Consider the following 56,683-nt stretch of genomic DNA (forward strand, 5'->3'; position numbering starts at 1 on the left):
GGACTGGGAGTCGTCGGCCACGAGCTCGGCCACAACCAGGGCTTCGGCCACCAGGGCCGGGCGATGTGCACCGACGGCGACCTGGTCAACTGCAAGGACGACGGCACCAGCGCCAAGTCGATCATGGGCGGGGGCGGCCCGGCGGCCGGCTTCTCCGCACCCGAACTGATCCGCGCCGGATGGCTTTCCGGCAGCGAGGCCGTCAAGGTCGCCAAGTCGGGTACGTACACCCTGCGTTCCCTGCACGGCGAGGGCAGCGGAACGCGCGCCCTCGACATCCCGATGGGCGAGGACCGGCTCGTCGTCGAGTACCGCCACGCGGCGGGAACCGTGGACGGCCGGATCGAGGGCGTCCACGCCTACCGGGTGCCCAAGGACGCCTACGGGTCCTCCTCGCTCATCGACCTGACCGAGGAGAACGAGACCGCCGGCAACTCCGCCCCGGCCGACGCGGACGCCGTCACGGCCCTCACCGACAAGGCGAGCAAGGTCTCCCTGAAGGTCCTGTCCTCCGGGGACGGCAAGGCCACCGTCAAGGTCGCCCTGAACGGCGAGAGCCTGGCCGCCGAGGTGTCCGACGACAGCACGAAGAAGGCCGTGAACCCGGAGCACACCGCCTCGGACACCGACGCCGGTGACGGCGCGTCCGCAGCCCCCGTCCCCGCCGCCGGTTCCGGCACTGAGGCGCAGAGCGGCGACGCGGCACCGGCCGCCGCCGGCGACTCCGCCGATCTCGCCGCCACCGGCGCCGGCCCCGGCACGCTTCCGCTGGTCGCGGGCGGAGTCGCTCTGGTCGTCGTCGGCGGCGTGATCGTGCTGGGCCGGCGCCGCAAGCGCGCCTGACCTCGGCGCAGCCGGCCGCCTGCCCGCCACTGCCTGCCCGCCATCTGCCCGCCCGTCCGCCACCCGTCCGCCGCCCGTCCGCCCGTCGTCACGCGGACGAACGGCGGTGGCGGGGCCCGCGGAGCGGGGGAGGCCGCGCAGGCCCGGCCGGTACGCTTCCGGGGTGATGGAGCACACCGGGCAGGAGGGGCGGCGGCCCGCGAACGACGGGCCGAAGGCGGCCGCCCGCAACCGGGCCGCTCTCGTCGCCGCCGCCCGTGAGGTCTTCTCGGAGCACGGTCTTGAGGCGCCGCTGTCCGCGATCGCCCGCAGGGCCGGGGTCGGGCAGGGCGTCCTCTACCGGCACTTCCCGGACCGGACCGCCGCCGTGGCCGCGGTCCTGGAGGAGAACGTGCGGCAGATCGAGCAGGCGGCCGACGCCGAAGGCATGACCTTCGCCGATGTTCTCGGGGTGCTGACCTGGCACCTCGCGGAGTCGGCGGCCTTCATCGGTCTTTTACACGCCGTCCGGGCGGGCGACCGGTACGGCATCCGCGCCCACGCTCTGGCCCTGTCCGCACGCGTCGAGAGCGCCCTGCGACGGCACCTGCCCGACGGCCACCGGATCGCCGCCGCGGACGACCTCATGCTCTCGGTCGCCATGGCCTCCGCCGCCATCACCGGCGCCACCCACCAGGAGCGGGAACAGCGGGCGCTGGCCGCGTGGCGGCTGCTGGGCGTGGACGTCGGACCGGTGCGGTCCTACGGCGGTTGAGCGGCGTCCGGGGTCAGCCGCCGTTGGACTGCCGGATGCCTTCGGCGAGTGCGTCGAAGGTGTACAGATACCCGCCGTCGGGGCCGCTCACGGTCATGTACGCCTTGGTCCCGCCGGGCGTGATGGCCACGTTGGTCGCCGACTCCAGACCCTCGGTCCGCGAGGGCAGTTCCACCGTCGCCAGCCGCTCGCCGTGCCGGTCGTACACCGCCATCGCGGGCCGGCCGTGCAGCCCCTGGTAGAGGTTGCCGTCGGCGTCCACGGCGATCGAGTCGGTCTGGGCGATCCCGCCGTCGACGCGGATGGCGGTGTGACGGGAGGTCACCTTCCCCTCCCCGTCCAGGCGCAGGTAGGAGATCCGGTCCTCGGTCAGCTCGCTGAACCACAGCCCGCGGTCGTCCAGGTCGAACGAGATCCCGTTCGGCGCGGCGAGGTCCTTGGCCAGGACGGTGGCCTTCGTGCCGTCGCGGCTGATCCGTACCACCCGCCCGTGCGCCTCGTTCTCGGACAGGCCGCGTGTGTCGCTGACGTACAGATTGCCCGCCTCGTCGAAGGCGATGTCGTCGGGGTTCATCTGCGCCCCGTCGACCTCGCCGGAGAAGAACGTCCGCTTGTCTCCGCCGCCGGGGGCCAGGCTCACGATCTCGCCGTGGGAGAAGTCGCTGAGGTAGAGCCGGCCGTCGTACGGGCTGAACTGCGCGGAGGTGTAGGTCCCCCGGCCGTCGGTGTGGACCGACCGGAGGGTCTTCTTTCCGACATTGACCCGCATGACCTTGGGTTCGCCCTCGGGGGCCGTGACGTCGACGACGAAGAGCCCGCCGTCCTTGCCGAACGTGGGCCCCTCCAACAGCGTCATACCGGTCTCGTCGTGCACCTGGGTCAGCCGCATGAACTTCTGCGCGTGGATGGTCCTGCCCGCGCCGGTGGAACTCGCCGCCTCCGCCCCGGCGTTCGCGCTCTCTGTGCCGCAACCGGTGAGGACCAGCGTGCCGATCGTGGCGAGCGCGGCCAGGGGCCGGGCCGAATGTCGCTGCATGGAATCACTCTTCCTGTCCGCTGCGAGGGTTCCGCAGAAGGCGCCGTATGACGCACCGGAGGCACGAACGTGCCCTGGCCGAATGGCATCGCCCCGCCGGAACTCAACCGGACAGTGTTGTCCGGTCCTTGTTACCGTAGCGGACGGCCGCTCGGACCGGGCGGCCCCACCGCCGAGGAGCGAGCCCCCACATGACGAACCCTCACGAACCGTCCCCCCACGAGCTCGACGCGCTGCGCAAGCGCTACCGCCTCGAACGCGAGCGGCGTGTCCGCCCCGACGGCGCCGCCCAATACCGCGACGCCGACGCCGAGTTCGGCTACTACGCCGCCGACCCGTACACGGAGGGCGTGGAACGCGCCCCCCTCCAGGACACCGTCGACGTCGCCGTGATCGGTGGCGGGTTCGGCGGCATCCTCGCCGGTGCGCGGATGCGGCAGCAGGGGGTGGATCGCATCCGGATCATCGAGAAGGGCGGCGACTTCGGGGGCACCTGGTACTGGAACCGGTACCCGGGTGTCCACTGCGACATCGAGTCGCACGTCTATCTGCCGATGCTCGACGAGACGGGCTACGTACCGGAGTGGAAGTACGCCCCCGGTGAGGAGATCCGCCGCCACGCGATGCGGATCGCGCGCACGTCCGACCTCTACGAGGACGCGCTGTTCTCCACCGGAGTCACCGCTCTGACGTGGGACGAGACCACGGAGACGTGGATCGTGGCCACGGATCGCGGTGACGCCTTCCGGGCGACGTACGTCGTCACCGCCACCGGCACCCTCACCGACCCGAAGCTCCCCGGGATACCCGGCATCGAGGACTTCGAGGGCCACACGTTCCACACCTCCCGGTGGGACTACGCCTACACCGGCGGCACCCCCCAGGGCGGCATGACCGGCCTCGCGGACAAGCGCGTGGGCATCGTCGGCACCGGTGCCACCGGCATCCAGGTCATCCCGATGCTGGCCGAGGACGCCGCACATCTGTACGTCTTCCAGCGCACCCCCTCCACCGTGGACGTACGGGCCAACCGCCGCACCACCGCGGGGGACGTCGGGGCGGACCGCGAGGGCTGGGCCCGCGAACGGCGTGAGAACTACCTCCGCATCGTCTCCGGCGAGAGCGCGGACCAGGACCTCGTAGCGGACGCCTGGACCGCATCGGCGGGCCTGCTGGAGAAGCTGCTGCCCAGCTTCCGGCGCCAGGGCGACCGCGAGGCCTTCGAAGCCGTCTACGAGGTGGCCGACGCCGCCAAGATGAACGAGCTCCGCACGCGCGTCGAGGGAACCGTCACCGACCCGGAGACGGCCGACAAGCTCAAGCCCTGGTACCGCTACGCCTGCAAGCGCCCCACCTTCTCGGACCTGTACTACCCGGCGTTCAACCGCGGCAACGTCACCCTGGTCGACACGGCGGACACCCACGGCATCGAGCGTGTCACCGCACACGGCGTCGTGGTCGGCGGCACGGCGTACGAACTGGACTGCCTCGTCTTCGCCACCGGGTTCAACGTCGGGACCTCCGGCATCCACTCCGGCAAGCTCCCCGTCCACGGCCGGGACGGCGTCCAACTGCTGCACACCTGGGCGGGGCGGGGCCCGCGCACACTCCACGGCCTCACCTGCCACGGCTTCCCCAACCTGATCCAGATGGGCCCCCTCCAGAACGCCAGCAGCGTGAACTTCACACACGTCCTGGACGAGCAGGCGGTCCACGCGGCCGCCCTCGTCGCCGCCGCCGAAGGCGAGGGAGCGTGCATCGAGCCGTCCCGCGAGGCCGAGGACGCCTGGCTCGCCACCCTGGCCGCGGACGCCCCCGACCACGAGTGGTTCCACGCCGAGTGCACCCCCGGCTACTACAACCGCGAAGGCCGCGGCCGCCCCAACGGCCCGGGCGGCTACCCGCACGGCGCGGTCGCCTTCCACCAGCTCCTGGAGGACTGGCGCGACACATCGATGAGCGAAGCCCTCAGGCCCAGGACCGCCCCTCGCGCCTGACGGTGCGCGCGACCGGACTCCCGTACCGGCTCGGTTCGGCCGGGCGGGGCGCAGTCCGTGCGGTCTCCACGGCACGGATGGACGCTGTGAGAGGCTGGGTCGCATGAACCGGTTGGCTGGTGTGACCTCGCCTTATCTGCTTCAGCACGCTGACAATCCGGTCGACTGGTGGCCCTGGACGCCGGAGGCCTTCGAGGAAGCGCGGCGGCGTGACGTGCCCGTGCTGCTGTCGGTCGGCTACTCGGCGTGCCACTGGTGCCACGTCATGGCGCACGAGTCCTTCGAGGACGAGGCCACGGCGGCGTACATGAACGAGCACTTCGTGAACGTCAAGGTCGACCGCGAGGAACGTCCGGACGTGGACGCCGTGTACATGGAGGCGGTGCAGGCGGCGACGGGCCAGGGCGGCTGGCCGATGACCGTCTTCCTCACCGCGGACGCGGAGCCGTTCTACTTCGGTACCTACTTCCCGCCCGAGTCCCGGCACGGTCTGCCGTCGTTCCGTCAGGTCCTCGAAGGCGTGGCGGCGGCCTGGACCGACCGCCGGGACGAGGTCGGCGAGGTCGCCTCGCGCATCGTCCACGATCTGTCCGAGCGCACCCTCGCGCACGGCGGAGAAGGACTGCCCGGAGAGGCGGAGTCGGCGCAGGCGCTGCTCGGGCTCACCCGCGAGTACGACGAGAAGCACGGCGGCTTCGGCGGTGCGCCCAAGTTCCCGCCGTCGATGACGATCGAGTTCCTGCTGCGGCACCATGCCCGCACCGGGGCGGACGGCGCACTTCAGATGGCGGCCGACACCTGCGAAGCGATGGCCAGGGGCGGGCTGTACGACCAGCTGGGCGGCGGGTTCGCCCGCTACTCGGTGGACCGCGAGTGGGTCGTCCCGCACTTCGAAAAGATGCTTTATGATAATGCGCTGCTTTGCCGCGTCTACGCCCATCTGTGGCGCTCCACCGGTTCGGAGCTCGCCCGCCGGGTAGCGCTGGAGACCGCCGACTTCATGGTCCGCGAACTGCGCACGGCCGAGGGCGGTTTCGCCTCCGCGCTCGACGCCGACAGCGAGGACGCGGACGGCAGGCACGTCGAGGGCGCCTACTACGTCTGGACGCCCGCGCAGCTGCGCGAGGCGCTGGGCGAGGAGGACGCCGTGTTCGCCGCGGAGCTCTTCACGGTGACCGAGGAGGGCACCTTCGAGGAGGGTTCCTCGGTGCTCCAGCTCCCGGTGGCGGACGCCACGGACGAGGCCCGCGCCGCCGATGTGCGGGCCCGGCTGCTCGCCGCCCGTGAGCTGCGGGAGCGGCCCGGGCGGGACGACAAGGTGGTCGCGGCGTGGAACGGGCTGGCGATCGCCGCGCTCGCCGAGACCGGGGCGTACTTCGACCGGCCCGACCTGATCGAGCGCGCCACCGAGGCCGCGGACCTGCTGGTGCGGCTCCACATGGGCCCCGTCGCCCGGCTGGTCCGCACCTCGAAGGACGGCCGCGCCGGAGCGCACGACGGGGTGCTGGAGGACTACGCCGATGTCGCGGAGGGCTTCCTGGCCCTGGCCGCCGTCACCGGTGAGGGGGCCTGGCTGGAGTTCGCCGGCTTCCTGACGGACATCGTGCTCCAGCACTTCACCGGCGAGGGCGGGCAGTTGTACGACACGGCGGACGACGCCGAGCAGCTGATCCGCCGCCCGCAGGACCCCACCGACAGCGCGACCCCGGCGGGCTGGACGGCGGCGGCCGGTGCACTGCTCTCGTACGCCGCCTACACCGGTTCGGAGCCCCACCGCACGGCTGCCGAAGGCGCGTTGGGCGTCGTGAAGGCGCTGGGCCCGCGGGCGCCGCGGTTCATCGGCTGGGGGCTCGCGGTGGCCGAGGCGCTGCTCGACGGACCGCGCGAGGTGGCGGTCGCCGGGCCGGTCGGCGGCCGGCTGCACCGTACGGCCCTGCTGGGGCAAGCGCCCGGTGCGGTGGTCGCGGCGGGGGAGACGGCGGGGTCGGAGTTCCCGCTGCTGGCGGAACGCCCGATGCTGGACGGAGTGCCCACCGCCTATGTGTGCAGGCGCTTCGTCTGCGAGGCGCCGACCACCGACCCGCAGGAGCTGGCCCGCGCGCTCAGCGGCGCCGGGGGCTGAGGTTCACAGCCGCAGGCCGCCGTCCAGCATGTTCAGCGCCTCGTCGATCATCGTGATCAGGTCGCCCTCCTGGCCGTGCTCGCCCCAGTAGAGCGTGACCTCGCGCAGCGCGCCCAGCACCGCCGCGATGAAGACCCGGATCTGCAGGTCGTCCGCGCTGCGGCCGGCGCGGTCGGCGAGCACCTGGGAGAGCACCTTCGCCGTGTCCGACATGGTCTCCGTCATCCGGGCCCGGATGGCGGGGACCTCCACCATCAGCCGGGTGCGCCGGCGCAGTTCCTCGTCCTCCGCGGTGACGAACGACGTCAGCGCCTCGCGCATCATCAACCGCAGGGATTCCAGTGGGGGTTCGTCCAGCGGGCGGCTGCGGAGCACGGCCTCCATGATCGGGTCGTACTCGTCGGTGAGGACGATGTCCTCCTTGGTCGCGAAGTACCGGAACACCGTGCTGGGCGACACCTCGGCCGCCTCCGCGATCTGCTCGATGGTCGTCGCCTCGTAGCCCTGCTCCTGGATGAGGCGGTACGTCGCCTGCCGGATCGCGACCCGCGTCTTGAGCTTCTTGCGCTCGCGCAGCCCCATCGGGGGCTGTGTGCCGGGTGCGGTGAAGGAGGGGATACGGGGGGTGGCGGCCATGGTCGCCATTGTCGGGCATGGCCGTGCCCGGACATGCGAAAGGGCCGCGGCTCGAAAGCTGCGGCCCTGGTGAACGGAGGTCGGTGCGGGCGCTCAGTTGTGGTTGTAGGCCACCAGGGAGATGCCGACGTAGTGGACGACGAAGGCCGCGAGGGTCAGTGAGTGGAAGACCTCGTGGAAGCCGAAGAAGCGCGGTGAGGGGTTCGGGCGCTTGATGCCGTAGATGACACCGCCGGCGCTGTAGAGCAGTCCGCCGACGACCACGAGCACCAGGACCGCGATCCCGCCGGTGCGCATGAAGTCCGGCAGGAAGAAGACCGCCGCCCAGCCCATCGCGATGTAGCAGGGGGTGTAGAGCCAGCGCGGGGCGCCGACCCAGAAGACCCGGAAGGCGATGCCCGCGACCGCCGCCGCCCACACCGCCCACAGGAGCGGGGTCCCGGTGGACTCGGGCAGCAGGAGCAGGGTCAGCGGGGTGTAGGTGCCCGCGATGATCAGGAAGATGTTCGCGTGGTCGAGCCTGCGCAGCACGGCCTCGCCGCGCGGTCCCCACGTACCGCGGTGGTAGATCGCGCTCACGCCGAAGAGCAGGCACGCGGTCGCGATGTAGATCGCGCAGGCGATCCGGCCGCGGGTGCTGTCCGCCAGGGCGATGAGCACGATGCCCGCGATCAGGACGGCCGGGAACATCCCTGCGTGCAGCCAGCCGCGCATGCGTGGCTTGATCTCCACATCGACGGTTCCGGCTGGTTCCAGCTTGGCGGGTTCGGGTGCGGCGGCGGAGGCGGCAGTCATTCCCGCATCGTACCTACGCCACCGTAGGTAGCGGATACGAGTGGCGATGCTCACGTGGGCGGCCCTCTGGACATATGGGCGGAACGGTCGGATGATCAAATGAGTGCGGTCGGCACCGGATGAGCGCCAGGGAATTCGAAGGGGTAGAAGCATCCGGGTCGCAGCCCCCACGGGGCCTACCAAACACACACCCTCATCAAGGAGCGATCGTGGCGCGCGACATCGCGGCTCCCTTCACTGTTCCCACCAACCACCAGGAGCTCGTCTCCTGGGTCGACGAGATCGCAGCCCTCACCGAACCGGACCGAGTGGTCTGGTGCGACGGCTCCGAGGCCGAGTACGAGCGCCTGTGCGGGGAGCTCGTGGCCAAGGGCACGTTCACCAAGCTCGACGAGATCAAGCGCCCGAACTCGTACTACGCCGCCTCCGACCCCAGCGATGTCGCGCGTGTCGAGACCCGGACGTTCATCTGCTCCGCGAAGGAGGAGGACGCCGGTCCGACGAACCACTGGAAGGACCCCGCCGAGATGCGGGAGATCTTCGTGGGGGACAAGGGCGTCTTCCGCGGCTCCATGCGGGGCCGCACCATGTACGTCGTCCCCTTCTGCATGGGCCCCGTCGGCTCGCCGCTCTCCGCGATCGGCGTCGAGATCACCGACTCCGCGTACGTCGCCGTCTCGATGCGCACCATGACGCGCATGGGCCAGGCCGTCCTCGACGAGCTCGGCGCCGACGGCTTCTTCGTCAAGGCCGTCCACACGCTCGGCGCACCCCTGGAGGAGGGCCAGGAGGACGTCCCGTGGCCCTGCAACTCCACCAAGTACATCTCGCACTTCCCCGAGGACCGCGAGATCTGGTCCTACGGCTCCGGCTACGGCGGCAACGCCCTGCTCGGCAAGAAGTGCTACGCGCTGCGCATCGCCTCCGTGATGGCGCGCGACGAGGGCTGGCTCGCCGAGCACATGCTGATCCTGAAGCTCACGCCGCCGCGCGGTGAGTCCAAGTACGTCGCGGCGGCCTTCCCCAGCGCCTGCGGCAAGACGAACCTCGCCATGCTGGAGCCCACGATCTCCGGCTGGACCGTCGAGACCATCGGCGACGACATCGCCTGGATGCGGTTCGGCGAGGACGGCCGCCTCTACGCGATCAACCCCGAGGCCGGCTTCTTCGGCGTCGCGCCCGGCACCGGCGAGCACACCAACGCCAACGCCATGAAGACCATGTGGGGCAACTCCGTCTTCACCAACGTCGCGCTCACCGACGACGGTGACGTCTGGTGGGAGGGCATGACCGAGGAGCTCCCCAAGCACCTCACGGACTGGAAGGGCAACGACTGGACCCCCGAGTCCGGTACGCCCGCCGCCCACCCCAACGCCCGCTTCACCGTGCCGGCCGGCCAGTGCCCGATCATCGCCCCCGAGTGGGAGGACCCGAAGGGCGTGCCGATCTCGGCCATCCTCTTCGGCGGTCGCCGCGCCTCGGCCGTCCCGCTGGTCACCGAGTCCTTCAACTGGCAGCACGGCGTCTTCCTCGGAGCCAACGTCGCCTCCGAGAAGACCGCCGCCGCCGAGGGCAAGGTCGGCGAGCTGCGCCGCGACCCGTTCGCCATGCTGCCGTTCTGCGGCTACAACATGGGCGACTACATGAACCACTGGCTGAAGGTCGGTGCGGACAAGCCGGACCAGTCGAAGCTGCCGAAGATCTACTACGTGAACTGGTTCCGCAAGAACGAGGCGGGCAAGTTCGTCTGGCCCGGCTTCGGCGAGAACAGCCGCGTCCTGAAGTGGATCGTCGAGCGCCTGGAGGGCAAGGCCGAAGGCGTCGAGACCCCGATCGGCATCCTGCCGGCCAAGGGCTCGATCGACACCGCGGGCCTGGACCTCTCCGAGTCCGACCTGGACTTCCTGCTCAACGTGGACAAGGAGGTCTGGCGCGAGGAGGCGGCGCTGGTCCCCGAGCACCTCAACACCTTCGGTGACCACACGCCGAAGGAACTGTGGGACGAGTACCGCGCGCTGGTCCAGCGCCTGGGCTGACCGCCCCTTCGATCTCCGCGGCCCGGCTCCCGACATCCGCCCTGACCTGTGGGGTCAACGGCCTGCCGCGGTAGGGACGTGCACGAACACGCCCCTGGCCCCCGTAACCGACAGCGGTTGCGGGGGCCGCTCCCTTTTGCCGGGGGGTGGCACCCGGTCCACACGCCTCGACGGCACGTGGACCGGGGCCGTCAGAGGGCGCCGACCAGCCGCGACGGGGCGGAGGAGTCGGCGGCAGCGGCGGAGACCGCTGCGGTGTGGGCGTCCATACGCTCGGCCGAGAGGATCGCGACCACGGTGTCGGCGCGGGACGCCGCCACCACCAGGGCCCGGCCCGCGAGGGCGTGGGCGCGGCGGTGGAGGGTGGTCGCGGGCGCGTCGCTCAGGCCGGCGTGCCGGGCGGGCGGTGCGCCGCGCAGTCGGGCGACCTGTTCGGCGATGCGGTCGCCCGCCTCGCCGAGCCCCAGCTCGTCGGTGACCGCGAGCAGCGCGGCGAGGTGTCCGGCGAGCTGGATGTCCAGCTCCTCCTCGCGGGTGCGGTGCGGGAAGTCGCCGACGTGGTCGGCCGGTGTGTGGACCGATTTGGTGCGGATCGGTTCGTACATGGATGGCCTCCTGGTGGTGCTGTGGGAACCATCCTAGCTTGGATTCAGTCTAAAGTTGTCCGTGTTCGAGAGTCTGGTCGGGCTACACCTGCCCGTATCCGTCCAGGAAGCGGGCGATCCGGCCGATCGCGTCCGTCAGGTCCTTCGTCGAGGGCAGTGTCACGACCCGGAAGTGATCGGGCTCCGGCCAGTTGAACCCCGTCCCCTGCACCACCATGATCTTCTCGGCACGCAGCAGGTCCAGGACCATCTGCCGGTCGTCCTTGATCTTGTAGACCTTGGGGTCGAGCCGGGGGAAGAGGTACAGGGCCCCCTTCGGCTTCACGCAGGTCACGCCCGGAATCTGCGTCAGCAGGTCGTACGCCACGTCCCGCTGCTCCAGGATCCGGCCGCCCGGCAGCACCAGGTCGTTGATCGACTGCCGTCCGCCGAGCGCGGTGGCCACGGCGTGCTGCGAGGGCATGTTGGCGCACAGCCGCATGTTGGCCAGGATCGTCAGCCCCTCGATGTACGAGGAGGCGTGCGCCTTCGGCCCGCAGACCGCCAGCCAGCCGGAGCGGAACCCGGCCACCCGGTAGTTCTTGGACAGCCCGTTGAAGGTGAGCACCATCAGGTCGGGGGCGATCGTCGCCGTCGGCGTGTGCGTCGCACCGTCGTACAGGATGCGGTCGTAGATCTCGTCCGAGCAGACGACCAGGTTGTGCCGCCGGGCGATCTCCGTCAGCCCGCGCAGCATCTCGTCGTCGTAGACGGCGCCCGTCGGGTTGTTCGGGTTGATGATCACCATCGCCTTGGTGCGGTCGGTGATCTTCCGCTCGATGTCGGCGAGGTCGGGCATCCAGTCGGCCTGCTCGTCGCACCGGTAGTGCACGGCCGTGCCGCCGGCCAGCGAGACGGACGCCGTCCACAGCGGATAGTCCGGGGCCGGTACGAGCACCTCGTCGCCGTCGTCGAGCAGCGCCTGCATCGACATCTGGATCAGCTCGGAGACGCCGTTGCCCAGGTAGACGTCCTCGACATCGAGGTCGATCCCCTTGGTCTGGTAGTGCTGCATCACCGCCCGCCGCGCGGACAGCAGCCCCTTCGCGTCGCCGTAACCGTGCGCCCCGGACAGGTTGCGCAGAACGTCTTCGAGGATCTCCGGCGGGCACTCGAAACCGAACGCGGCAGGGTTGCCGGTGTTCAGCTTGAGGATGCGATGACCTGCTGCTTCCAGCCGCATCGCCTCCTCGAGCACGGGGCCCCGGATTTCGTAACAGACGTTGGCGAGCTTCGTGGACTGGATGACCTGCATGTCTGCGAGCTTACGACTGTGTTTCGCGGGCCGCCCGGCCTTTCCCCGCCCATTGACCCACCCGGGTCCGTCCGCCCGCCGCCCCGGCTTCCATCGCCATGCGCCCGCGCCCCCGGACCGTCGGAACCCGGGGCGCGGGCCGGGCCGGGGCTTGGAATGGGGTGGAACGGGGACGGACGGACCGGACCGGGTGACATGCGCCACGGCGCGCCGCGGCCCGCGGGCGCCGAACCGGTCACTCGGGCAGCCGGGCGCCTTCCGGCAGCCGGACCCCGAACGTGTCCGCGAGGACACGGACCGTCTCCGCGGCGTCCGCCAGCTCCCGCTCCTCCCGCTTGCCGTCGGCGGCCGTCACCACGAGCGTGCGGCCGGCGAGCGACAGATGGGCGTCCGGAGTGGTGCGCTGGACGTACAGCAGATGCGCGAACGGCGAGCGCGGGTTGGTCGCGATGTGCCAGTTGACGACCTCGAAGTCCGGCGCCTCGAACGGCTCCAGCGTGAACGCGTACTGCCCCTGCCACGCCCCGTCGCCCGACTCCGCCTGGAGCTCCCACAGCTCCAGCGGCCCGTCGTGCGGCGGGTGGACGAGCCGGTGGTGGCGCGGGGTGTCGTGCAGCTCGGCGCCCGTGACCAGCGGGATCGGCTCCAGCAGCGAGCCCACGGCCCCGAAGCCGACATCGGCGAGATACGGCGTCGCCTCGCCCGGCACCCCGACCCGCATCAGCATGTGCGTCCGTGGCCGGACGTCCCCGGGCCCGGCGCCGAGCACGACCCGGGCGCACAGCAGCGTGACCTCGAAGCCGAGGGCCCGCAGGGCGGCCGTCAGCAACGAGTTGTGCTCGTAGCAGTAGCCGCCGCGCTCGCTGCGTACGAGCTTCGCCTCCAGGTCGGGGAGGGCGAGCGAGGGCACGGTGTCGAGGACGGGGTCCAGGTTCTCGAACGGGATGCCGAACGCATGCGCGCGATGCACGGAGCGCAGCACGGCCACGGTGGGCTTGCGCTCACCGCTCCATCCGATGCGGGCGAGATAGGCGTCGAGGTCGAGGTCGAGGTCGAGGGCGTGGTCGAGATCGGAAGTCATGCTCCGACCCTACGTAGTTGGGGAGGGCGGATGCCTCCTGCCACAGCAGGATCGTGCCGGCCCCCGAGGGCTACTTGTCCTCGGCGAGGGTGTGCGCGACCAGCGCGTTGGCATGGCCGTGCCCCATCGCGTGCTCGGACTTGAGCCAGCTCACGATCTCCATGTGCTTCGTCAGCGGCGAGGCGCGGATGAGCTCCTTCCACTCCGCGACGGGACGGCCGTACTTCTGCTCGATCGACGGGAAATAGCTTGCGGGGCCCTTCACTGCATCGGTCATGCCGGAAGTCTGACAGCCGGGTCTGACAGTCACCCGCAGGAACTCGCGTGACGGGCCGGCACCCGACCGGACCGGGCACAGGATGTCGGGTGGGGCAGGGTGGTCGTTTCCTAGCGTGGTGGGCGGAAGGGAAGGAGGCCCGGGTGCTGGAACGGCTGAACGAGGCCATGGACCGTATCGAGCGCCGTCTCGACGACCGCATCGACGTCGCCGAGCTGGCCAGGACCGCCATGACGTCGGAGTACCACCTGCGGCGGATGTTCTCCGCACTCGCCGGGATCCCGCTGTCGGAGTACATCCGGCGCAGGCGGCTCACGGTCGCGGGTGCCGAGGTGCTGGCCGGTGAGCGGACGCTGCTGGATGTCGCGGTGCGGTACGGCTACGCGTCGGGCGAGGCGTTCGCCCGGGCGTTCCGTGCCATGCACGGCATCGGTCCGGGTGAGGCCAGACGCAGCGGGGCCGCGTTGCGGTCCCAGCCCCGGATGTCCTTCCGCCTCGTCGTCGAAGGGACCAGCAGCATGCGATACCGGATCGTGGAGAAGGAGAGGTTCTGTGTGGTGGGGAGGAAGGCGCGCGTTCCGCTGGTGCACGAGGGGGTGAACCCGGCGATCGCCGCGTTCATCCGGAGCATCGACAAGGAGACCGTGGGGCGCATCAGCAGCCTGTCCGACCAGGAGCCGGAGGGGATCGTCCAGGTCAGTGACGACCTCGCCGAAGGCCGGGCCGAGGGCACCGAACTGGACTACTACCACGGGGTGGTGAGCTCGGCGCCCGTCCCCGAGGACATGGACGCGCTCCCCGTGGCGGCGGGCACCTGGGCCGTCTTCGACAGCTCGGGTGCTTTCCCGCAGGCCCTCCAGTACCTGTGGCGGGACGTGTTCACCGAGTGGTTCCCGTCCAACCCGTACCGCAGCCGGCCGGGCCCCGAGATCCTGCGCACCCGGCTCTCGCCCGACGGGGCGCAGGCGGACGCGCAGCTGTGGATCCCGGTGGAACGGACCGCTGCCTGACGGGCGCCTGCACAGCAGACCGGACGGCCCGCCGCCCACGACCTGTTGGCGGCGGGCCGTCCCCCGTGCGAGCTACACGCAGGTGTCCACCGCGCGGTGACGACTCCTGTCCGCCGGATCCGTAGCGTCGGAGCGTAGCCGCGGGGAGAGTCCGCGGGCCGGCAGAGGAGTGCGCATGAGAGTCGTTTGGCAGCTGTTGACCGTCGTCGCGGTCTGGATGATCGGCGGTCAGTGCGTTGCCGCGGTGGACGGGAATCCGTGGCTCACGCTGGTTCTCGGCCTTCTCGTCGCGGCGCTCGCCGTACCGGCCTACCGGTGGGTGGTGGGACGGACCGAGCACCGTCCGGTCACCGAGCTGGCCCGGGAGGGCGCGAGGGCGGCCACCGGACGCGGGGTGCTGATCGGCGTCGCGCTGTTCGGGGCCGTCATCGTGAACCTGGCCTTCCTCGGCGACTACCACGTCAACGGTATCGGCTCGGTCACCGGCGCGATGGGGCTGATCGGCTTCATGGCGGCCGCCGCCATGACGGAGGAACTGGTGTTCCGGGGCATCCTGTTCAGGATTGTCGAGGAACGCGGCGGCACTTGGATCTCGCTGATGCTGACCGGCGCCCTGTTCGGCCTCATGCACCTGTTGAACCCGAACGCCAGCCTGTGGGGCGCAATCGCCATCGCCGTCGAGGCCGGTGGCATGCTCGGCGCCGCGTACGCGGCCACCCGCACGCTGTGGCTGCCCTTCGGCGTGCACTTCGGCTGGAACTTCGCCGCATCCGGCATCTTCAGCACCGAGGTCTCGGGCAACAACACCCCGCAGGGCATTCTCGACTCCGCGACCTCGGGCTCGAAGCTGATCACCGGCGGTGACTTCGGCCCGGAGGGCAGTGTGTACTCGGTGCTGTTCGGCGTGCTGCTGACGGCGGCGTTCATGTGGCTGGCCCACCGGCGTGGCCACGTGGTGCCCCGGCGCAGCCGGCGCGTCGTCGAGGCCGGCGCCACCACTAGAGTTCCCCGGTGACCAAAGTTCGGAGTTTCCCGGAGCTGTGGCGCCGGTTGGATGTCACGGTTCGCGATCTCCCCCTCGGGCTGCTCCTCCTCGTCGGGTCGCTCATGCCTGAGCTCTACAACCGCGGTACGGAGCTCGGCGGCATGCCGAACCACTCCCTCGACGCGCTGGGCGTCGTGGCCCTCTGTCTTCAGAGCCTTCCGCTCGCTGTGCGCCGGCGGTTGCCGTTGGTCGCTCTCTCGCTGGTGGTGCTCGGCTTCGTCGTGGACCAACTGGGCGGCTACCACCTGCTCGCGGGTACCGCGCTGCCCGTCGCCCTGCTGAGTGCGGGATCCCATCGGGAACGGCATCGGCACGTGACCGTGGTCGTCCTCTCCGTGGCGTACGTGGCGCTGGCGGTCGTGCTCCTGCGGTTCGGGTCCGGTGAGAGCCTGGCCGGCTTCACCGTCTTCTACGTGGCTATGGCCCTCGCCTGGGGTGCCGGGTCGTGGCTGCGCCACACCCGCGTCCTGGAGGCCGAACGCCGCCTCCGGATCGCCGAGGACACCCGCCTCGCCGAACGCACCCGGATCGCCCGCGAGCTCCACGACATCGTGACCCACCATGTGACGGCGATGGTCGTACAGACCGAGGCGGCCCGCTATCTGACCGCCGCACCCGACCGGCTCGACCAGACCCTGGCCACCGTCACCGACACCGGCCGCCGGGCCATCACCGACCTGCGGCACCTGCTCGACCTGCTCAACCCGGACCACGGCGCCGAGGCCAGGACGCCGACCGTCGGCCGGATCCTCACCCTGGTGGAACAGACCCGACGGGCAGGGCAGGAGGTGGAGTTCACCGAGCAGGGCACACCGGCGGCGTCGACCGGCAGCGCCGACCTGGTCGCCTACCGGGTCGTACAGGAGGCCCTGACGAACGCCCTCAAGTACGCCCATGGCAGCAACACGTCGGTCCAGGTACGGCACAGCGAAAGAGAGATCACCGTGGAGGTCAGCACGGACGGTTCCGGCTCACGGGCCAAGGTCCCCGGCGGGAGCGGGCGGGGCCTCGTGGGGCTCCGCGAGCGCGTCGACGTCCTGGGCGGCGACTTCAGCGCGGACGCCCGCACGGGCGGCGGCTTCGTCGTCCGGGCGCGCATACCCGCCGGGAGTCCCTCGTGACCGAGACCGCACCCATTCGGGTCCTCGTCTGCGACGACCAGATCCTGGTCCGCACCGGGCTGGCCACGATCATCGACGCCCAGCCCGACCTGGAGGTGGCGGGCGAGTGCGGCGACGGGCGGACCGCGGTCGAGATGGCCGGCCGGCTGCGCCCGGACGTCGTCGTGATGGACATCCGCATGCCGGTGCTCGACGGCATCGAGGCGACCCGCCTGCTGGCCGGTGCCGGAGTGGAGCACCCCGTCAAGGTGCTCGTGGTGACCACGTTCAACCTGGACGAGTACGTCTACGAGGCGCTGCGCGCCGGGGCGAGCGGGTTCCTGCTCAAGGACGCGCCGCCCGCCCAGCTGCTGCACGGGATCAGGACCGTGGAGACGGGCCAGGCGCTGCTGGACCCCGAGGTGACGCGCCGGCTGGTGGGCAGGTACGCCGCCCGGATCCGGCCCACCGGGGGCACCCCCGAGGACCTCCCGCTGACCCCCCGCGAACTGGAGGTCCTGCGTCTCATCGCGGACGGCTTCTCCAACAGCGAGATCGCCGTGACCCTCCTGATCAGCCCGGAGACCGTCAAGACCTTCGTGTCACGCATCCTCGCCAAACTCGGACTCCGCGACCGCGTCCAGGCTGTCGTCTACGCCTACCGCCAGGGCCTGGTGACCTGAATTCGCCCCTTGTGGGGTTCCCTCCAGTGCGCCACCATGCGCATGTCAAAACCGGAAGAACTTCGGTCGCAGAGGCTCCCCACGCTCTGCGCAGGTCACTTGAGGGGACCCCCACATGAAAAAGCCTCTCGTCGGTGCGCTCTTCGCGGTGCTGCTCCTCGGAGCCGGCACCGCGCCCGCGTCAGCGGCCACCAGCCACGACGCGACCGCGCCCAGCGTGCTCAAGGCGGCAGCGGCCGCGAGCCGCACCGCTGCGGACGCGGCGTCATCCGGCCACGCGGCCGACCGGTCGAAGGTCAGGCCCAAGGCCATCGGCTTCGCCGGGACCGTGGCGCTCAGCAACTGTTCGGGATCGGTCGTCCGTACACCCGGCTCCCAGGCGGGCGACCCCGCGCTCGTGCTCTCCAACGGGCACTGCATGGAGTCCGGCTTCCCCGGCCCGGGCGAGGTCGTTTTCAACCAGCCGTCCACCCGCAGCTTCACCCTGCTGAACGCCGCGGGCAGCGGCGTCGGCACCGTCCGGGCAAGCAAGATCGCGTACGGGACGATGACGGACACCGACATATCGGTGTACCAGCTCACCTCCACGTACGCCCAGATCGAGAGCAGCTACGGCATCAAGGCGCTGGAGCTCAACACCACGCACCCGGTGCAGGGCACCGCGATCACCGTCGCGTCCGCGTACTGGAAGCGCACGTACAGCTGCAACGTCGACGGGTTCGTCTACCGCCTCAAGGAGGGGGAGTGGACCTGGAAGGACTCGGTCCGCTACACCTCCGCCTGCCAGACCATCGGCGGCACGTCCGGCTCGCCGGTGATCGACAACGCCACCGGCAAGGTCGTCGCCGTCAACAACACCGGCAACGAGGACGGGCAGGAGTGCACGGACAACAACCCGTGCGAGGTCGACGAGAACGGGCAGGTGACGGTCCACGAGGGCATCAACTACGCCCAGGAGACCTACGGCATCGTGCCGTGCATCGGCGCCGGAAACGTCTTCGACCTCGACCGTGAAGGGTGCGCACTGCCCAAGCCGTGACGGGAGGGGCGGGGGCGGGACGCCGTTCCCGCCCTCGCTTCCGGGTCAGATCCTGCGCCACCGGGCGTTCGCGCAGGAGAAGAGGCCGAACGCCGCCAGCCCGACCGCGATCAGGGCCAGCAGCCACGGGCCGGCCGGGGTCGCGCTGAACGCGCGCAGGGTGTCGTCCATCCCCTTGGCCTCGCCCGAGCGGACCTTCACCGCCGCGGCCACGGCGAAGCCGCCGGCCACCGCGAAGACGAGTCCGCGGGAGACACCGCCGAACACCCCGGTGACGTCCACCGCGCGTCGCGCGGCGGGCGACATCTCGCCGAGGCGCAGGTGCTTGTGGTACTTCCGCAGGGCGGCACGGCCCGCGATCCACAGGCCCGCACCGGCGACGACCGCGCCGGCCGCCCCGACCAGCCAGCGCCCGCCCGACATGCCGAGCACCTGCGCCGTGACGTCCTTCGACCGTGTGTCGCCGCTGCCGCTGCCGCTGCCGCTGCCCCGGTCGCCCGCCGCGAACATCAGGACCGAGTACGACACGAAGCCGTAGAAGACGGCGCGCCCCGCCGAGGCCAGACGCTTGGTGGCCTTGCGCCCGTCCGGGCCCGCGGCCCCGAACGCCGCCTCGGACAGCCGCCACAGCGCCATCCCCACCAGGGCGATCCCCAGGACCCACAGCAGCACGGAACCGAAGGGCTTCTGCGCGATCTCCGCGAGTGCCCCGCCCCGGTCCGCCTGCTTCCCGCCGCCCCCGCCCGATCCGCCGTCGCCGAAGGCGATGCGCAGCGCGAGGACGCCGACCAGGAAGTAGATCACCCCGCGCGCCACGAACCCCGCGCGGCCGCCCGCCTCGACCGCTGAACTGTTTCCCGCGCGTCTCGCCTTTCCCTGACTCTTCCGGGCTGTCGCAGAAATATTCATGACGACTCGCGTGCCCGCGCCCCGGGGCCGGAAACCAGACGTCCGCAGGGGCCGGCTGCCCGCCGCACCGCTGCTGACCGGCTATGGTGCGACCGTCCGCGCCCCCGTGGACCGCACCGACCGGCCCGCCAGCACCTGCGTCCGCTTCCCGTCCTCGATGACGAAACGGCCGTCGATCAGCACGTGCGGGATGCCGGTCGGCAGGGTGCGCGGCTCGTCGAACGTCGAGCCCGCCGCCACCGTCGACGGGTCGAAGAGCACCAGGTCGGCGCGGTAGCCCTCCCGCACGTACCCGCGGTCGGGCAGCCGCAGGCGGGCCGCCGGGCGCGAGGTGAGGTGGGCGACGCACTCCTCCAGGGAGAGGATGCCCAACTCCCTTGCGTACCGGCCGAGATACTGCGGGAACGTGCCGTACGCACGGGGGTGCGGCTTGTCGCCCTGGAGGATGCCGTCGCTGCCGCCCGTGTGGACGCGGTGGCGCATGATCTGCCGGACGTTCTCCTCGTGGCCCACGTGCTGGAGGATCGTCGTACCCAGCCGGTCGTCCAGGAGCAGCCGCCGCGCGGTCACCCAGGGCTCCTCGCCGCGCAGCCGCGCCGACTCGGCGACCGTGCGGCCGACGTGGGCGGCGAGGGACGGCACGCTGACGCCGGAGATCTCGATGGTGTCCCACTCGATCGGCACCCCGTGGCAGCCGTCCGACCCCACGACCTCCAGGTCGTGACGGATCCGCGCCGCCGTCGCGTCGTCGGACAGGCGCGCCGCGACCGACTCGGGGCCGCCCTCGTTCGCCCAGCTGGGCAGCATGGCGACCAGGGTCGTACAGCCCGGTGTGTACGGGTAGGTGTCGAGGGAGATGTCGGCGCCCGCGTCGAGCGCGCGGTCGAGGAGATCGAGCAGCTCCGGGGCGCGGCCCTCGTTCACGCCGAAGTTCATGGTGGCGTGGGCGAGATGGAGGGCGCAGCCCGCGGAACGGGTGAGCCGCACCATCTCCTCGTACGCCTCCAGCGCCCCGGCGCCGTACGAGCGGTGGTGCGGGCAGTAGTAGCCGCCGTGTTCGGCCACCACCCGGCACAGGGCGGTGAGTTCGGCGTCGTCCGCGTACATGCCCGGGGTGTAGGTGAGACCCGAGGACATGCCGACGGCGCCCTCGGTCATGGACTGCGCGACGAGTTGCTTCATCCGGGTCAGTTCGGCGTCGGTGGCGGTCCGGTCGTCCCAGCCGACCGCGTGCATCCGCACGGTTCCCTGGGGGATGAGGTAGGCGGCGTTCACCGCGATGCCCTGGCCGTCGAAGTTGCGGTCGAGGCGGTCGAGGTACTCGCCGACGGTGCGCCAGTCGAAGTCGATGTCGCTGCCGTCGCCGTTCCACCCGGTGATGGAGCGGCGGACCTCGGCGAGCGTGCGGTCGTCGGCGGGGGCGTACGACAGTCCGTCCTGGCCGAGCACTTCGAGGGTGACGCCCTGGGCCGCCTTCGCGCTGTGGTCGGGGTCGCGCAGCAGGGCGAGGTCGCTGTGGGCGTGCATGTCGACGAAGCCGGGCGAGAGCGCGAGACCGTCGGCGTCCAGGGTGCGGGCGGCGGTGGGGCGGGGGCCGGGGGAGTCCTCGCGGTGGATCTCCGCGACGCGTCCGTCGACGAGGCCCACGTCGGCGCGGTAGGAGGGGGTGGCGGTGCCGTCGATGACGCGGGCGTCGCGGATGACCAGGTCCATGGGGGGTGCCTTTCATTACCCGGCCTCGCCGGGGCCCGTTCGGCCTCGCGGGGGAGCTTTTCGGCCTCGCCGGCGTTTGAGGCGCGGGGTCCGGGGCGGAGCCCCGGTTACGGGAAGGGGCGGGGTGGGGAAAGGCACCCCGCAGCGGATCAGAAGAACGTGCGGATGTAGTCCGTGACCGTGCCGTCCGCCGCAACCAGCGGAATCAGCTGCCACTTGTCGAAGCTCGTGCAGGGGTGCGACAGACCCATCCCCACCCAGTCCCCGACCTCCAGCTCGGCCCCCTCGTCCGTCCGTACCCACGCGTGCTGGTCCGACAGACCGGTGATCTCGATCCCCGTCGCCGCCCGCACCGAGCCGTCGCGCCCGGACCGCACGACCTGCGCCTGGGGCAGGTCGAGGTCGTAGGCCGCGTCCCGCTTGCCGGCGTTCAGGAACGCCTGCTCGCCCGTGGGGCGGGACACGACCTGGGCCCAGAGCCGGAAGGAGGGCTGGAGGGCGCCCTCCTCGGGGACCCGGTTGAAGGGGGTGAGGTGGCGGTAGTGCCCGTCGTCGTGCGAGACGTACGCCCCCGAGCGGAGCAACTTGAGTACGGGGTAGGAGAGTTCGGGGATCTCCGCGAACACGTCCGCGACCGCGTCGAACCACGCGCTGCCGCCCGCGCTGATCACGATCCGCTCACCGGCGCCGGCGTCCAGCGCGGCGAACCGCCCCGCCGCGTCGAAGTCCGCGGCCAGCGCGACGAGCCGGCGGAGCCAGTCGCGTACCCGCTCGCCCGTCGCGTCCGGCACCTCGCCCTCGTAACCGGCCACGCCCACCAGGCGCAGCGTCCCCGCCGCGGCCACCGCGTCGGCGACCGCGGCGCAGTCGGCCCCGGTGCGGGCGCCGGTGCGGGCGCCCTCGCCCGCACCGAGCTCCACGACGACGTCGACCGGGCGGGAGGCGCCCGCCGCGCTCAGGGCCTCGTCCATCAGCTCGACACCGCGCACCGAGTCGACGTAACAGATGAAGCTGAACTCCGGATCGGCGTTCAGCTCGCCCGCGAGCCAGGTCAGCGCGGCCGCGTCGACGAGCTCGTTGGCGAGGAAGATCCGCTGGATCCCGAACGCCCGGTAGACCCGTGCCTGGTGTGGCACCGCCGCGGTGATGCCCCACGCGCCGTGCTCCAGCTGGCGGGCGAACAGCTGCGGGGACATCGACGTCTTGCCGTGCGGTGCGAAGGCGAGGCCGTGGCGCTCGGTGTACGTCTCCAGCAGGGCGAGGTTGTGCGCGACGGACTCGGCCGACAGGGCGAGCACCGGCGTGGTGAACCCGCCGGTGAAGAGGTTGCGCCGCTCGGCCGCCAGCTCGGCGACGGTCAGGCCGTCCGCATCGGGCGGGAGGGCCTTGAACCGGTGGTCCACCCGCTCCTCGGCGAGACCGGCGAGACCGGCGGTTCCGGCGAGCCCGGTGGTTCCGGCGGATCCGGCGACGGGGCGTTCGTCGGCCATGGGGGTGCCTCCTCGATCGAAGTCATGCGGTGGGTCACTGCGTCATCGTCATCAGCGTTGCAACATATGCAACACCCATTGCGTATATCGCTCAAGGCTGTCTAACATCCGAGCCGACGCCGGGTCAATGGTGAGACCCGGTGCCGCCGCCCGATCCCGAGGAGCCCGAGTGTCCGGAACCCCGGCCAGGACCGACGCCGCCACGGCCACCGATGTGGTGTGCCTCGGCGAGTCCATGGTGACGTTCCTGCCCTCGCGGCCCGGGCGCCTCGCCGACGTCCCCTCCTTCGGCCGCGGCATCGGCGGCGCCGAGTCCAACGTGGCCTGCGCCCTCGCCGCGGCCGGACACCGCACGGCCTGGGTGAGCCGGGTCGGGGCCGACGGCTTCGGCGACCACCTCGTCGACGCGATCTCCGCGTACGGGGTCGACACCTCCGCCGTGCGGCGCGATCCCGTCCGGCCCACCGGCATCTACTTCCGTACGGCGACGGACCGCGGCACCGACGTGCACGAGGTGGCGTACTACCGGGCCGGGTCCGCGGCCTCCGCGATGGCGCCCGCGAACGTCCCGTACGAGGCACTGTTCGCCGGCCGGGTCCTACACCTGTCCGGCATCACGGCGGCGCTCTCCGCCGACTGCCTGGAGCTGCTGCACGAACTGACGGCGCCGCGCCCCGGGCGGCCCCTCGTCTCCTTCGACGTCAACCACCGGCCCGGTCTGTGGCGGGACGCCGACGCGTCCCCCGGCGTCCTGCTGGACCTGGCCCGCCGCGCGGACCTCGTCTTCGCCGGCGAGGACGAGGCGGAGGAGGCGTGGGGGGTGAAGGGCGCCGCCGCGATCCGCGAGGCACTGCCGGAACCGGCGGTGCTGGTCGTGAAGCGGGGGGCGGACGGGGCGACGGTGTTCTCCCGAGGAGCGGACCCGACCGACACCGTCACCGACATCCCCGCCCTCCACGTCGACGTCGTCGCCCCCGTCGGTGCCGGTGACGCCTTCGCCGCCGGGTTCCTCTCCGCGACCCTGCGCGGACTGCCCGTCCGCGACCGGGCCCGGCACGGGCACCTGATGGCCGCCGCCGTCCTCACCGTCCCCGGCGACCTGACCGACCCGCCTGCCCGCGACCGGGCCGACCGCCTCGTCGCCCTCGACGACAACGACTGGGGGAGACTGCGTCTCGGCCCCGGGTGGACGGGGGACGACACGGAGGTACGTACGACATGAGTCAGACCGTCGACCGGGCGCTGAGCATCCTGCCGCTGCTCGCCCAGGGGCCCGCCGACCTCGGACAGGTCGCCGAGCGGCTCGGCGTCCACAAGTCCACGGCCCTGCGCCTGCTCCGTACGCTCCACGAACACGGGCTCGTCTACCGCCAGCAGGACCAGCGCTACCGCCTCGGCGCACGGCTCTTCGCGCTCGCCCAGGAGGCCGTCGAGAACCTCGACGTGCGGGAGATCGCCCACGCGCACCTCGTCGAGCTCAACGCGAACTGCGGGCACACCGTCCACCTCGCCGTGTACGAGGAGAACGAGGTCCTCTACATCGACAAGGTCGAGAGCCGCTACCCGGTCCGGATGTACTCCCGCATCGGCAAGCCCGTCGCGATCACCGTCGCCGCCGTGGCCAAACTCCTGCTCGCCGACCTGTCCGAAGCCGAGCGCCGCGCCATCGCGGAGAAGCTCGACTACCCCATGTACACGTCCCGTTCGACCCCCGGCCCCGGCGCCTTCCTCAAGGAACTCGCCACCGTGCGCGAACAGGGATGGGCCACCGACCTCGGCGGCCACGAGGAGTCCATCAACTGCGTCGGCGCACCCATTCGCGGCGCCGACGGGCGCGTCGTCGCCGCGATGTCGGTCTCCGCGCCGAACGTGGTCGTCACGGCCGAGGAACTCCTCACCCTGCTCCCCCTGGTCCGTCGCACCGCCGACACCATCAGCCGGGAGTACTCCGGCACCACCCGACCCAAGAAAGCCTGATCACCCATGACCGACAAGACGGCTCTCACCCCGAGCACCCACACCACCCCGCCCGCGAAGTTCTCGCACGGAGTGCGGAAGGGGAACATCCTCCAGGTCGCCGGCCAGGTCGGCTTCCTGCCCGCCGTCGAGGGCCAGGCCCCGACCCCGGCCGGTCCGACCCTCCGTGAGCAGACCCTCCAGACCTTCGCCAACGTCAAGGCGATCCTCGAAGAGGGCGGCGCGAGCTGGGACGACGTGATGATGATGCGCGTCTACCTCACGGACGTGGACCACTTCGCCGAGATGAACGAGATCTACAACACGTACTTCGGCGAGCAGAACCTCAAGGAGGCCCCCGCCGCCCGCACGACGGTCTACGTCGGCCTGCCCAAGGGCCTGCTCATCGAGATCGACGCCCTCGCGGTCCTCGGCTGATCCTGATCACCTTGCCTTACCCGCTCCACCGCACCACCCCGCCGTACGGCACGGCGCCCCGTCCCCTCGGGGCGCCGTGCCGCGCTCCGCCCTGCCCGAGTCAAGCCCCATGGACGACAACGGAGTTACCCATGCTGCTCGCCGCAAGCCCCCCGCCGGTCGAGACGCCACCCCACACCGGTGGACTCCTCCTCCTCATAGACGGGACGGCCGGTCTGCTGACCGTCGCCGTTCTCGGGATCGCGCTCCTCCTCTTCCTGATCATCAAGGTCAGGCTGCAGCCGTTCGTCGCACTGCTCGCCGTCTCCATAGCCGTCGGCCTGGGCGCCGGCCTCTCCGTCACCGAGCTCTTCGGTACGGTGCAGAAGTCCGCCGCCGTCTCCGTCATCGAGTCCGGCATGGGCGGCATCCTCGGCCATGTCGCGATCATCATCGGCCTCGGCACGATGCTCGGCGCGATCCTCGAAGTCTCCGGCGGCGCCGAGGTGTTGAGTGCACGCCTGCTGAACCTCTTCGGTGAGAAGCGCGCCCCGCTGGCCATGGGCCTGACCGGTCTGATCTTCGGTATCCCGGTCTTCTTCGACGTCGGCATCTTCGTCCTCGCGCCGATCGTGTACGCGGCAGCCAAGCGCTCCGGCAAGTCGATCCTGCTCTACGCGATGCCGCTGCTGGCGGGCCTGTCCATGACCCACGCGTTCCTGCCGCCGCACCCCGGCCCGGTCGCCGCCGCCGGCCTCTTCCAGGTCTCGCTCGGCTGGGTCATCCTGATGGGCGCCGTCGTCGGCATCCCGTCCGTCCTGGCCGCCTGGGGCTACGCCGCCTGGATCGGGAAGCGCATCTTCGTCGACGTCCCGCAGGACATGGTCGAGGCCGCAGCGGAAGCGAAGGCCGCCGTCGTCGCCGAGCAGCGGGCCGCCGGGGTCACCCCGCGCGAGGCGCCGGTCGCGCTCTCCACCGTCCTCGCGATCATCGGCACCCCGCTGGTGCTGATCCTCGCCGCGACGTTCTCCTCCATCGCGCTCGACCCCTCGACGCTCCGTTCCGTCATCGAGTTCTTCGGCAACCCGTTCGTCGCGCTGACCATCGCGCTGCTGCTCGCCTACTACCTGCTCGGCATCCGGCGCGGCTGGTCCCGCAAGTCCCTGGAATCCGTGTCGACTTCGTCCCTCAAGCCGGTCGGCAACATCCTGCTCGTCGTCGGCGCGGGCGGCATCTTCGGGGCCGTACTCAAGAGCAGCGGCATCGCGGACGCGCTCGCCGACACGTTCAACGACGTCGGCCTGCCCGTCATCCTGCTCGCCTGGCTCATCTCGGCGGTGCTGCGCATCGCCCAGGGCTCGGCGACGGTCGCCATCGTCACCACCGCCGGCATCGTGGTCCCGCTCGTCGAGGACCAGGACTTCTCGCAGCCGCACCTGGCGCTGATCATCATGGCGATCTCGGCCGGCTCGATCATCGCCTCGCACGTCAACGACGGCGGCTTCTGGATGGTGTCGAAGTACTTCGGCATCTCCGAGCGCGACACCCTGAAGTCCTGGACGGTCCTGGAGACGGTCCTGTCGGTCGCGGGGTTCGTCGTGGCGGCGCTGCTCAGCCTGGTGATCTAGGGCCTCTCGTTTGGATCAGGCCGGGCTCGCGGGGTCCGGCACGCGCATCTGCGGCGTTGTCGTCGGTCGCCAATGCTCCGCAGTGACTCCCTCCTCCGCCTTGCAGCTGCACGCACCGGACCCCGCTCCCTGATCCGGCCTGATCCAAACGAAAGACCCTAGGCCTTCGACCGGGCAGCCCTTCGACAGGTCAGCCATTCGACCGGGCACGTTCCGTACGGGTACTGGCAGGTTCAGGCCGCCGAGGCGCAGATGATGCTCCGGCCCTTGTTCACCTGCCAGTACCAGAACTTCTCGCCGCGCCCCGACGGGCAGGTCCAGTTCTGTCCCGCCGCGGGCGCCCGGTAGAACCCGGTGATCCGCAGGATCGACTGCCCCGCCTCGGGCACGGTCGAGGCGTTGCAGCCCCAGACCACCGTCAGGTCCGCGCTGGTGGCCCCGGTGACGTCCGCGGGGAAGCACTGGCCCACCTGGTACACGCGGTCCAGGCACAGGGTCCTGTTGACGCCGTCGTCACCGGACCTGCTCCACCAGGTGAAGCCGGCCCCCGTGTCGCAGGAAGCGGAGCCGCCGGAACGGGTGCTGACCTGGTTGACGTGCATGTACGCATTCGAGGCACCGCAGCTCACCCGGACCGGGCGGGAGGCGCTCATGTCGTCGTGCCCGTCGTTGTACACGTTGAGGCAGTCCCCGGCGCGCACCGCGGCGAACGCCCGGTCGGTGGCGTCCGGGGTCGGGGTGGGCGTGGGTGTGGGCGTCGGAGTGGGAGTGGGCGTCGGCTCCGACCCGGTGTCGCTGTCGTCGTTGCTGCTGTCACTGCTGTCGCTGTCGGTGTCCGTACCGGTGTCGTGCGTCTGGGTGTCGAGATCGCTGCCGGCCGATGTCGAACCGGAACTGCCGGAGACGGATGAACTACCGCTGTTGCTCCCCTTGTTGCCCGTCGTCTCCCAGGGCTGCCAGACCAGCAGCGCGATGACGGCCGCCACGGCCAGCAGCCAGCCCATCGCCGACGAGTTCCCCGAGGACCCGGTCCGCGGGGAGGTCGGGGAGGTCGGGGGCGTCGTGCCCGGACCGGTCGGGGCCGTGCTCGGTGAGGACGTACGCGCCCGGGCGGCACGGGCCGCCCGTCGCGCCGCCTCCCGCTCGGCCCGCTCCCGCGCCGCGCGCTCGGCCGCTTCCCTCGCCGCGCGCTCCCGCTGGACCCGTTCCCGCTCGGCGCGCCTCCGCGCGCGCTCCTGTTCGGCGCGTGCGTGCTCCTGCGCGGCGCGCTCCCGCTCGCGCCGGGCGCGTTCGGCCTCCAGTCGCTGGGCGGCCTGCCGCAAGGTCTCCCGACGGGCCGCTTCCACGCGTTCCTGTTCGGCGCGTTCCTGCTCGGCCTGCTCCGCGCGCTGCCGCTCCGCCAGTTCCGCGAGGGCCGCCAGCTCCCGCCGCGTACGGTCGCGCCGGGCGCGGTCGCGGGCCGCGCGGGCCCGGCGCTCCGGCGGGTAGACCAGCGTCGGCGGCGGGGGCGGCGCCACGTTCGTACGCTGCACGAGGGTCGGGGCCACGGGATTCGCCTCCGGCCGCCTCGTCCGGCCCGTGGGGCGGCCGTTCGCGAGTTCCAGGCCCTGGGTCGCGTACGCGCCGATCAGTGCCGTCCACCGCGGCGGCAGCCACCTGGTCCCGCTCTGGGACGCCGGCAGACCGGCCTGGTCCCGGCGGAAGCGGGCGAGCAGGTCAGCGGGCTTCGGGCGCCGGCCGGGGTCGACGTCCAGGCAGGGCCGGATCGTCGGGGCGAGCTCCTTCGGCAGGCCGCCGAGGTCGAGTTCGCCGCGCTGGACGCGGGCCAGCAGCCGCAGGGTGTCGCCGTCGGCGGCGTAGGGCGGCCGTCCGGTGGCGAGCATGAAGAGGGTGGCGCCGAGCGAGTAGACGTCGGACGCGGCGGTCGACTCCTCGCCGCGCGCCTGCTCGGGCGAGGTGAAGGCGATCGTGCCGAGCGTGAGCCCGGTGAGCGTGAGGTCGCTGGCGTGCGAGATGCCGAAGTCGATGACCCGGGGACCGTCCAGCGGCAGCAGGACGTTCTGCGGCTTCACGTCGCGGTGGACGATGCCCACCCCGTGGAGGGTGACCAGGGCCTCCGCGGTTCCGGCGGCGATCCACCGTACGGCCGAGGCGGGCAGTACCCCGCAGGTGCGCACGAGTTCGGACAGGGGAGGCGCGGCGATGTAGTCGATGGCCATCCACGGCCGCTCGGCGTCCGGGTCGGCCTCCCGTACCCGGGCCGTGTACGCACTGGCGACGCGTTGCGCCAGCGAGACCTCGCGCGCGAAGCGCCGGCGGTCGACGTCGCTGACGCTCCCCTCGGCCAGCAGCGTCTTCACGGCGACCAGCCCCCGCCCGCCGCGCTCGCCGCTGCGGGCCAGATAGATCCGCCCCATGCCGCCGGACGCGAGCCGTCCGATCAGCCGGTACGGTCCGAGCGTCGCCGGATCGTCCCCACCCAGCGCCTGAACCCGCGCCCCGGCCATGTCACTCCCCCTGTCGCACCCTCCTCGCAACGGTGCCACGGGGCGGCGCGAACAGCCATGGAATGCGGCAACTCCCGCACACTCTGTTGCGGCTCCGATACAGGCCCGGGACGGCCGCCGGACCCCGCACGTGCAGCAGCGCCACCGGGGGAGCGGCGGCGCTGCTGGTCAGTGATGCCGTGCGACGGAGCGGACGGTCGTACGGGTGGTGGTTACGGCAGACCGTGGACGTGCGGGCCGACCGCGTTCGACCAGGCGTTGCCCGATGTGGCGTCCCAGTTGGTCGACCAGGTCATCGCGCCGCGCACACCCGGGTAGGTCTTCGCCGGCTTGAAGGAACCGCAGTTGGTGCCCTTGGCGAGGCAGTCCAGGGCCGCGTTCACGACCGAGGGGGCCACGTACCCGCTGCCGGCGCCCCTGGTGGAGGCGGGGACACCGAGACCGACCTGCGACGGGTCGAGCCCGCCCTCCAGCTGGATGCACGCCAGCGCGGTGAGGAAGTCCACCGAGCCCTGCGAGTAGACCTTGCCGTCGCAGCCGAGCATCGAACCGCTGTTGTAGTACTGCATGTTGACGACGGTCAGGATGTCCTTGATGTTGAGCGCCGTCTTGAAGTACTCACCCGAGGTGGACTGCATGTCGATGGTCTGCGGCGCCATCGTGATGACGAGGCCGGAGCCCGCCTTCTGCGACAGCGAGCGCAACGCCTTCGTCATGTACGTGGAGTTGAGGCCGTTCTCCAGGTCGATGTCGACGCCGTTGAAGCCGTACTCCTGGATGAGGGAGTAGAGCGAGTTGGCGAAGTTGGCAGCGGAGGCGTCGCTGTTGACCGAGACGGACCCCTTCTCTCCGCCGACCGAGATGATGACGTTCTTGTCGGCCGCCTGCTTCGCCTTGATGTCGGCCTTGAACTGGTCGACGGTGTAGCCGTTCAGGCCCGCCGAGTCCAGGTTGAAGGTGACGGCTCCGGGTGTGGTCGTGGCGTCGGCGAAGGAGACCGCGATGATGTCGTAGTTCGCGGGGACGTCGCTGAGCTTCTGCACGGTCGCGCCGTTGTTGAAGTTCTGCCAGTAGCCGGTGACCGCGTGCTTGGGCACGGAGGTGCCCGGGTTCGGGTTGCCGCTGCCTGAGGTGGCCGTGCGCCCGCTGACGGTGGCGGACTTGACGGACTCACCGGCCGCGTTGGTGGCGGTCACCGCGAACTGGTACGCCGTGTCGGCCGTCAGCCCCGTGATCGTCGCCGAGGTGCCGGTGGAGGTGGTGGCCTTGGCGCCGTCCTTGTAGACGGTGTAGCCGGTCGCGCCGGACACCGCGTTCCAGGACAGGGGGAGGGAGGTGGACGTGGCCGTGCCGACCGTGAGACCGGCGGGGGCCGCGGGGATCGTCGGTGCGGGGTCGGTGCCACCGCCGCCGTCGGGGCCGCTGACCGAGACGTCGTCGACGAGGTAGGCGGCCTGCCCGTACCAGCCGTGCGTGTAGACGGTGACGGACGTGGTGCTGGGCCCGGTCGTGAAGCTCGTCGAGAGCTGGCTCCAGCCGCTTGAGCCGGGGGTCCAGGTCGACACGTCGGTGGTCCCGGTGCCGCTGGCGCCCAGGTAGACGTACGAGCCCTGCACCCAGGAGCTCAGGGAGTACGTCGAGTTGGGCTTCACGGCGACGGTCTGCGTGCACTGGGCGTTGTCCAGCCCGGCCGGGGTCGCCTTGAGGGCCGCGGTGCCGCCGTGCACGGGGGAGGAGACGGTGGCGCCGGAGCCGCCGGAGCAGGTCCAGTTGGCGAGGCCGGACTCGAACCCGGCGTTCTTGGCGACGTTGACGTCGGCGGCCTCGGCGCTGCTGACCAGGCCGGTGAGCGTCAGGGCGCCCGCGGCGAGGACGGCCATGGCGGAACCGAGGAGAGGGCGGCTGTGACGTCTTCTGTGGGTGGTTGCGGGGGAACGTTCCACTTGCTGCCTCCGTGGGGGAAGTCGGGGATGGCGGGGGAGCGACACGGGGATGCCGGGGGTGTGGAATCGGCGGGGAATCGAGGAACGGTGGCCACCGCTGGGCGCTAAAACTGGTCCAGACCAATCGAGTTGTCAAGACCTCTGACAGCGACCGCTCGCAATGTCCCGCGTGACGAGGGGGGGCGGGCGGGGTCGCCGGTCGCGGGCCGTTCACTCCGGAGGGGGAGTCGGGTCACCCTCGGCGGGCGTGCGCCTCGACCGTGTGCCTCGCGTAGGTCCGGGGGCCCCAATCCGGGCCCAGAGTTCACATGGGGCCCATCAGGAACACCTCAAGCTCGCCCGTGAAAGCGCTCCCACGCCTCTGACGTGCGCGTAAACAGAAAAGGATCATGAATTATCCGGGTGGCCGCGACTAAACCCCTGAGTGGTCCGCAATTTAACAACTAGTCACTTGAGTCGATTTGTCATGCGAACGACCCGTGGGGAGTTCGTGAGCCCTGCCTCACTGGGCCCCGAAAGGTGTTCTCTGCCTGGCAGTACGTGGATAAAGTGCTGAGGCAGGAGCGCCTGAGCAAGGAGCGCCTGGCAGGACGATTGCGGCCGGCGGTACGCGGCGGCCGGAGCCGAACGGGGAACAGCGTGCCGACAGCAATAGCAGTGACCAGTGCTGACCTCGTGCTGCCTCCGACCGATCAGCAGACGCCCACGGCGGTGGTCCTGCGCGCGCCCGACGAGCAGCCGCTCGACCAGGCGCTGAGCGACATGCACATGCTTCTGGAGCAGCACGGCTACGTCATCGCGGTGTACCCCGCCAGCATTCCGGCCGCCCACGAGCGACGGCTGCACATGATCCGCTCGGTGCTGGAGAGCGACCGTATTGCGCTGATCAAGTCGGATCTGCCCCCCTTGGGGGTGGCTGTACTGGTGCGCCAATTGCGGCAGTTGTCCATCTGTGACTTCAGTGCCGGGGTCGTAGCCTCCGCGGCGAGGCTCCTCTCCCACTACATCCACGCGGGCGCGCTCCTGAACTCGGTCACCAAGCTGGACCGGGTGCCCGTCAGCCTGAAGGCCCACGCGAAGTCATGGGTTCCCGGCTCGCAGTTCGGCGTGCTGGCCAACCCGAACCCCGAGCTGATCAAGATCGGCTCGGGGGACCTGACCGGCCCGGAATTCGCCACCCATCTGCTGGTCGCCAAAGGGCAGTTGCAATCCGAGTGGGTGACGTCCACGGTCGCCCCGGCGTGGCAAGTGCAGGCGGTGCACGACGTAGCGTTGCCCGCCGATTCGCCCGCATGGTGGGGCACTTCGAAGATGATCGAATTCGCCGCCTTTCTGCCCGATATTTCACTGATTTATCAGCTGGTTTCTTCGGTTCGCAGGGAGGTCTGCACATGGTGCGGAAATGAACTCATCGGCGACCGCTGCGGCCTGTGCTCGGCTCCCCTGAAACCACCGGAGAACCAAACGAACGGTTCCGGTGTCCTGAACCAAGGAACACCCATGCATCACGGGTCGTGAGCCACCACGAAGGCGGTGTGCCGCTGCTGCACCCACAGCCCGGCGAACAGCCCGCACGACACCGTCCCGCTCCCCTCGGGCTGAACGCCACAGCGTGACCCGCGCCGGCTCGACCCCGATCCACTCCTCTGTCCGCTCATCAGCCCACGTCTCCCAACGAGGTCGCTCCGCTCATGAACTCACGGCAACGCCGCGGCGTCATCCTTCTTCTGCTCTCGGTCCTCTGTGCCTTCGGCGCGTTCGCCGGTGTGCTCTCGGTGATCAGTGATGTGAACACGAAGGTGGGACCGGAGGTGACTGCCTACCAGGTCAAGAACCAGATAGCCCCCTATCGGCCGCTGGACCCCGGGCAGTTCAAGAAGGTGTCGATGCCGAAGCGCTGGCTGTCCAAGAACGCCGTCACCGACCTCTCGGTCCTCGACGGCAAGATCGCCGTCACCACCCTGCGCCCGGGCTCCCTCCTCCAGGAGGACATGCTCGTCAAGCGCCCGGCGCTGGAGAGCGGGCAGCAGGAGATCGCCATCATGATCGACGCCGCGACGGGCGTCGCCGGCAAGATCCGGCCGGGCAACCTGGTCAACATCTACGCGACCTTCGGTGGCCAGAACGACAAGGAACAGCCCACCTCACGCGTCATCGTGCCCAACGCCAAGGTCATCGACGTCGGTGAGCTGACCTCCCTCGACCCGAAGAGCGACGAGCGCACCGGCCCGACCGAGGCTGTGCCGATCACCTTCGCCCTGGACACCACCGACGCGCAGCGCGTCGCCTACGCCGAGTCCTTCGCGGAACACGTCCGGCTGGCCCTGCTGCCGAACGACAGCCCGACCACGCTCCGTCCGGGCGAGGGCAGCTACAACCTCGACGAAGACAAGAACAAGTGAGGGCCGGATGAGCACACGAATCCTCCCGGCTGTCGGCGATGCCGACGCCGCCCGATCCATCACCACGCTGCTCAGCCAACTCCCCGACGCGGAGCCGGCCGGGCCACTGGGTGACTCCACCGCGCTGCTCGACACCCTGGCCCGGCTCGCCGCCGAGTCGCTGGACGAGCTGCCCGAGGTCGTGCTGGTGCACGAGCGGATCGGTCCGGTTCCAGCCCTTGAGCTGATCCGGGAGGTGGCCCTGCGCTTTCCGGCGGTCGGGGTCGTGCTCGTCACCGCCGACGCGAGCCCCGGGCTCTACTCGGCAGCCATGGACTCCGGCGCCCGCGGCCTGGTCGGCCTGCCCCTCTCGTACGAGGAGCTGGCCCAGCGCGTCCAGGCCGCCGCCGGCTGGTCCGTCGGAGTCCGCCGCCACCTCGGGGCGGGCGCCGAGGTCTTCACCGGCCCCGGCGGCACGGTCGTCACGGTCAGCGGCGCGAAGGGCGGCGTCGGCACGACGGTCACCGCCGTACAGCTGGCCCTGGCGGCCCAGGCCTCCGGCCACACCGTCGCCCTGGTCGACATGGACCTGCAGTCCGGCGACATCGCCTCGTTCCTGGACGTACAGTTCCGCCGCTCCATCGTCGACCTGGCCGCGATCAGCGACATCTCGCCCCGCGTCCTGTCCGACGCCGTGTTCAGCCACACCAGCGGGCTCGCCCTGCTGCTGGCACCCGGCGAGGGCGAACGCGGCGAGGAGGTCAGCGACCGGGCCGCCCGGCAGATCGTCAGCGCGCTGCGGTCGCGGTACGAGGTCGTGGTCATCGACGGCGGAAGCCAGATGAACGGCGCCAACGCGGCAGCCATCGAGATGGCCGACATCGCGCTGCTGGTCACGACGCCTGACGTGGTCGCGGTACGCGGCGCGAAGCGCATCGTACGGATGTGGGACCGCCTCCAGATCCGCAAGGCGGAGGAGACGACGACCCTCGTCAACCGCTACAGCCGCAACACCGAGATCCAGCCCCCGCTGATCCAGAAGATCACGGGGACGCGCATCGCCGGAACCGCGATCCCCGCCAACTTCAAGGAACTTCAGGGCGCCGTCGACGCCGGCCGCATGCACGAACTCGACTCGAAGAGCCTGGTCAAGCAGGCCCTCTGGGCCCTGGCGGGTGAGCTCGGGCTGGTGAAGAGGCCGAGCGGCGCCGAGGGCGGAGCGAAGTACCGAAACGACCGGGGCTCGATCGGCCGCCCGCGCAGACGGGGCGACTCCGCGGGCCGGGGCAGAAACGACTGAGGGGGCAGGTTGATCCATGGCAACCACAGAAATGGCAGACACGCGGATAGGCAGGAGGCGTGACCGCGACCGCGGACAGACCGCGATCGAGTTCGTCGGGGTCACGCCACTGATCATCCTGCTGCTCGTCGCGCTCTGGCAGTGCGCGCTGTTCGGCTACACGTTCATCCTGGCGGGGAACGCGGCGGATGTGGCGGCGCGGGCGGGGAACGGTTCGCAGTTCAGGCCGACGGCTGCCTGCGAGCAGGCCGGGAGGAAGGACCTGCCGAGCGCCTGGCAGGGCAAGGCGCACTTCTCCTGCCCCGCCGGTTCGGCGGAGCGCGGCCTCTACAAGGTGAAGGTCGACCTCGTCGTACCCGTTCTGCTCCCCGGCGTCCTCGACTGGGGCCCGACGGTCACCGGCGAAGCCGCCTCGGCGAAGGAGGGCTGATCCATGACCGGGAACAAGCGAAGGTCCGCTCGCGACCGCGGACAGGTCGCCATCGAGTACATGGGGTTCATCCCCCTGATGCTGCTGGTCGGCCTCTGCGCCATTCAACTGGGCATCGCCGCGTACACCGTCAACCAGGCGGGGACGGCCGCGCGCGCGGCTGCCCGTACGGCAAGTCACGAGTGGCCCGCCATGTCTCCGGAGCTGGCCGGTAAGCACGCGATGAGCGACTGGCTTGCGGACGAGGCGGACGTGCGTACGGCGTACGGCACCGAAACGGTGAAGTCCACCGCCGAGGTCACGATCCCGTCGATCATTCCGTGGGTCGACTTCGACCCCGCCATACGTACCTCCACCATGCCCCGCGAATGACGCGAACACCCGCCCCCCACACCGCACCACCGGCCGGCCGGATCTAGGAGTCAGCGAAATGAGTCTGCGGGCACGCATCACCGCCCCCGAGGAGCGCGGCGGGGGGCTGGAGGACGGCCACATGGTCGCCTCCTACCGGGCCAAGCTGCTTGAGGAGATCGACCTCGCGGAGATGTCCTCGCTGGCCGCTGCCGACCGGCGGGCCCGCCTGGAGCGCGTACTCGGGCACATCATCAGCCGCGAAGGTCCGGTCCTCTCGACCGTCGAACGCTCGCAGCTGATCCGCCGGGTCGTCGACGAGGCCCTCGGCCTCGGCATCCTGGAACCCCTCCTCGAAGACGCGTCCATCACCGAAATCATGGTGAACGGACCGGACCAGATCTTCGTCGAGCGCAGCGGCAAGGTCGAACAGCTCCCGATGCGCTTCGGCTCGCACGAACAGCTGATGCAGACCATCGAGCGCATCGTGTCGACCGTCAACCGCCGCGTGGACGAGGCGAACCCGATGGTGGACGCCCGTCTGCCCAGCGGTGAGCGTGTCAACGTGATCATTCCGCCGCTCTCGCTGACCGGCGCCACGCTCACCATCCGACGGTTCCCGAGGGCCTTCACCCTCCAGGAGATGATCGGTTTCGGTTCGCTCGACGAACAGATGCTGATCCTGCTGTCGGGGCTCGTCCAGGCCAAGCTCAACATCATCGTCTCCGGCGCCACCGGCACCGGCAAGACGACCCTGCTCAACGCGCTCTCCGGGCTGATCCCCAACAACGAGCGCATCGTCACCATCGAGGACTCCGCCGAACTCCAGCTCCAGCAGAACCACGTCATCCGGCTGGAGTCCCGCCCGGCGAACGTGGAGGGCAAGGGGCAGATCAGCATCCGCGACCTGGTCCGCAACTCCCTGCGTATGCGGCCCGACCGCATCGTCGTCGGTGAGGTCCGTGGCGGCGAGTCGCTCGACATGCTCCAGGCGATGTCAACCGGCCACGACGGCTCCCTCGCCACCGTCCACGCGAACAACGCCGAGGACGCGCTGATGCGTCTGCAGACCCTTGCCTCCATGTCGGAGATCAAGATCCCCTTCGAGGCCCTGCACGACCAGATCAACAGCGCCGTCGACGTGATCGTCCAGCTCACCCGGTTCGCGGACGGCGGACGAAAGGTCACCGAGATCGCGATCCTCGACTCGCACGGCCGCGACAACTACCGCATCGTCAGCGTGGCCCGCTTCGTCCCCCAGCCGATGGCCGCCGACGGGCGGATCTACGGCCAGTTCCAGTACCTCCCGCTCCCGCGCAAGATCGCCGAACGCCTCTACATGGCCAGCCAGCCCATTCCCCAGGCGTTCGGCGTCGCCTCGTCCGACGAACAGCTCGCCACCCGAGAGGCCAAGTAGGTACCGCGCCATGACCAATCTCCCCCTCCTCACGATCGGCGTCACGCTCGTCTGCTGCGTGCTCGGCGTCATGGGTCTGCACGCGTACGCCGGTGGCAAGGCCGACCGCGACGCCCTCGTCGACCGCCTCTCGCACACCGGCCAGATACAGGCCGCAGGACGCCACCGCCGCTTCCAGGGCGTCGACCGCAGGCTGCGCAAGACCAAACTGGGCCGCAGGATCGAGCTGAAGCTGGCCACCACCGGTCTTGAGATCACCCCGGGCGAGTTCTTCATCTACGCACTGGTCGCCATGGCGGGTCTCTGGATGGCGGCCTCGTCGATCCTGGCCTCGTTCTTCGGCCCCGTGGCAGCCCTGATCGGGCTCTGGGGCACCAACGCCTTCCTGAACTGGCAACGCACCAAGCGCACCGACCGCTTCATCAACCAGCTCCCCGAGCTCTCCCGCATCCTCGCCAACGCCACCCAGGCCGGACTGGCCCTGCGCACCGCGCTCTCCATGGCGGCGGACGAGCTGGAGGACCCGGCCGGCGAGGAACTCGCCCGGGTCGCACGCCGGCTCAGCGTCGGTGAATCGCTCGACGACGCCCTGAGCGAGCTGACCGAGCGGCTGCCGTCCCGCGAACTCGTCGTCCTGGTCACGACCCTCGTCCTGTCCAACCGGGCCGGCGGTACGGTCGTCAGCTCCCTGCGCAACCTCACGGAGACGCTGGAGGAGCGCAAGGAGACCCGTCGCGAAGTCAAGACGCAGCTGTCACAGGTGACCGTCACGGCCTACGCGGTCCCGGGCTTCGGCTTCGGAGCCATGCTCCTGATGAACGCCGTCATGCCGGGCGCACTCGACCGCATGACCGGCGCGCTGATCGGCCAGGCCGCGGTCGTCGTCTCGCTCATCCTGTACGCGATCGGATTCATCGTGATCCGCCGCCTGTCCCGTATCGACGTCTGAGGGGAGGAGCGGACATGGACCTGTTGCTCGCACTCGTTGTAGGTCTCGCTGTGTACGGAGCGATCGCCGGTATCCGGATGTACCGGGCCGACGCCAAGCTGCCCGGCGACCTCGCCATCGCCCTGGAGGTCGGCTCCACCCGCACCAGCGCGGTCGGCTCCGGCATCGACCGGATGGGCATGCGGTGGGCCCCCGCGGTGCTCAGGATGATGGGCCCCAAGGCCGTCAACAAGAAGCGCCGTCAGATCGACATGGCCGGTAACCCCGGCGGCCTCACCATCGACCGGTACGCCGCCCGGCGTGCGGTCTACGGGGCGCTCGGGGTGTTCGGCGCCCTGTCGACCCTCATGCGCGGCCAGATCTTCATCTCCATCCTCCTCCTGGCGTTCGGTGCCTTCTGGGTGGAGGTCGGCATCTGGTCGGCCATCCGCGTCCGAAAGGAACACATCGAACGCACGCTCCCCGACTTCCTCGACGTCCTCGCGGTCGTCGTCTCGGCAGGCCTCGGCTTCCGCCAGGCGCTGGAGCGTGTCGCCGAGAAGTACGAAGGCCCCTGGGCGGACGAACTCCGCATCACACTCCGCCAGATGGACATGGGCGTCAGCCGCCGTCAGGCCTTCGAGGAGCTACGCAAGCGGAACGACTCGGAGCAGGTCGCCATGTTCGTGACCACACTCCAGCAGGGCGAGGAACTGGGCGCGCCGATCGTCGAGACGCTCATCCAGATCGCCAACGACATGCGGCGCACCGACGCGCAGAACGCACGGCGGAAGGCGGCCAAGGCCGTCCCGAAGGCGACCTTCGCGGTCACCTCGTTCCTGCTTCCGGGAACGCTCGTGCTGCTGACGGTCGGATTCGTGTACGGGGCCAACGTCGACTTCTCGTTCCTCGGCGGATGACCTGAATGACGGGGATGATGAGTTTCACGAGCAGCGGGAGGTGACAGGCGCATGGCATTTCAACTCAGCGACTCAAAACCGGGACTGACCAGTGAGGTGCGCCAGGCACTCGCGAATCCGGGCGCTCAACCGGCCTTCGCGATCCAGCTCAACGCACTCCAGGCCATGTGCCGGCAGGTGTTCGGGTTCCGGCTGGCGATGACGGCCATAGCGACACCGTTCGCGATCGACCGCACCGCACCCGGCCTCGCCACCTGGCTGATCGGTGCGGCCATCCTCGTCACCTTCATGGGCTCCTACGTCCTCTTCCGGGACTGGGAACGCTTCGGCCCGCTCTTCCTGCGCCACCCGTGGCTGCTGGGCGTCGACGCTCTCTTCGGCGCCCTGCTGCTGGTGACGGCCACGCCGGAATCCACCCTGGCGTACGTCACGGTCTGTACGCCGCTGCTCGCCGGGCTCGTCTACGGCTGGCGGGGTGCGGCGGTCTTCGCCGCCCTCCAGACCCTGATCATCTTCGGCGTGTACGGCACCGACGAACAGTTGCAGGCCAGCGACGCCACCGCGTTGCTCCTCCCCGGCTTCTGCGTCATCGCCGGCGCGGTCGGCGTCACCCTGCGCAACCTGCTGCTCCGCTTCGGCACGGCGAGTCAGGCCCTTACGGAAACGCGGGCGCGACTGGCGGTGAACGAGGCGGTCGAAGGCGAACGCACCCGTCTCGCCCGGGAGATGCACGATTCGGTAGCCAAGACACTCCACGGCCTGGCCATGGCCGCCGACGGTCTGGCGAGCTCCTCCGACCGGATGGATCCGCTGACCGTCAAGCACCAGGCCGAGCTCGTCGCCCGGTCCGCGCGTCGGGCGGCAGCGGAGTCCCGCGAGCTGCTGTCGGACCTGCGACGCGAGTCTGGACTCGACGGCGGTATCGACGTGGTGGCCGAACTGCACGCCCGTGCTGCCGACTTCACCCGACGACACGGCCTCACCGCGACCTTCCGGCTGCTCAACGAGACCCCGGTCCCACCCGTCCCGCAGGTGGTGGCCCGGCAACTCCTCACCATCGCCTCCGAAGCGATGGAGAACGCCAACCGCCACGCCCACCCCACCTACCTCGTCGTTCTGGCCGGAGTGAAGGGTGACGTGCTGAGGATCAGCGTGTACGACGACGGGCGCGGTCTGCCCGTCGGGATCACGCTCGACGACCTCAGGCGCGCCGGCCACTTCGGACTCGTCGGCATGGTCGAACGCGCCGCGTCCGTCGGCGCCCGTATCCGGATCGGCAAGGGCAAGGCGGCCACCGGCACGGAAGTCCGGCTGGATCTGCCCATGGCCGCCCTGACCCAAGCACCACCCGCTTCACCGCTCGACTGACCCGCTCGCTCCCCCCACCCGTCCCCACAGACCATGAGAGGAGGTCGCAGAATGCCGGACGACGTCTCACGCACTTCGGGCCAGAACTGGGCCGCAGAACATCACGCCTCCCAGCACACGTCCTCGCATGCCACCCCCGTCACGTCCGAGTCCAGCTCCCCGGGGTTCCCCGCCCCTCAGCAGACCGCGACATCCGAGGCCATGCCCGCCTTCCCCTCTTCCCCCGGCCTTCCGGCCCCAGGACCGATGCGGGTGGTCGTCGCCGACGACAACCCCGTGGTCCGGGCCGGGCTGGGCGCCCTGCTCTCCGGCCGCGACGACATCGAAGTGGTCGCCGAGGCCGCGGACGGCCGCCAGGCCTACGACATGGCCGTGCGGTACCGCCCGGATGTCGTGCTGCTCGACGTCCGGATGCCGGGTGTGGACGGCATCTCCGCGCTGCCGCACCTGGTCCAGGTCACGTCGGTGCTGATGCTGACCTACAGCCGCGAGAGCGAGATCGTCCACGAGGCGCTCCGGCTGGGGGCCGGCGGCTATCTGGTGCACGGCGAGTTCACCGCCGACCAGTTGGTGCAGGCCGTACGGGACACGGAGAGCGGCCGGGCCCACTTCACCGCCACAGCGGCGAACGCACTCCTGGCCCATATGCGCCAAGGCCCCGGACCGGGTGGAGCACCTCTGCCGGAGGGCCTGGGGAGGGCGCTGACCTCAGGCGTCCCGTACGAGCAGCCGGGATACGGAGGGCACGCGCCCGGTTCGCCGCAACAGCGCGATGCGTATGCACATTCGCCCATGCCTCTGCCCGCTCCTCAACAAGCCTCATCCGGGGCGCGACTGGCCGTTCCCTCGCAGGGTCTTTCGCATCTGCAATCGAATGTGGGACAGTCTTCCGTACCTGGGCGGCCTGGTGTGCCTCCCGACAGGGAGCAGTACGGGCTGAGTTCGCGGGAGGTGGAGGTCATGGACCTGATCGCGTCAGGCATGAGCAATCAGCAGATCGCCGCCACCTGCTTCATCAGCGAGAAGACGGTCAAGAACCACATCAACCGCATCTTCACCAAACTGCACAGCGGCAGCCGCAGCGAGGCGATCGCCCGCTGGCTCGGCACGGCTGCCCGGCCTGCCACACGGGGAGACAGGTAGTCATGGCCTATCGGGGGATCGAGCGAGACGTGGTGAGCCGGGGCCCGGGGGCCCAGCCTCCGACGCCCAGGGCCCAACTGGTCGATTGGGCCCGGGAATGGGCCCTGGGGCCCTCTGGTGGGCATGGTGTTCCGCCGTATGTTTCTCATGTCGCAAACGGCACCGGCCAGGAGGAAGCCGGTAACGGGAGTGACGACAAAGGAACTTGCGAGTCGGCCGGCAGTCGGTCGGCCGAATCTGGAGGGGAACACCATGTCGAACATCACCCTGAAGACCGCCGTCCGCGTCAACGGCTGGGCCAACACCGCCGTCTCCAAGATCCAGAAGCGCTACGAGACCGCGGACCGCGGCCAGACGGCCTTCGAGTACCTCGGCATCATCCTGGTGGTCGTCGCGATCATCGGTGGCATGGTGGCCTCGGGCATCGGCGGCGCGATCACGACGCGTATCACCGGTCTGGTGAGCTCCATCACGGCCAAGTGATCAAGAACTGCCGCAGCGATCGAGGGCAGGCCTTCCCCATCTACATTGTGATGGTGGCGGGCCTGCTCTTCCTCGCGTTCGCTTTCTTTGCAGTCGGTCAGGCCTCTGCCACGCGCAACGGTGCCCAGGGTGCCGCGGACGCCGCCGCCCTCGCCGCCGCTCAGGACGCTCGCAAAGACCTGGGAGTGCCACTTCTCGCCGCTCTTCGGACGCCTGATGGCCTCCGAGAGTTCCTGTCCGACTATCGCTACGGTCGGGCCGGCTGCGGGCGTGCGCAGCAGCTCGCAGGTGACAACCGGTCGGATCTCTTCAGTGGCGATTCTCTCCGGGACTCCTGCAGCTGGGACGAGGGATTCCTTCGGGACAGGGTTACAGCCAGGATCAAGACCCGTTACACCGTGGGAGATTCGGTCATCCCTGGCACGGAGAAGCGGCACGCCACGGCTCAGGCCACCGCCGTGATCGAGTTTCGGTGTAGCCCCAAGATCAGGGATGTCCCGGACGACGAGCCCGGCGGTGACGACGGGGCAGACAAGGGCAGCGAAGCGAGTTTGCCCATAGTCACCCTCTCCGATTGTGACGGACAGGACGTCCCGATCGATCTCGGTGATGACGACCCCTTGGCCGGACTGAGCAAGCTGATCTTCGCCGTGCACTTGATCGACGACTGACAGCGAACGACGAGTAAAGGAATCTGAACCCATGAGCATTCGGCGTACCGCGAAGTCCCGAAGGGTAGTGGCGGCCGTCTCGATGGCGGCGGCACTGGCCTTCGTCGTTACCGGTTGTGGCGGCGACGATGGCGGAAAGACGAAGGACGCAGGTTCTTCGTCTTCCAAGCCATCTGAAGGAGATAAGGGCTCTGGGAGCGGCGACACCGCTGCTGGGGACAAGGCGGACCCGAATGCGAAGCTCGCCGAGGTCAAGGGGCGCGATGGCCTGCTTTTGATCGTCAATGAAGTCAAGCGTGACACCGGCGGCTTCATCACCGTCAGTGGTGAGATCAAGAACACCGGAACGGTTCAGCTGAACGCATCTGGAATGGAAGGCGCCGAAAGCGCAATCGTGGCAAAGAATCCCAACTCGGTTGCCGGTGCCACGCTGGTGGATAAGGTGGGCAAGAAGCGCTACTACGTTCTCAGGGACACTGATAGCCGTTGCCTTTGCACGACTGGAATGCTGTCGATCACACCTGGCCAGGCGACTCCCGTCTTCATGCAGTTCCCTGCCACGCCGGCGACCAACAATGAAGTCGACTTCACGTTGCCTGGATTTGCCACTGCCTCGCTGAAGATCTCCGGGTGATGGCCGCCATGAACGGCACCCGTACGCGACTTAGGCCAAGCCGCGCAGCTGGCCGCGCGGTTGTAGTGGCTGTGCTGCTGGCCGGAACCACGGTCTTCGGTGCGACAACCGCCCTGGCAGACGACGGCCCGAGCGTTCCTCCGGGCACCGAGGCGTCTTCCGAGCCCCCGGTCAAGCTCGACAGCAGCGATCCCGACCTCAAGATGCCCGAGGGCGGCACCCTCGCCCCGGGCAAGGTCCTCGACATCATCCAGGTCGTCGAGGACCAGGGCGGCGAGGAGCGGCGCGAGGACACGAACGCGGACATCAAGTTCGCGCTCCAGGCCGAGGTGCTGTTCGGCAAGGACAGCGCCAAGCTGAGCGCCGCAGCCAACTCCCGTATCGCCGCGATCGGCGCCGAGATCAAGAAGCAGAACGCCACCAAGGTGCGCGTCTTCGGCTTCACCGACAACCTCGGCTCCTCCGCGCACGGCGACGTGCTCTCCAAGCAGCGCGCCGACGCCGTGCAGTCGGTGCTGGTGACGTCCACGGGTGCGAGCGTCACCTTCGAGATCCGGGGCTACGGCGAGCAGTACCCGATCGCCGACAACAGCACGGAAGAAGGCCGTAAGAAGAACCGCCGCGTGGAGGTCTCCTTCCCGCGCGGGGAGGGCTGACAGGACTGACCAGCGCCTCGGCACTGCTTGCGCTCAACCTCACGGCCGGTGCCGTATGCACATCGCATACGGCACCGGCCGTGAGCGTTGCGCCGAGCGGGTCGGCTCAGCGGTTCTCTGCGAAGACTTCGTCGGCGGTGGTGGCGGTGGCGGCACGTTGGAGCCATTGGCTCAGCAGGCTGGATTCGGTGCAGGCGGTGATCTTCTGCCGAGTCTCCTCGGTGGGGGTGATACCGCGTGCTTCGAGGATCAGTAGGAGGCTTCCTGCCTGGCCTTGGGCTCGGCCTTCGTCGCGGATTTCTTCGGACATGAAGGACTTGTAGAAAGAGGTATCCACGGCCACCAGGTTCCTCCATTGCTGTGCGGCCGGGCGGTTGCCCAGGCCTTGTGCGGTCAGTTCGGCGATGGGTTCGGCGATGTTGTCCGGTGCCTCGCGCAGTGCGGCGGAGAGCGTTTTCAGTATGGCACCGACGTCCGGATTGTCGGCGTGGGTGATGGCGGCGAGGGTGGCGAGTGCGAGGTCCTTGCGAGCCTCGGCGACGTTGGTGATGACGGGCATGTTGTGGGGTCCGGCGACGAGTGGGTTGAGGGTGAGGGTGGACCACTGTCGGAGGCCGATGGTGATGGGGGTGGCGGCCCATTGGGCGGTGGCGTGGTCCTGGCAGACGACGAGGAGCAGGACGGGCAGGCCGCCGTATTTGTTGTGGAGGTAGCTGACGTAGTAGGGCCAGCTGGTGGTTTTGCGGGGGTCTTTCTTGCCTTGGGCTTCGATGGCGAGGAGGAAGGGTCCGTCGTGCTCGGTGCCGATGCGTAGGAGGGTGTCGACGCGGCGTTCGACGGGGCTGTTCTCGGTGAGGTCGTTGGGCAGGACGGTGGCCGAGGTGGGTGGTGGGATGTGGACGCCGAGGACTTCGGATACGCGGGAGAAGAGGCCGGGGTACTCCTGGAAGATGCGGTGCATTGCTTCGTGGGGTGAGCTGACCATGGGGGTCCGTTCAGGGGGTGTAGGTGGCTGAGCGTGTGTTGGTGTGGCAGTCGCGGCAGTGGCCGGGGTGGGTGGCGCGGAAGGCGCGGTCGCAGGTGTCGCAGTTCTGGAGCGGGATGACGATGGTCTTGCGGCGGGGCGGCGGTGCGAGGTCGGTCATGCCGGGGAGCGGGGGCGGCAGGAGGGTGGTGATGCGGTGGCGGACGAACTTCGCGGGGTGTTTGACGAGGGTGGGGAGTTCGCTGGTGAGGGCGTGGCGGATGGTGTCGGGGTGGGCGTCGCGTTCGAGCCAGGCGGCGACGCCGGGGACGAGGGCAGGGATGTCGCCCTCGGCGAGGGTGAGTTGGGGTGCGTGGCGGCGTAGGCCGGTGAGGACGGCCGTGGCGGCCCGGTGAAGCTCCTCGGTGGGTGTGTGCGGCTGGGGGAGCGGCGATGGCTGCTTCCTCGGGGCCGTGGGAGCCGGTACATGGACGGGGCCGGGGAGCACCGGTGCGGACTCCTGGGGCGGGACCGTCTTCGGTCCGGGCGTGCTGGGCACCCCCGTCGCTCTCGACTCCGTGGCTGAAGGTGGTGTCTGCGGTCGCGGCTGCCGTTGTGGCTTCGGCTTCGGCTTCGGCTGCGGTGTGGTGACGGGCGGTGCGGTGGCGTCCGGCTGGTTGTACGAGAGGGTGCGGGTGACGAAGCGGCCGTTGGGGAGGCGTACGCGGCTGCGGTGGAGGTAGCCCTCGGCTTCGAGTTCGTGGAGTGCGGCGGTGATGCGGGCTTCGCTTTCGGGGAAGCGGTCGGTGAGGACCTTGATGCCGACTTTGGCCCCGGCGGGCAGCGACTGGATGTGGACGGCGAGCCCGATCGCGATGAGGGAGAGTTCGCGGTTCTGGGCGAGGTGGTTGCCGATGATCACGAAGCCGGAGACGTGGCGGGTGTTGACGTGGATGACGCCGGATGTCGGCGTGACGTCGGGAAGGGCGCCGGAGGAGCCGGGGGAGCCGGGGGAGCCGGGCTGGGCGCACGGGGGCGCGATAACCTGCGGGGTATCCATCAGGAAGGGGTCTACTTCCTCGTGGTCAGGCCCCCGGTTGAGATTTGCTGTCTCGGCGGGGGCCGTCTCGTGTCTGTGGTTGTCGCGGCGAGCATATGCCAGCCAACCCGTCCCCGATCTACCCCAGTTGCCCAGGTTCACTCGCGCGAGTGACGCAGGTCAGGACGGGGGTCGGGTCGGGTTTGGTGGGGTTATTTCCCTGAGTTCTTTAAAAGCCTTTAGACGTCGTGGGCAGCCGCGTCGTGGTCCACCGGGTCGTGGTCCTGGGGGTCGTGGGCATCCACGACCCGGTGGATTCACACGCATGTGCGGCCCGTGCACGGGTCTCCGCGACGCGCCTCAACGTCTGGAACAGGACCGGTGCGGCGACTCCGCTCGCGGTCCCGGGCCCTGTCGCCTACAACAGGTGGTCGGCCTTGCCGGCCTTGATGTCGCGGATCATCTGCTGAAGTGACTCGCGGCTGTCGGTGAGGTAGCGGTCCTCGGCGCCGGCGACGGAGATATAGCTGTTGCCGTCGCCGTCCGTCCCGAAGCGGTAGCAGGAGTTCCCCTCGCCGCAGAACGAGTCTTCCCATATGACGTCCGGCATCTGTCATCTCCTCACAGTTGGCGCGCGATGTTGTGGATGAAGTCCCGCGACCTGCCTGGTGGCAGCGCGATTCCCTCCATCCAGTCCAAGTGGGCCCGGTACTTCGCCAGCTGTTCTTCCGAGTGAACGAAGAGTGGGCCGTGCGAGTTGTCGATCTGCACGGTGTCCAGTTGGGAGACAGCGCCCTCGGCGTACAGCACGGTCTGTCCGGCACCGGGAAACGCGCCTGCGTCGAAGGGGATGACGAGGAGCGTCACGTTCGGCTGCTCGGACTTCGCCAGCAGATGGTTGAGTTGCGTGCGTGCCACAGCCCGGCCTCCGAACTGCATCCGCAGTGCCGCCTCGTGGACGATGCCTGCGTATGGCGGGGGTGATTCCCCGTCCAGGATGCCCTGTCGCTCCACGCGGTGTGCGAGCCTCAGCGCGATCTCCCGTTCCGGAAGCTGGGGAATGACTACGCGGAAGAGCGCCAAGGCGTGGTCCGACGTCTGGAGGAGGCCGGGGATGTGCATCGAGTACGCGGCCCGCATGCGGAGCGCAGAGGCCTCCAGTTCGGCGATGTCGAGCAGGCCCTGAGGCAGTGTGCCTCTGTATCTCTCCCACCAGCCGCGAGCGCTGGGCTGGGCCATCTCGACGAGTCCGTTGATGTATCTGCTGTCTGTGCAGCCGCAGTTGTGGGCAAGCGTGCGCAGGCGCTCAGCACTGATGGGGCGCGCACCGGCCTCGATGTTCGAGATCTTTCCCCTGTCCACGCCGAGCAGGCCGGCGGCAGACTCGGCCGAGATGTCCGCGGTCGTGCGCATGCGTCGCAGCTCGGAACCGAGCCGCTTCTGACGTTCGGTGGGGGAGGGCCTGGCTGCCATGCCGTTCCTTTCCGCGTGCGATCACTGGCAGTCTGCCGCGTGCCCGCGTTGGGTGACCACGAAAAGGTTCATTCACCAAGAGGCGAGGGTAATTTTACCCCGCATGCGCTACATTCAGTAACGCACCGCTCACGCAGCGACAAGCAAGAAGTGCATCGCGCGGTCCTGCCCGCAACCTCCTCCCCTGAGAGGGGTGGGGCCGCGTCAGGGGGACAGGCCACTGCTCGTCGTCCGCATCGCGAGAGCCATTCGTGCGCACCCACGAGGAAGAGAGATACCGCCAACTCGCCACCCGTAACGGGGAGTCAGTCATGCAACCATCTCCACTCGCCGCACTCTGTCCGGCTGTCGCCGAGGCGCGTATGCCGTTCCCGGACGCGTACACGCACTCGGTCCAACCCCGCCCGCCGCAGCCGTATCTCCGTCCGAAGGGCGGCTCCGCGCGGTCCGCGCCCTGCCTCTCCCTGAGTTTCACCCTCCCCGGCGACATCCGGAGTGCACGCATCGCCCGTACGGCGACCGCAGCCGCTCTGGAGGCGCACGGCCTTGCCGCGTACGTCTGGCCGGTGACGTACACGGTCACCGAACTCGTCTCGGTCACCGCGCGGATGAGCCCCGGCCGGGAGCTCTACGTGTCCTTGCGTCAGCGCGCCGACGCGGTCCGCCTCCTGGTCTGGGACCAGCATCCGCAGCACGTCGAACCGGATATGGCCGGGCTCTGCGAGGCGCGACGCCGACGCGCACTCTGGCTGCTCGCGGCTGTGGTGGACGACTGGGGAGGGGAGTGGGGCGTGTGCGAGGCGGCCCAGCCGCAGCGTGGCACCAAGTCCTGGGTTGTTCTGCCGCGTTGACGTGACCCACCGCGGCGGCCACACCAGCATGGCGCAGACATTCATCGCGATCGAGATGCCGGTCACCCGCGTACTGACCGGCGTCAGTCGCGGCGATCGTGTGCGCAAGACGCCACGCCCCTCCCCAAGGGTCCGTGCGGCCGGCCTCGGACGCCCCCGCATCCGGTGCGCCGAGAGTTGCTCGCTCCTCCTGCGTCGTTTCGGGCATCCCCTAGCGGACGTAGTGGAGGCCACTGGCCGGAGTGTTTTCGTTGGCCAGGAACACACCGTCCGCCTTACCGACGAAGAGGGTCGACGCCTTGATCGGGTAGCACGTGCCGGTGGACTTCGCCCTGTCCACCGCGGCCTCGGCGAACCGTAGACGGGTGCCTGAGTTCTCGACGGCCATGAGCTGGCCCACCGCCTCGCAATGACCCATGTGCAGCATGTCGTTGACGAAGCGGACGGCCCGGCCGCCGACCGTCGTGCGGTACACGTAGATACGGCCGGGCTGATTCCACGCGTCGCCATCTGCGTACGTCCATGTGCCGACGAAGTATGACGGGACGGCGTTGCCGTCGGGCGAGCCGGAGCCGGAACCGGAGGAGTCCGAGCCGGAGGAGCCGGAAGCGGAACCGGATCCCGAGCCGGGGTCGGTCGCGGACGAGTCGCCGGTTCCGGTGGTGGGGCGGGTGGCCGGGGTCGGTTGTCCGCCCGTTTCGGCAGCGGAGCCGCCCGTCGTCTGCGCGGAGTCCCCGCCGCCCTGTCCGCCCTTGCTCTTCGTGGGTGATGCCTTCGCGCCCGGCGAGGGGCTCTTGGACGCCGGGCCGCTTGGTTTGCCGGACGATCCGGCCGGAGCGGGCGTGGTGGCGCCCGCTGCCGAGCCGTCGGAGGGCCCGCTCGCATGCGAACCGCCGCTGTCCCTTGCCCAGGGTTGGATGATGGCGACCGCGCCCCCGCTGATGGTGATCACGGCGACGACCGGGAGCACCACGAACAAGTTGCGTCTGCGCGCCGGACGCTCCCTCTTCCCACTCGCCGTGGCCGGCTCCGGGCCGGGCTTGTCCGGAGCCAGGACCGGCTCGTCCCCGGACCCGTCCGGCGGGCGGAGACCGACCGTCGTGCGGTCGCGGGGTTCCTCGCGCAGCGGAGCCGCGTCCACGTCCAGCAGTTGTGCCGCACGATCGGCGAGGTGGACGACGAGTTCCGCCGGCAGCCAGGCGGCATCGACGATCAGGGCCCGTGTGCCACTGCCGGGGGCGCGGAGGGCGGCCACGTCCGGGCGTTCGGCCGCGTCCTTGGTGAGGCAGCGCGCGATCAGTGCGCGCAGCATGCTGTCCTTCACCTTGTCCAGGCCGGGCTCCTCCACCACCGCGTGGTAGTTGATGGCGTGCTGGTTGGTCACGCCCTGTCCGAACGCCAGTTGACCGGTCGCGGCATACGTCAGGACGCATCCCAGCGAGAACACATCGCTCTTCGGGCCGAGTTCCAGCCCCCGGATCTGCTCGGGAGACATGAAGCCGGGCGAGCCGATGGCCGCCCCCGCGCTGGTCAGCAGCGACTGGACCGAGGTCTCGAGGGCGCGCGCGATCCCGAAGTCGATGACTTTGGGTCCCTTCACCGTGAGCATGACGTTCGACGGCTTGAGGTCGCGATGGATGATGCCCGCCGCGTGAATGTCCTCCAGCGCCTTGAGCAGCCCGTCGGCCAGGGCAAGCACGGAGGACGCCGGCAGAGGGCCGTACCGGCGGATGACCTGTTCGAGGGTGAGGCCGGGCACATACCCGGTGGCGACCCATGGCGGGTCGGCGTCGGGGGCGGAGTCGAGTACGGGGGCGGTGTAGCGCTCCCCGACGCGCCGGGCGGCGTCGATCTCGCGGCGGAAGCGGGCCCTGAACTGCGGGTCGGAGGCGTGTTCCTCGTGCACCACCTTCACGGCGACGGTGCGCCCGCCCTCCGACCGTGCGAGGTAGACCCGGCCCATGCCGCCGGCGCCGAGGCGGCCGAGCAGCAGGTACGGTCCGATTCGCTGCGGGTCGGTGGCGGTGAGCGGAGCGAGATCTCCAAGGGCGGTGGGCGGGGGTTTCTCCCCGGCCCCGTCGCACCTGCCGTCCTGCCCGTCGTCCTGCCCGTCGCCCGTGCCTGTGGTCATGCTGGTCCGGCCCTCCCGTTGTGCCGCCCGGCGGGCGCGGCCCGCTCCCGAACTCCGGGGCCCGCTGAGGGAGCCCCTTGCCGCGCGCATAGAAGATTGCGGTGCGCACGAAGACTTGCGGTGCACACGAAGACTTGCGGTGCACACGAAGATTGCAGTGTGCACAAAGTCTGCTGTGCGCATCAAGGGAGACGTGTGTCATCGGAGTTTGGTTTCGCCAACCATGCTGCCGTGCCCACGTGTTGACCGTCGATAATCGTCAACGATCGCTTTCTGTCGGAGAGTGCCACTCCGGCAGGATGTGTCCCTACTCTGGCCCGTACGACCACCGGGGACCAACTGCTCCTGATCGCCATGGCGGAGCGCAGCGCAGGCGGCGCATCCGGATCAGGGGCGCGGACCGGCTCCGCTTTGCTCTGCGTGCGGCGGAACTGGCGGACTTCGGTCAGTCGGACCCGGTCCGTGATCGGGGGCCCATTGCGGCCGATCGGTGGATTCCTACCAATTCTCAGCCTCCATCGATTCGTTATCGGGATCACTACAACCGTTTCAGGCCGTGACGCACATCACGATGGTGACTCGACGGATACTCGATGATTTTCCGATTTCTGCCCGATTTCTGCAGTGGACGAGCCGTCCAAAATCCGGTTTCGATAGGGGACTTGAACCGCAGGGGGGCGGCGAGACTTCCCCTCGTAATTGAGAAGGAAGTCTTGATGGCACAATCGCCACGGATATTCAGCAGACGCCAGTCACTGGCCATTTTCGGCGGGATCGCGGCAGGAACCGCATTGCCCCTGGGGGTGTTCGGGTCCCGGCCCGCGTACGCGGCGGGCACGGCGGAGGGCGACGGCGGTACACGGCTGCCCGACACCGACCGCGGCAAGATCGTGCAGGCGTACCGGACCGGCGGCCGCGCGGTGCGCACCTCCGCGGCGGTGGCGCTCGTGGGCAGCGCGGACGACGTGGCCACGTTCCTCGGCGAGCGGCTGCCGGCGGCCACGGCCGAGGACAACCGGTTCACGCTCACCGAGGCCCTGGTCAGCGCGGGCAAGGCGACGCGTGCCGGGATCGGGCAGGCGCTGTCCGGCGGGGACGCGGCGGTCGCCACCTACCTGCAGGGCGGCTTCCAGTCGGCGGTGCACGAGGACCTCGAAGTGGCCGTGACCACGGTCAACGCACATGGCGGCAAGGCCGTGAAGCGTGAGTCCTCCGAGGCGCTCGCGAACGGTACGGACTTCGCGCTGCGGGACTTCCTCAGCACCGGGCAGTACGACGCACACGACGAGGACCAGCGCGTCCAGGTGACCTCCATCCTCGTGACCGCCTCGCCACAGGTGCGGGAGTACGCGGAGCGGGCGCTCGACGACGGATCGCCGCGGGCGATCCAGTGGTTCCTGACGACGGGGCAGTACATCGCCCGGGCGCGGGACGAGGAGTCGGCGGAGATCCAGCAGCTCGTCAAGATCGTGGAGTCGGAGGGACTGCGCGCCGAGCGCAAGACCGACGAAGCGGTCGAGCTGTCCGCGCAGGCGGTCGAGGCCGCCGGGAAGGCCAAGGCGGCCGCGCTGGAGGCGAAGGCCGAGGCACAGGCCGCCGAGCAGGACGTGAAGAGCTCGGCCAGGGCCGCGAACAAGGCGGCGCGGGCCGCCCAGGGTGCCGCGGCGGCCGCGTCGACCGCGGTGTCCGCCTCGCGTACCGCGCAGGTCGCGGCCCGGCGCACCGTGGCCGCCGCGAACGCCGCCGCGGCCGCCGCCGCTTCTGCGGGGCGCGCCGCATCGCGTGCCTACCGCGCCGCGATCAGCGCCTCCAAGAACGCGAACACGGCGGACGCGGCCAACCAGGCGGCGCAGGCCGCGCGGGTCATGGTCGACTGGGTGCGCACCGTGGCCGCGAAGGCCAAGCTCGCGGCCCTCGCCTCCGACGCGGCCGAGGCCGCGGGCCACGCCGCCGCGGGTGCCGCGGTCGATTCCGCCTCCGCCGCGCGTGCTTCGGCCGACGCCGCGGTGTCCGCCGGTGCGGCGCGGTCCGAGGCCGCCGAAGCGCAGCGCCAGGCCGCCATCGCGGAGGCCGCCGCCGGACGGGCCACGACGGCCGCGAGCCGGGCCTCGACCCTGTCCCGCAGGGCGGCCGCCGCCGCGCGTTCCGCGTCCGCCGCCGCCGACAGCGCGGCCGACCACGCGGAGAAGGCGGCCGATGCCGCCGAGGAAGCGGCCCGGCACGCCGGCGAGGCCGTGGACTACGCCAACCGCTCCACCACCGCAGCCAACGCCGCCGTGGAAGCCGCGAACAAGGCGTACGACGCCGTCACCGAGGCGCGGGAGGTGGAGGAGGAGGCCCGGGAGGCCGAGATCGCGCGGCTGAACGAGGAGGCCGCGGAAGCGATCGAGGTCGCCAAGCAGCAGCGGAGCGAGGAGACCGACCGTCTGGAGCGCGCCAACCGGGAGCGTACGCAGGAGGCGCGGCTGTCCGACGAACTCGTCGCGCTGATCATCGCAATGGACGCGGCGCTCGCCGACGGGCGGACCGGGGAGGCCGTGAGCAAGGGGCGGCAGGCCGCCGTCGGGCTGGTCGACCGGTCCGGTACGTGGACCCGCGAGGCCGCCGAGTTCGCGCTTGCCGGCGCGGACGAGGACGTACTGCGCTGGATCGAGGCCGACCGGGTCATCGCGCTGCAGCAGGACAACGCGGAGAACACCGCGGCCACCGCCGCGATCTCCACGCAGAACGTGGCCGAGGCCGCCGTCGCCGCGCTGCAGACCGAGGACGCCGCCGCCATCAGGACCTTCCTGGAGAAGGGCGCGGTCGAGGCGGCACGGGACGACAACGAGGTCGAGGTCACCACGCTCCTCGCGGGCACCTCCACCGGTACCGCCGTACGGCGTGCCGCCGAGGCCGCCCTGACGGACGGCTCCGCCGAGGCGCTGCACGCCTTCCTGCACGTGGAGCGCGCCGCAGCCGTCCACGAGGACGACAAGGTGGCAGCCACCACGCTCCTGGCGAACGGCGGCCCGTACGTACAGGCCGCGGCGAAGGTCGCCCTCGAAGGCGATACGCACATGCTGCGCCAGTTCATCGGCACGACGCAGCACGAGTTCGCGCGCATCGACCACGATCACGCCACGCACATCAGCGCGATCCGTGCAGCGATCGCGCGGGCGGCCAAGATCGCCGAGGACGCGCTCGAGGACGCGGCACGCGCCTCCGAGGCCGCGGCCATCGCACGGCAGGCCGCCAAGGAAGCCACCGAGTGGGCCAGCAAGGCCGACGGCTGGGCGGCCGACGCCAAGGCCTCGGCCGAGGAGGCCCGCAAGAACGCGGAGGCCGCCGAAGCCTCCGCGGCCGCCGCCGCCCAGTCCGCGCGGACCGCGGCGAACGCGGCCGCGGAGGCCCGCAAGGCGAGCAGTGTGGCGCGGGACGCGGCGAGCCGGGCCGTGAGCTCCGCCGAGACCGCGGCGTCCTACGCCGCCGACGCGCAGGCCTCAGCGACGCAGGCCCGGCAGGCTGAGCTCGCGGCGGGCAAGTCCTTCGCCGAGGCGGCCATCGCGGCCACCGAGGCGCGGGTCCTGGTCATCCAGGCCGCGATCCGGCAGGCGATCCAGGACGCGATCAACAACTCGAAGGTGCCGATCGACGGCGAGGGCTCCCTTCCCGACGGCGCCGAGAGCTGCCTGACGCCGTTCGGCGACCCGGTCACGCACCGGAACAACACCAACCCGTGGGAGCTGGGGTGGAGCTGGCTCACCGGCTCCGGCCCCGGTTCGCAGTGTTTCGGCCCGGACGACGAGTTCACCCGCCTCTACCGTGAGCACGAGCACACGCAGGGGGTCCTCGACTACTTCCTCAACAATTGGCAGCGGACCGGGAAGTACGAGCTGGGTCACACCTACATGGACGACTACATGCTCAGCGGCTTCGACGGCGCCGGCAAGTACCTCACGGACTACGGCACGCTCAGCACGGCCGGGCTCACCGGCAACCTGGCGTACACGTTCCTGGGCTCGCACCAGGTCCGTATGACTCCCATCCGGAAGAACTCGGACGGGTCGGTCACCTGGCGCTACACCGCGTACAACGAATCGGACATCGAGTCGGCGACGCACCCCCCGGTCATCGGGTACACGGACTGGTGGAGCGACACCGTGGGCGCGTTCGTCGACAAGGTCGTCGGTGACGAGGGGCCGTTGTCGCCCAAGACCCAGGTGATCGAGTTCGACGTTACGCTGGGCCCGTGATCTGCATGAGGACAAGTGGACGGTGGCTCTTCGCCGTGCTTGGCGCTTCCGCAGTGCTCGTCTCGGGGTGCTCCGGTGCGGTCGACCCGGAGAAGCTGCCCGGTGTGTACCGCAACGACGAGGGTGGGCAGATCGAGCTCTCGGCGGACGGCACGTTCTCGGCCACCCGTGTGACGACGAGCGACGGCTCGGATCCGACCGACTTCAGCGGCACCTGGGACTATGAGGATCCGGGCAGTTCGGACGATTTCGTCTACCTGGGTATCGACGACGGCGGGCTCGGCAAGATCGGCGGAATCCAGCTCTACGTGGACGATCAGGACACGCTGCACTTCCAGTCCGATCCGGACGGTCCGGTCACGCAGGAGCTCAGCAAGACGCACTGAACGGCCTGATGGTGCCGGGCGGTACGGCCGCGGAGTCCATTCCGTGGCCGTACCACTCTCTCTTTCTTTCACACTCGCCGGTTGTCCGATTGCCATCCGGTTTTCGGCTGCCTTCCGGCTGCCTTCCGGCTGATTCCGGGACGAACTCCGTCCGCTTCAGGAATTGGCCGTGCTCGCCAAGTGCCCGTTTCGGCACGGGGCTTGAATCCAAAAGAGACTGTCTCCCTTCTAGCTTCAAGGACTGCAATGAAGACACGCAGCGCATTCGTGCGCATTCTGGGCGCCGCGACCGCCGCCGGCGCTCTGGCATGGGCCGTGCTCGCCCAGGGCGGCGCGGGGGCCGCCTCCCGGTCCTCCACCGAGACCGTCGCCGAGGCCGCGCCCGGCTACGCCGTCGAGGACTACGACTACCCGAACGCCGACAAGATCCTGGCCGAGCAGAACATCGTCCTCAAGCGAGGCGACGGCCACATCGTGCTCGCCGACTGCGCCGGCGGGGGCAATCTCCTGCAGTTCCTCGCGCGCGACCATGCGGACGTCTGCTTCGAGGTCACCGCCGACGAGGGCTTCCTGACCCTCGAACTGCCCGCGGTGCACGGAGTGAAGACGGACGACTCCGTCAACACCCACCTGGAGATGACCGCCGAGGGCGACCAGGTCGAATACGACATCCCCGCGGACACGTGGAAGGGCGTCGGCGAGTCCGTTGACGGCCGCGAGCACGTCCTCGTCGAGATCCGCGTCACCAACTAGTCTGCTTCGCCCCGTGATTGAGGAAACCACTCGTATGTCTTCCCTGAGACGTTCTCGTCTGGCCGCGCTCGGCGCCGTACTGGCCGCCGGGTCGCTTGCGCTGAGTGCGACACCCGCGGTCGCCATCACCGGCGGCACACCGGTCGCCGACTCGGACGCCACCTACGCCTACACCGCACAGATCACCATCGGTGCCCACGACCGCGGCTGCTCCGCCGTCCTCGTCGACGCCGAATGGCTGCTCACCGCGGCCAGTTGCTTCGCCGAGGACCCGGCCGCTCCGCTCGCCGTCCCGGCCGGCGCCCCCACCCGGACGACCACCGCCGTGATCGGCCGCTCCGACCTCTCCGGCACCCAGGGCGCCGAGCGCCGCGTCGTCGAGATCGTGCCGCGCACGGACCGCGATGTGGTCCTGGCCCGCCTGAGCCGGCCCGTCACCAACGTGACCCCGGCCCAGCTCGCCACCACCGCGCCCGCGGCCGGTACGGAGCTGACCTTCGCCGGATACGGCCGCACGAAGACCGTATGGGCACCGCTCCAGCTGCACACCGGCACCTACGGCGTCGACTCCACCGCGGCCACCTCCGCGGGCGTCACCGGCAAGAACGGCTCGGCCGCCTGCATGGGCGACGCCGGCGGCCCGGTCATCTCCGGCGGCAAGCTCGTCGGGCTCAACAGCCAGTCCTTCCAGGGCGGCTGCCTCGGCATCGACGAGACCCAGACCTCCACCGCGGGCGTCATCGCGCGCGTCGACGACCTCGCCTCCTGGATCGACGAGAAGGCCGGCGCCACCGGCATCGTCGACTTCAACGGCGACGCCATCGAGGACATCGCCATCGGCGACCCGATGGCCACGGTCGGCGGCCACACCACCGCGGGCCTCGTCCGTGTCATCCACGGCGGCGGCAAGGGCATCGCCGAGATCACCCAGGACCTCGACTGGGTACCCGGCGGCGCCGAGGCCGGGGACCACTTCGGCAACCACCTCGCGACCGTCGACTACAACGAGGACGGCTACACCGACCTCGTCGTCTCCGCGTCCGAGGAGAACGTCGGCACCGCGGTCGACGCCGGTTTCGTCGACATCCTGTTCGGGGGCAAGGACGGCCTCGGCAGCGGCCCGGCCACCCGCCACTTCGAACAGGGCTACGGCAACGGCACCATCGGCGGCTCCGCGCCCGAGACCGGCGACCGGATGGGCGCCTCCCTCGCCGCCGGCACCAGCGCCGAAGGCGGGCCGTGGATCCTGATCG

50 protein-coding genes (2 of these 50 running past the window's edge) are annotated in these 56,683 nt (G+C 70.2%); 33 read left to right on the forward strand and 17 right to left on the reverse strand.

The window, feature by feature from the left end; genetic code table 11:
• Positions 1-843, forward strand: partial view of a hypothetical protein gene (locus ACIBJG_RS14800; protein ID WP_399307871.1) — the 3' portion only. Its footprint begins 501 nt before the window's first position; 843 of the gene's 1,344 nt are visible here — the last part of the coding sequence; the start codon falls outside the window, past its left edge; it ends in the stop codon at positions 841-843.
• 163 nt (positions 844-1,006) lie between these two features.
• Positions 1,007-1,597, forward strand: coding sequence for a TetR/AcrR family transcriptional regulator (locus tag ACIBJG_RS14805; RefSeq protein ID WP_399307872.1), 591 nt, complete (start codon positions 1,007-1,009; stop codon positions 1,595-1,597).
• Positions 1,598-1,610: 13 nt separating this feature from the next.
• Here the strand turns inward: ACIBJG_RS14805 and ACIBJG_RS14810 are convergent, their stop codons facing one another.
• Positions 1,611-2,633, reverse strand: coding sequence for an SMP-30/gluconolactonase/LRE family protein (locus ACIBJG_RS14810; RefSeq protein WP_399307873.1), 1,023 nt, complete (start codon positions 2,631-2,633; stop codon positions 1,611-1,613).
• Between the two features lie 191 nt (positions 2,634-2,824).
• Here ACIBJG_RS14810 and ACIBJG_RS14815 point away from each other — a divergent pair, with 191 nt between their 5' ends.
• Together ACIBJG_RS14815 and ACIBJG_RS14820 are read left to right on the forward strand one after the other, a co-directional pair.
• Positions 2,825-4,630, forward strand: coding sequence for a flavin-containing monooxygenase (locus tag ACIBJG_RS14815; RefSeq protein ID WP_399307874.1), 1,806 nt, complete (start codon positions 2,825-2,827; stop codon positions 4,628-4,630).
• Positions 4,631-4,733: 103 nt separating this feature from the next.
• Entirely contained in the window at positions 4,734-6,752 is a 2,019-nt protein-coding gene (locus tag ACIBJG_RS14820; RefSeq protein ID WP_399307875.1) for a thioredoxin domain-containing protein, read from the forward strand.
• A 3-nt stretch (positions 6,753-6,755) separates the two neighbouring features.
• Here ACIBJG_RS14820 and ACIBJG_RS14825 read toward each other — a convergent pair whose 3' ends face one another.
• Positions 6,756-7,388, reverse strand: a complete 633-nt coding sequence (locus tag ACIBJG_RS14825) for a TetR/AcrR family transcriptional regulator (protein ID WP_399307876.1) — start codon at positions 7,386-7,388, stop codon at positions 6,756-6,758.
• A 93-nt stretch (positions 7,389-7,481) separates the two neighbouring features.
• On the reverse strand, positions 7,482-8,183 hold the full coding sequence (locus tag ACIBJG_RS14830) for a hemolysin III family protein (protein WP_399307877.1): 702 nt from the start codon (positions 8,181-8,183) through the stop codon (positions 7,482-7,484).
• Positions 8,184-8,392: 209 nt separating this feature from the next.
• Here ACIBJG_RS14830 and ACIBJG_RS14835 point away from each other — a divergent pair, with 209 nt between their 5' ends.
• Positions 8,393-10,219, forward strand: coding sequence for a phosphoenolpyruvate carboxykinase (GTP) (locus tag ACIBJG_RS14835; protein WP_399307878.1), 1,827 nt, complete (start codon positions 8,393-8,395; stop codon positions 10,217-10,219).
• Between the two features lie 191 nt (positions 10,220-10,410).
• On the opposite strand, the gene ACIBJG_RS14840 is transcribed toward ACIBJG_RS14835, so the two are convergent.
• The 4 genes from ACIBJG_RS14840 to ACIBJG_RS14855 all read right to left on the reverse strand — a co-directional run bounded on the left by ACIBJG_RS14840 (position 10,411) and on the right by ACIBJG_RS14855 (position 13,476).
• Positions 10,411-10,824, reverse strand: a complete 414-nt coding sequence (locus tag ACIBJG_RS14840) for a hypothetical protein (RefSeq protein WP_399307879.1) — start codon at positions 10,822-10,824, stop codon at positions 10,411-10,413.
• Between the two features lie 82 nt (positions 10,825-10,906).
• Positions 10,907-12,118, reverse strand: a complete 1,212-nt coding sequence (locus tag ACIBJG_RS14845) for a pyridoxal phosphate-dependent aminotransferase (RefSeq protein ID WP_399307880.1) — start codon at positions 12,116-12,118, stop codon at positions 10,907-10,909.
• A 235-nt stretch (positions 12,119-12,353) separates the two neighbouring features.
• Entirely contained in the window at positions 12,354-13,199 is an 846-nt protein-coding gene (locus tag ACIBJG_RS14850; RefSeq protein ID WP_399307881.1) for an arylamine N-acetyltransferase, read from the reverse strand.
• 70 nt (positions 13,200-13,269) lie between these two features.
• Positions 13,270-13,476, reverse strand: coding sequence for a DUF4287 domain-containing protein (locus tag ACIBJG_RS14855; protein ID WP_399307882.1), 207 nt, complete (start codon positions 13,474-13,476; stop codon positions 13,270-13,272).
• Positions 13,477-13,619: 143 nt separating this feature from the next.
• Here ACIBJG_RS14855 and ACIBJG_RS14860 point away from each other — a divergent pair, with 143 nt between their 5' ends.
• From ACIBJG_RS14860 to ACIBJG_RS14880, 5 genes are all read left to right on the forward strand, one after another.
• Positions 13,620-14,486 (forward strand): helix-turn-helix domain-containing protein, encoded by an 867-nt coding sequence (locus ACIBJG_RS14860; RefSeq protein ID WP_399307883.1) that lies wholly within the window; start codon positions 13,620-13,622, stop codon positions 14,484-14,486.
• Between the two features lie 175 nt (positions 14,487-14,661).
• Positions 14,662-15,501, forward strand: a complete 840-nt coding sequence (locus tag ACIBJG_RS14865; protein ID WP_399307884.1) for a lysostaphin resistance A-like protein — start codon at positions 14,662-14,664, stop codon at positions 15,499-15,501.
• Positions 15,498-16,652 carry a sensor histidine kinase gene (locus ACIBJG_RS14870; protein WP_399307885.1) on the forward strand — a complete coding sequence of 385 codons (1,155 nt, stop codon included), beginning with the start codon at positions 15,498-15,500 and terminating at the stop codon, positions 16,650-16,652. The genes ACIBJG_RS14865 and ACIBJG_RS14870 overlap by 4 nt, the downstream gene beginning before the upstream one ends.
• The gene (locus ACIBJG_RS14875) at positions 16,649-17,314 is read left to right on the forward strand and encodes a response regulator (RefSeq protein ID WP_399307886.1); all 666 of its coding nucleotides are present in this window, start codon (positions 16,649-16,651) and stop codon (positions 17,312-17,314) included. Before ACIBJG_RS14870 ends, ACIBJG_RS14875 begins: the two co-directional genes overlap by 4 nt.
• Before the next feature lie 115 nt (positions 17,315-17,429).
• Complete coding sequence (locus ACIBJG_RS14880; RefSeq protein ID WP_399307887.1) at positions 17,430-18,353, forward strand: serine protease; 924 nt, start codon at positions 17,430-17,432, stop codon at positions 18,351-18,353.
• Between the two features lie 45 nt (positions 18,354-18,398).
• Here ACIBJG_RS14880 and ACIBJG_RS14885 read toward each other — a convergent pair whose 3' ends face one another.
• From ACIBJG_RS14885 to ACIBJG_RS14895, 3 genes are all read right to left on the reverse strand, one after another.
• Complete coding sequence (locus ACIBJG_RS14885) at positions 18,399-19,262, reverse strand: DUF1206 domain-containing protein (RefSeq protein WP_399307888.1); 864 nt, start codon at positions 19,260-19,262, stop codon at positions 18,399-18,401.
• Between the two features lie 81 nt (positions 19,263-19,343).
• Entirely contained in the window at positions 19,344-20,975 is a 1,632-nt protein-coding gene (locus ACIBJG_RS14890; RefSeq protein ID WP_399307889.1) for an amidohydrolase family protein, read from the reverse strand.
• Positions 20,976-21,124: 149 nt separating this feature from the next.
• Positions 21,125-22,465 carry an alanine racemase gene (locus tag ACIBJG_RS14895; protein WP_399307890.1) on the reverse strand — a complete coding sequence of 447 codons (1,341 nt, stop codon included), beginning with the start codon at positions 22,463-22,465 and terminating at the stop codon, positions 21,125-21,127.
• 169 nt (positions 22,466-22,634) lie between these two features.
• On the opposite strand from ACIBJG_RS14895, the gene ACIBJG_RS14900 reads away from it, so the two are divergent.
• The 4 genes from ACIBJG_RS14900 to ACIBJG_RS14915 all read left to right on the forward strand — a co-directional run bounded on the left by ACIBJG_RS14900 (position 22,635) and on the right by ACIBJG_RS14915 (position 26,466).
• Entirely contained in the window at positions 22,635-23,687 is a 1,053-nt protein-coding gene (locus tag ACIBJG_RS14900; RefSeq protein ID WP_399307891.1) for a sugar kinase, read from the forward strand.
• Positions 23,684-24,442, forward strand: a complete 759-nt coding sequence (locus tag ACIBJG_RS14905; RefSeq protein WP_399307892.1) for an IclR family transcriptional regulator — start codon at positions 23,684-23,686, stop codon at positions 24,440-24,442. Before ACIBJG_RS14900 ends, ACIBJG_RS14905 begins: the two co-directional genes overlap by 4 nt.
• Positions 24,443-24,448: 6 nt before the next feature.
• The gene (locus ACIBJG_RS14910) at positions 24,449-24,859 is read left to right on the forward strand and encodes a RidA family protein (RefSeq protein ID WP_018519066.1); all 411 of its coding nucleotides are present in this window, start codon (positions 24,449-24,451) and stop codon (positions 24,857-24,859) included.
• Positions 24,860-24,990: 131 nt separating this feature from the next.
• Positions 24,991-26,466, forward strand: a complete 1,476-nt coding sequence (locus ACIBJG_RS14915; RefSeq protein ID WP_399307893.1) for a GntP family permease — start codon at positions 24,991-24,993, stop codon at positions 26,464-26,466.
• Between the two features lie 233 nt (positions 26,467-26,699).
• Here ACIBJG_RS14915 and ACIBJG_RS14920 read toward each other — a convergent pair whose 3' ends face one another.
• Both ACIBJG_RS14920 and ACIBJG_RS14925 read right to left on the reverse strand, forming a co-directional pair.
• Positions 26,700-28,973, reverse strand: coding sequence for a serine/threonine-protein kinase (locus ACIBJG_RS14920; protein ID WP_399307894.1), 2,274 nt, complete (start codon positions 28,971-28,973; stop codon positions 26,700-26,702).
• A gap of 212 nt (positions 28,974-29,185) precedes the next feature.
• Positions 29,186-30,853, reverse strand: a complete 1,668-nt coding sequence (locus tag ACIBJG_RS14925) for a chitinase (protein ID WP_399307895.1) — start codon at positions 30,851-30,853, stop codon at positions 29,186-29,188.
• Positions 30,854-31,573: 720 nt separating this feature from the next.
• Here ACIBJG_RS14925 and ACIBJG_RS14930 point away from each other — a divergent pair.
• From ACIBJG_RS14930 to ACIBJG_RS14995, 14 genes are all read left to right on the forward strand, one after another.
• Complete coding sequence (locus tag ACIBJG_RS14930) at positions 31,574-32,434, forward strand: hypothetical protein (protein WP_399307896.1); 861 nt, start codon at positions 31,574-31,576, stop codon at positions 32,432-32,434.
• A gap of 173 nt (positions 32,435-32,607) precedes the next feature.
• Positions 32,608-33,318: a Flp pilus assembly protein CpaB gene (gene cpaB, locus ACIBJG_RS14935; RefSeq protein ID WP_399307897.1), complete on the forward strand. Its 711-nt coding sequence runs from the start codon at positions 32,608-32,610 to the stop codon at positions 33,316-33,318.
• 7 nt (positions 33,319-33,325) lie between these two features.
• Complete coding sequence (locus ACIBJG_RS14940; RefSeq protein ID WP_399307898.1) at positions 33,326-34,597, forward strand: CpaE family protein; 1,272 nt, start codon at positions 33,326-33,328, stop codon at positions 34,595-34,597.
• A gap of 16 nt (positions 34,598-34,613) precedes the next feature.
• Positions 34,614-35,027 (forward strand): TadE family protein, encoded by a 414-nt coding sequence (locus ACIBJG_RS14945; RefSeq protein WP_399307899.1) that lies wholly within the window; start codon positions 34,614-34,616, stop codon positions 35,025-35,027.
• 3 nt (positions 35,028-35,030) lie between these two features.
• Entirely contained in the window at positions 35,031-35,399 is a 369-nt protein-coding gene (locus tag ACIBJG_RS14950; RefSeq protein WP_399307900.1) for a TadE/TadG family type IV pilus assembly protein, read from the forward strand.
• A 58-nt stretch (positions 35,400-35,457) separates the two neighbouring features.
• A complete protein-coding gene (locus ACIBJG_RS14955) occupies positions 35,458-36,795 on the forward strand; it encodes a CpaF family protein (RefSeq protein WP_399307901.1) in 1,338 nt (445 codons plus the stop codon).
• Positions 36,796-36,805: 10 nt separating this feature from the next.
• Positions 36,806-37,744 (forward strand): type II secretion system F family protein, encoded by a 939-nt coding sequence (locus ACIBJG_RS14960; RefSeq protein ID WP_399307902.1) that lies wholly within the window; start codon positions 36,806-36,808, stop codon positions 37,742-37,744.
• A gap of 14 nt (positions 37,745-37,758) precedes the next feature.
• Positions 37,759-38,643, forward strand: a complete 885-nt coding sequence (locus ACIBJG_RS14965) for a DUF5936 domain-containing protein (RefSeq protein ID WP_399307903.1) — start codon at positions 37,759-37,761, stop codon at positions 38,641-38,643.
• Positions 38,644-38,694: 51 nt separating this feature from the next.
• Positions 38,695-40,011, forward strand: a complete 1,317-nt coding sequence (locus ACIBJG_RS14970; protein ID WP_399307904.1) for a sensor histidine kinase — start codon at positions 38,695-38,697, stop codon at positions 40,009-40,011.
• A gap of 51 nt (positions 40,012-40,062) precedes the next feature.
• Positions 40,063-41,154 carry a response regulator gene (locus ACIBJG_RS14975; protein ID WP_399307905.1) on the forward strand — a complete coding sequence of 364 codons (1,092 nt, stop codon included), beginning with the start codon at positions 40,063-40,065 and terminating at the stop codon, positions 41,152-41,154.
• A gap of 252 nt (positions 41,155-41,406) precedes the next feature.
• On the forward strand, positions 41,407-41,637 hold the full coding sequence (locus ACIBJG_RS14980; RefSeq protein ID WP_359350514.1) for a hypothetical protein: 231 nt from the start codon (positions 41,407-41,409) through the stop codon (positions 41,635-41,637).
• Entirely contained in the window at positions 41,634-42,308 is a 675-nt protein-coding gene (locus ACIBJG_RS14985; protein ID WP_399307906.1) for a pilus assembly protein TadG-related protein, read from the forward strand. Before ACIBJG_RS14980 ends, ACIBJG_RS14985 begins: the two co-directional genes overlap by 4 nt.
• Before the next feature lie 31 nt (positions 42,309-42,339).
• Positions 42,340-42,942: a hypothetical protein gene (locus tag ACIBJG_RS14990; RefSeq protein ID WP_399307907.1), complete on the forward strand. Its 603-nt coding sequence runs from the start codon at positions 42,340-42,342 to the stop codon at positions 42,940-42,942.
• Positions 42,943-42,950: 8 nt separating this feature from the next.
• Complete coding sequence (locus tag ACIBJG_RS14995) at positions 42,951-43,598, forward strand: OmpA family protein (RefSeq protein ID WP_399307967.1); 648 nt, start codon at positions 42,951-42,953, stop codon at positions 43,596-43,598.
• A 106-nt stretch (positions 43,599-43,704) separates the two neighbouring features.
• Here ACIBJG_RS14995 and ACIBJG_RS15000 read toward each other — a convergent pair whose 3' ends face one another.
• The 4 genes from ACIBJG_RS15000 to ACIBJG_RS15015 form a co-directional block, all read right to left on the reverse strand.
• Positions 43,705-44,583, reverse strand: coding sequence for a hypothetical protein (locus tag ACIBJG_RS15000; protein WP_399307908.1), 879 nt, complete (start codon positions 44,581-44,583; stop codon positions 43,705-43,707).
• Between the two features lie 10 nt (positions 44,584-44,593).
• Complete coding sequence (locus ACIBJG_RS15005) at positions 44,594-45,622, reverse strand: helix-turn-helix domain-containing protein (protein ID WP_399307909.1); 1,029 nt, start codon at positions 45,620-45,622, stop codon at positions 44,594-44,596.
• 397 nt (positions 45,623-46,019) lie between these two features.
• On the reverse strand, positions 46,020-46,211 hold the full coding sequence (locus ACIBJG_RS15010) for a hypothetical protein (protein ID WP_399307910.1): 192 nt from the start codon (positions 46,209-46,211) through the stop codon (positions 46,020-46,022).
• An 11-nt stretch (positions 46,212-46,222) separates the two neighbouring features.
• Positions 46,223-47,074 carry a helix-turn-helix domain-containing protein gene (locus tag ACIBJG_RS15015; protein WP_399307911.1) on the reverse strand — a complete coding sequence of 284 codons (852 nt, stop codon included), beginning with the start codon at positions 47,072-47,074 and terminating at the stop codon, positions 46,223-46,225.
• Positions 47,075-47,385: 311 nt separating this feature from the next.
• Between ACIBJG_RS15015 and ACIBJG_RS15020 the strand changes: the two genes are divergently transcribed.
• The gene (locus tag ACIBJG_RS15020; protein ID WP_399307912.1) at positions 47,386-47,925 is read left to right on the forward strand and encodes an ATP-binding protein; all 540 of its coding nucleotides are present in this window, start codon (positions 47,386-47,388) and stop codon (positions 47,923-47,925) included.
• A gap of 211 nt (positions 47,926-48,136) precedes the next feature.
• Here the strand turns inward: ACIBJG_RS15020 and ACIBJG_RS15025 are convergent, their stop codons facing one another.
• Positions 48,137-50,056, reverse strand: coding sequence for a protein kinase (locus ACIBJG_RS15025; RefSeq protein ID WP_399307913.1), 1,920 nt, complete (start codon positions 50,054-50,056; stop codon positions 48,137-48,139).
• 716 nt (positions 50,057-50,772) lie between these two features.
• On the opposite strand from ACIBJG_RS15025, the gene ACIBJG_RS15030 reads away from it, so the two are divergent.
• From ACIBJG_RS15030 to ACIBJG_RS15045, 4 genes are all read left to right on the forward strand, one after another.
• Entirely contained in the window at positions 50,773-54,291 is a 3,519-nt protein-coding gene (locus ACIBJG_RS15030) for an ALF repeat-containing protein (RefSeq protein ID WP_399307914.1), read from the forward strand.
• 5 nt (positions 54,292-54,296) lie between these two features.
• Positions 54,297-54,677: a hypothetical protein gene (locus tag ACIBJG_RS15035; RefSeq protein ID WP_399307915.1), complete on the forward strand. Its 381-nt coding sequence runs from the start codon at positions 54,297-54,299 to the stop codon at positions 54,675-54,677.
• Between the two features lie 246 nt (positions 54,678-54,923).
• The gene (locus tag ACIBJG_RS15040; RefSeq protein WP_399307916.1) at positions 54,924-55,430 is read left to right on the forward strand and encodes a hypothetical protein; all 507 of its coding nucleotides are present in this window, start codon (positions 54,924-54,926) and stop codon (positions 55,428-55,430) included.
• Between the two features lie 34 nt (positions 55,431-55,464).
• A protein-coding gene (locus tag ACIBJG_RS15045) for a trypsin-like serine protease (RefSeq protein ID WP_399307917.1) crosses the window boundary here: on the forward strand, positions 55,465-56,683 show its 5' portion. The gene runs 989 nt beyond the window's last position; the window shows 1,219 of its 2,208 coding nt (coding positions 1-1,219); it begins with the start codon at positions 55,465-55,467; the stop codon falls past the right edge of the window.

It is taken from the genome of Streptomyces sp. NPDC050422, from assembly GCF_044458665.1.
In the GTDB taxonomy this organism is placed as follows: Bacteria; Actinomycetota; Actinomycetes; order Streptomycetales; family Streptomycetaceae; genus Streptomyces.

What these genes read in the sequence shown, in the direction of transcription:
- ACIBJG_RS14810 (WP_399307873.1), bottom strand. Translation starts at nt 2,633, where the DNA reads ATGCAGCGACATTCGGCCCGGCCCCTGGCCGCGCTCGCCACGATCGGC.
- ACIBJG_RS14815 (WP_399307874.1), top strand. Translation starts at nt 2,825, where the DNA reads ATGACGAACCCTCACGAACCGTCCCCCCACGAGCTCGACGCGCTGCGC.
- ACIBJG_RS14820 (WP_399307875.1), top strand. Translation starts at nt 4,734, where the DNA reads ATGAACCGGTTGGCTGGTGTGACCTCGCCTTATCTGCTTCAGCACGCT.
- ACIBJG_RS14825 (WP_399307876.1), bottom strand. Translation starts at nt 7,388, where the DNA reads ATGGCCGCCACCCCCCGTATCCCCTCCTTCACCGCACCCGGCACACAG.
- ACIBJG_RS14830 (WP_399307877.1), bottom strand. Translation starts at nt 8,183, where the DNA reads ATGACTGCCGCCTCCGCCGCCGCACCCGAACCCGCCAAGCTGGAACCA.
- ACIBJG_RS14840 (WP_399307879.1), bottom strand. Translation starts at nt 10,824, where the DNA reads ATGTACGAACCGATCCGCACCAAATCGGTCCACACACCGGCCGACCAC.
- ACIBJG_RS14845 (WP_399307880.1), bottom strand. Translation starts at nt 12,118, where the DNA reads ATGCAGGTCATCCAGTCCACGAAGCTCGCCAACGTCTGTTACGAAATC.
- ACIBJG_RS14850 (WP_399307881.1), bottom strand. Translation starts at nt 13,199, where the DNA reads ATGACTTCCGATCTCGACCACGCCCTCGACCTCGACCTCGACCTCGAC.
- ACIBJG_RS14855 (WP_399307882.1), bottom strand. Translation starts at nt 13,476, where the DNA reads ATGACCGATGCAGTGAAGGGCCCCGCAAGCTATTTCCCGTCGATCGAG.
- ACIBJG_RS14865 (WP_399307884.1), top strand. Translation starts at nt 14,662, where the DNA reads ATGAGAGTCGTTTGGCAGCTGTTGACCGTCGTCGCGGTCTGGATGATC.
- ACIBJG_RS14880 (WP_399307887.1), top strand. Translation starts at nt 17,430, where the DNA reads ATGAAAAAGCCTCTCGTCGGTGCGCTCTTCGCGGTGCTGCTCCTCGGA.
- ACIBJG_RS14885 (WP_399307888.1), bottom strand. Translation starts at nt 19,262, where the DNA reads ATGAATATTTCTGCGACAGCCCGGAAGAGTCAGGGAAAGGCGAGACGC.
- ACIBJG_RS14890 (WP_399307889.1), bottom strand. Translation starts at nt 20,975, where the DNA reads ATGGACCTGGTCATCCGCGACGCCCGCGTCATCGACGGCACCGCCACC.
- ACIBJG_RS14895 (WP_399307890.1), bottom strand. Translation starts at nt 22,465, where the DNA reads ATGGCCGACGAACGCCCCGTCGCCGGATCCGCCGGAACCACCGGGCTC.
- ACIBJG_RS14905 (WP_399307892.1), top strand. Translation starts at nt 23,684, where the DNA reads ATGAGTCAGACCGTCGACCGGGCGCTGAGCATCCTGCCGCTGCTCGCC.
- ACIBJG_RS14910 (WP_018519066.1), top strand. Translation starts at nt 24,449, where the DNA reads ATGACCGACAAGACGGCTCTCACCCCGAGCACCCACACCACCCCGCCC.
- ACIBJG_RS14915 (WP_399307893.1), top strand. Translation starts at nt 24,991, where the DNA reads ATGCTGCTCGCCGCAAGCCCCCCGCCGGTCGAGACGCCACCCCACACC.
- ACIBJG_RS14920 (WP_399307894.1), bottom strand. Translation starts at nt 28,973, where the DNA reads ATGGCCGGGGCGCGGGTTCAGGCGCTGGGTGGGGACGATCCGGCGACG.
- ACIBJG_RS14925 (WP_399307895.1), bottom strand. Translation starts at nt 30,853, where the DNA reads ATGGCCGTCCTCGCCGCGGGCGCCCTGACGCTCACCGGCCTGGTCAGC.
- cpaB (WP_399307897.1), top strand. Translation starts at nt 32,608, where the DNA reads ATGAACTCACGGCAACGCCGCGGCGTCATCCTTCTTCTGCTCTCGGTC.
- ACIBJG_RS14940 (WP_399307898.1), top strand. Translation starts at nt 33,326, where the DNA reads ATGAGCACACGAATCCTCCCGGCTGTCGGCGATGCCGACGCCGCCCGA.
- ACIBJG_RS14945 (WP_399307899.1), top strand. Translation starts at nt 34,614, where the DNA reads ATGGCAACCACAGAAATGGCAGACACGCGGATAGGCAGGAGGCGTGAC.
- ACIBJG_RS14950 (WP_399307900.1), top strand. Translation starts at nt 35,031, where the DNA reads ATGACCGGGAACAAGCGAAGGTCCGCTCGCGACCGCGGACAGGTCGCC.
- ACIBJG_RS14955 (WP_399307901.1), top strand. Translation starts at nt 35,458, where the DNA reads ATGAGTCTGCGGGCACGCATCACCGCCCCCGAGGAGCGCGGCGGGGGG.
- ACIBJG_RS14960 (WP_399307902.1), top strand. Translation starts at nt 36,806, where the DNA reads ATGACCAATCTCCCCCTCCTCACGATCGGCGTCACGCTCGTCTGCTGC.
- ACIBJG_RS14965 (WP_399307903.1), top strand. Translation starts at nt 37,759, where the DNA reads ATGGACCTGTTGCTCGCACTCGTTGTAGGTCTCGCTGTGTACGGAGCG.
- ACIBJG_RS14970 (WP_399307904.1), top strand. Translation starts at nt 38,695, where the DNA reads ATGGCATTTCAACTCAGCGACTCAAAACCGGGACTGACCAGTGAGGTG.
- ACIBJG_RS14975 (WP_399307905.1), top strand. Translation starts at nt 40,063, where the DNA reads ATGCCGGACGACGTCTCACGCACTTCGGGCCAGAACTGGGCCGCAGAA.
- ACIBJG_RS14980 (WP_359350514.1), top strand. Translation starts at nt 41,407, where the DNA reads ATGTCGAACATCACCCTGAAGACCGCCGTCCGCGTCAACGGCTGGGCC.
- ACIBJG_RS14990 (WP_399307907.1), top strand. Translation starts at nt 42,340, where the DNA reads ATGAGCATTCGGCGTACCGCGAAGTCCCGAAGGGTAGTGGCGGCCGTC.
- ACIBJG_RS14995 (WP_399307967.1), top strand. Translation starts at nt 42,951, where the DNA reads ATGAACGGCACCCGTACGCGACTTAGGCCAAGCCGCGCAGCTGGCCGC.
- ACIBJG_RS15000 (WP_399307908.1), bottom strand. Translation starts at nt 44,583, where the DNA reads ATGGTCAGCTCACCCCACGAAGCAATGCACCGCATCTTCCAGGAGTAC.
- ACIBJG_RS15005 (WP_399307909.1), bottom strand. Translation starts at nt 45,622, where the DNA reads ATGGATACCCCGCAGGTTATCGCGCCCCCGTGCGCCCAGCCCGGCTCC.
- ACIBJG_RS15010 (WP_399307910.1), bottom strand. Translation starts at nt 46,211, where the DNA reads ATGCCGGACGTCATATGGGAAGACTCGTTCTGCGGCGAGGGGAACTCC.
- ACIBJG_RS15015 (WP_399307911.1), bottom strand. Translation starts at nt 47,074, where the DNA reads ATGGCAGCCAGGCCCTCCCCCACCGAACGTCAGAAGCGGCTCGGTTCC.
- ACIBJG_RS15020 (WP_399307912.1), top strand. Translation starts at nt 47,386, where the DNA reads ATGCAACCATCTCCACTCGCCGCACTCTGTCCGGCTGTCGCCGAGGCG.
- ACIBJG_RS15025 (WP_399307913.1), bottom strand. Translation starts at nt 50,056, where the DNA reads ATGACCACAGGCACGGGCGACGGGCAGGACGACGGGCAGGACGGCAGG.
- ACIBJG_RS15030 (WP_399307914.1), top strand. Translation starts at nt 50,773, where the DNA reads ATGGCACAATCGCCACGGATATTCAGCAGACGCCAGTCACTGGCCATT.
- ACIBJG_RS15035 (WP_399307915.1), top strand. Translation starts at nt 54,297, where the DNA reads ATGAGGACAAGTGGACGGTGGCTCTTCGCCGTGCTTGGCGCTTCCGCA.
- ACIBJG_RS15040 (WP_399307916.1), top strand. Translation starts at nt 54,924, where the DNA reads ATGAAGACACGCAGCGCATTCGTGCGCATTCTGGGCGCCGCGACCGCC.